This is a genomic window from Flavisphingomonas formosensis (assembly GCF_009755815.1).
Lineage (GTDB): Bacteria > Pseudomonadota > Alphaproteobacteria > Sphingomonadales > Sphingomonadaceae > Flavisphingomonas > Flavisphingomonas formosensis.
The window spans coordinates 1-57,511 of the sequence record NZ_WRPK01000010.1 but is presented as its reverse complement, the minus strand read 5'-3'; the positions used below and the strand labels follow the sequence as shown (position 1 = coordinate 57,511).

The following is a 57,511-nucleotide window of genomic DNA, read 5'->3' as shown; positions in this document are numbered from 1 at the left end:
GCTGCCGAATCGGCCCTACCTGTGGACGTACAATGGCGGCTCAGCGTTTGCTGGCCTCCAGTCGTGCGACGGTAGTGGGAGACAGGGGCGTCGATTTACGTGTCATGTCGTCCATAAGGACGAGCACGGACTCGGACGTGGCGACGCAGGCGTCCCCCTGGAAGAGCGCCTGCTCGATCCGGAACGAGGACCGGCCAACCGAAAGCACGCGCGTGCCGATACCGATCTCGCCCGGCCAGTGCATCTCCTTGCGATAGTCGAGCTCCAGCCGGACGATGACGAAGGAGGTGCCCGGATCGGCCATGGGCGCGGCGGGGTCGTAGAACAGGTCGACCCGGCCGGCCTCAAGCAAGGTCACGAACACGGTATTGTTCACATGGCCCTGGCGGTCGGTATCCGAATAACGCAGCTTCATCGATGTCCGGACAGGAAATTCGTCGATGCGGATCGCGTCGGTCATCGGCTGGCCTCGTTCGCCGTGGGTGTGCATGCCGTCTATGCGACGGCCGCCAGGCGCGTCTAGATGGTGATCGCCCGACGATCAGAGCACGTCGCCGAACATCAGCCACAGCAGGACGAACCAGGCGAAGAGGCCGAGCACGGCGATGAACCAGCCGGATCGAGCGGCAATCCGGTCCCAGATCGCCCTCATTCGCCCTTTTGCTCCTCCTGATTCCGATGGTTCAGATGCCGGACCGGTAGGCCAAGCGCAACCCGCCGGGCATGTGCCCCTTGCCGCACGAGGCAAAGCAGGCGAGGGAGGGGCATGCCGCTATCTCCGCTGATCCCGCTCCAGGGCGAGCAGCTTGCCGCCTCCGGCCCGCGCGAGAATGTCTGGCTGTCCGCGTCGGCCGGTACCGGCAAGACCCATGTTCTCACCGCACGCGTCCTGCGGCTGCTGGTCAATGGCGCCGATCCTTCCTCCATTTTGTGCCTGACCTTCACCAAGGCGGGTGCCGCCGAAATGGCGGATCGCATCCATGCGCGGCTGGCCTATTGGGTGCGCCTGCCCGATCGAGACCTGCGCAAGGAATTGCGCGCACTCGGCGAAGCGCATGACGATGCAGCGGTCGCCCACGCCCGCACCCTCTTCGCGCGCGTTCTCGATGCGGCTGGCGGCGGCCTCAGGATCCAGACGATCCATGCCTTCTGCCAGACGCTGCTCGCCGGCTTTCCGATCGAGGCGGGGCTGGTGCCGGGTTTCCGTCCGCTCGAAGGCCGCGAGGAGGCGACGCTGCGTCGCGCAACCCTGGCGGATCTGCTGGTTCAGGCGGAAAGCGGCGGTGATCTCGGGTTGATCGACGACGTGCGTACGCTCAGCCGCCGCCTCGGCGAAACCGAGGCGGAGAGCTTCCTGTTCGCGGCCGCGCGCGCGCCGGACGCGCTGGAGACGCTCGGCCCGCGTCAGGCGATCGAACCGCGCCTGCGGCGTGCGCTCGACGTGCCGGCCGGCGATGTCGCGGAGCTGCTCGCTGCGGCTTGCGCGGACGATGCGTTCGACATGGCGACGCTTCGCCTGATCGCGTCCGCCAATGCGCAATGGGGCACGGCGACCGGCCTGTCCCGCGCCGATCTGATCGCCCGCTGGCAGACACTCGCACCCAGCGACCGGGCGGAGATGCTGGATGCGATCCACCAACTCGCCGTCACCGGAAAAGGCGAATTGCGCAAGATCGAGAAAGGGCTGGAGAAGATCGCGCCCGATTATGGCGGGGCGATCGCGCGCCTCGCGGATCGGTGCGGCGCGCTGATCGAGCTGCGCACCAAGGCCGCGCTCGCTGCGCTACTCGCGGCCGGGCTGCGCGCCGGACAGGCCTATGCCCGCGCCTGGACGGATGCCAAGCGTGCTGCCGGCGCGGTCGATTTCGACGATCTCATCCGCTCGGCCGTGGCGCTGCTGGAACAGGACGGCATGGGCGATTGGGTCCGTTACAAGCTGGACCAGGCGACCGACCATATTCTGGTCGACGAGGCGCAGGACACCAATGTGCAGCAATGGAAGATCGTCGCTGCGCTGGCAGGCGAATTCTTCGCCGGAGAGGGCGCGCGCTCCCCGCTGTTGCGCCGGACGATCTTCACCGTGGGAGACTTCAAGCAGGCCATTTTCGGCTTTCAGGGCACGAGCCCGGATGCCTTCGTGGCGGCACGGCACATTTTCGGCCTGCATGCCGATGCGGCCGGCTACCCCTTTGCGGAACTGTCGCTGGATCGCAGCTTCCGATCGACGCCGCCCATCCTGGCGCTGGTCGATCGGCTGCTCGACGATCTCGGCCATGACGCGCTCGGCCTCGATCGTGCCGCCCCGCCGCACCTCAGCGCCAGGCGCGGCCGCGGCAGCGTTCGTCTCTGGCGTCCTTTCTTCCAGCGTGCCGATGAGGAAGAGGGCGACGAGGGCGAGGAAGGCTGGATCGACGATGCGACCCGCGCCTTCGCCTCGCGCCTTGCCGAGCAGATTGCGGCATGGCTGGGCAAGGATCCCCTGTTCCTGGCGACGCGGGGCCGGCATTTGCGGCCGGAGGATGTGCTGATCCTGGTGCGCAAGCGGACCGATCTCGCATCGCTGCTGGTCGCGCGGCTGCATGCCGAGGGGGTGCCGGTGGCCGGCGTCGATCGGTTGCGTCTCGCCGCGCCGCTCGCGATCAAGGATCTGCTGGCCGCGATCCGTTTCGTGCTGCAGCCGGAGGACGATCTCAACCTGGCCGGATTGCTGGTCTCACCCTTGTTCGGCCTGTCGCAGAATGCGCTCTACGCGCTGGGTCACGGCCGCAGCGGCTCGCTGTTCCGCAGCCTTCTCGCCAATCCCGGCCATGCCGGCGATGCCGCCATCTTGACGCGCCTGCTGGATCAGGCGGACTTCACCACGCCCTATCGCTTCCTGGAGGACATGCTGTCCGGTCCGTTGGACGGGCGGCGCAAGCTGCTGCGCCGGCTGGGCCAGGAGGCGCGCGATCCGATCGAGGAGCTGCTCAACGCCGCGCTGGCCTTCGAAAGCGATTCCACGCCGTCGCTGCAGCGTTTCCTCGATTGGTTCGATCGCGGCGATGTCGAGATCACGCGCGATCCTTCGGCGCCGCTGGATGCCGTGCGGGTGATGACCGTGCATGGATCGAAGGGGCTGCAGGCGCCGCTGGTGATCCTGGCCGACGCCACCGTCGATCCCGACAACAGCCGCCGCTCGGCACTGGAATGGGAATTGGAGGAGGGGGCGCCGGCCGTGCCGGTCTTCCGTCCGCGCAAGGACGAACTGCTCGGCAGCCTCGCACGCGATGCCGAGGCATCCGCGCGGCGCGACCGGCAGGAGCATTGGCGCCTGCTCTATGTGGCGCTGACCAGGGCGGAAGAGCATCTGGTCGTCGCCGGCGCGCTCGGCCCGCGTGCGGCGAAAAAGGGCGAGGCGCCCGAGCAGAGCTGGCATGCGGCTGTCGAGCGCGCCCTTTCGGCGCTTGGCAGTGAATGGGTGGAAGAGGCCTCCTGGGGTGCGGAGCGACGCCACGAGGGCGGCGAGGCGTCGGGACTGCCGACGCTTCGCACCGCGCGCGCTGTGCGTGCGGCAGTGGCGTCGCCCGAGCCCGAGTGGCTGCGCGCGCTGGCGCCCAGGGAGGCACGGCCGCCGCGGCCGCTGGCGCCCTCGGCACCGGCGGACGACGACAGCGCCTATCCTCCGCCCAATGCCCGGATGCTGGAGGCGGCGGAACGGGGGCGGCTCCTTCATGCCTTGTTCGAGCGGTTGCCGGCGGTGGCGGCGGAGCAGCGGGAGGCCCATGCCGATCGCTGGCTGCGGCTCTCCGCCGGTGTTGCCGACGAGGCTCTGCGCCGATCGTTGATCGCTTCGGCCTCGGCGATCGTCGATCATCCGGATTTTCGCGATCTGTTCGGTCCCGACGCGCTGGCGGAGGCGCCCATCGCGGCGATCGTGGCGCAGGATGTGGTCGCCGGCACGGTCGACCGGCTGCTCGTCGGCGAGGAGCGGATCCGGGTCGTTGATTTCAAGACGGGGCGCCGCGTTCCGGCCGACGCCATGGAGGTGCCGGCCGCACATCTGCGCCAGATGGCGGCCTATGCGGCGGCGCTGGCAGTGATATTCCCCGGGAAGCCGGTCGACGCTGCGCTGCTCTACACGGCCGGGCCGGTGCTGATTCCGTTGCCGGACGTCCTGCTGGCGCCGCACAAGCCGGGCTTCTTGCCCTAGCAGCAAAATCTCTCGCTCGGGCGTTGAAGAAGCGGCATGTGCTCGCCTACATCCGTTGCACGCATTTCGAGGAGTTCGTCATGGCAACCAAGAAGATCACCGACAGCAGCTTCCATAGCGACGTCATCTCGGCCGAGGGCCCCGTGCTCGTCGATTTCTGGGCGGAATGGTGCGGCCCCTGCCGGATGATCGGCCCGGCGCTGGAGGAGATCTCGGAGGAGCTCGGCGAGAAGGTGACGATCGCCAAGCTCAATATCGACGAGAATCCGGACGCGCCCAGCAAATATGGCGTCCGCGGCATCCCGACGATGATCCTCTTCAAGGACGGCGCGCCGGCCGCCACCAAGGTGGGCGCGGCGCCGAAGAGCCAGCTCAAGGGATGGCTCGAATCGTCGCTCTGATTGCGCCGCGTCCTCCCGGCGGACGCCGGGCTGGCGCGTAGAATCTAGCCGAACAATATCCGTGCCGCCTCGTCCCACAAAGCGGGCGAGGCGGCGCCGATCATTCCGGTTCCCGGCACGCCGACGCGATAGGGGCTGCCGTCCGGCCGGGCGATCCGCCCGCCGGCTTCCTCCAGGAACAGCGCACCGGGCGCGTGGTCCCAGGGCAGGGTTCGCTCGAACAGGGCGATGTCGTTCCGGCCGAGGACGATGCGCGGATATTGTTCGCCGGCGCAGCGCGGGATATCGACCAGCGCGAGCGCACCCCTGGCGCGTTCGACGATGTCGGCGCGCCGTGCTTCCGTCATGAAATAGACGGCGGCGGCGGCGAGCGGCAGGGAATTGCCGCTGGGCCTCGCCCACACCCGTTCTCCATCGATAAAGGCGCCCCCGCGCGCGGCGTGGCAGAGCCTGCCGCTTACCGGATCCAGGATCCAGCTCGCTTCCCGCTCACCATCGCTGACCAGCGCGATCATGATCGCGAAGGGGGGATGGCCCTCCGAGAAGTTCTTCGTGCCGTCCAGCGGATCGATGATCCAGGCCGTTCCTTCGCCGAGACCGTCGAGCAGGGTCGGGTCCGCCGCCGTCGCCTCTTCGCCGACCACCCGTGCCTCGCGCATCAGCGCCGCGAGCTTTTCCGTGAGGAAGGCCTCCGATTCCCGGTCGACGATCGTCACCGGATCGCCCGGCGTCTTCTCGGCGATATCCTCGGCGCGAAGCTGGCGGAAGCGCGGCATCATGATCCGCGTACCCACCTCGCGCATCAGCGCGGCGACGTCGTCGCAGAGGCCGTGCATCAGCTCAGCGCGATCTTGACGTGACGGGCATAGCCGGGGCGCTCGGCCAGACGGGCATACCAATCCGCGACCCGCGGCAGCTCGGGTTTCGGTATGTCGAGCGAGAACCAGCTGTGGACGTAGACGCCCATCGGTATGTCGCCGATGCCGAAGGCATCGCCCGACAGCCAGGGATGACGGGCCAGCGCCTCTTCGACGATTGCCATGCGCTCCGCGCTCGCCGCGGCGGATCGCGCCACCGCATCGAGATCGCGTTGTTCGGCCGGGCGGCGGACGAGATTGACGAAGGCGTCGAACTGGGCGGTGGCATAGCTGAACTGCCAGTCCATCCATTTGTCGCCGATCGCGCGGACGGCGGGATTGTCCGGCCAGAGCTGGGGTGCGTAGCGGCCCGCGAGATAGCGCAGGATCGCGTTGGACTCCCACAGCACGAGGCCGTCGTCCTCGATCGTCGGTACCAGCATGTTAGGGTTCATCTCCCGATAGTTTTCGGGAAAACCGAACTTGCCGGCGGTATCGTGCCGCACATAGGCGAGGCCGATTTCTTCGGCGAGCCAGACGACCTTCTTCACATTGTGCGAATTCGGTCGTCCCCAGATGGTGAGCATGGGCGTCAGCTCCGATAGTCGGCGTTGATCGAGATATAGCCGTGGGTGAGATCGCAGGTCCAAACCGTGGCGCGGCCTTCCCCGATGCCGAGATCGACGCCGATCTCGATGTCCTGGCCCTTCAGGTGGGCGGCGACAGGCGCTTCGTCATAGCCTTCCACGGCAAGGCCGCCGCGGGCGACCTGGGTCTCGCCGAAGCGGATCGCCAGCCGGTCGCGCTCCGCCGGTTCGCCTGCCTTGCCCACCGCCATGACGACCCGGCCCCAATTGGCGTCCTCGCCCGCGATCGCGGTCTTTACCAGCGGCGAATTGGCGATGGAAAGGCCGATGATCCGCGCGCTCTCGTCCGATTCCGCGCCTTCGACGTCGATCGCGATGAACTTGCTTGCGCCTTCGCCGTCCCGCACGACGAGATGGGCGAGCTGCATGCACAGGTCCGACAACGCGGCTTGGAAGGCATCCGCGCCTTCGTCTTCGAAGGCGGCGAGCGGTGCGTTGCCGGCCGCGCCGGTGGCAAAGGCCAGTACCGTGTCGGAGGTGGAGGTGTCGCCGTCCACGGTGATGCAGGAGAAGCTGGCCCGGTTCGCATTGTCGAGCATCGTCTGGAGGAAGGCGGGATCGACGGCGGCATCGGTGAAGATGAAGCCGAGCATCGTTGCCATGTCGGGCGCGATCATGCCCGATCCCTTGATGATGCCGGCCAGGCTCACCGTCTTCCCGCCGATCACGGCGCGCGTCACCGCCCCCTTGGGGAAGGTGTCGGTCGTGGCGATCGCCGAGGCGGCGTCCTCCCAGGAGGCTTCCGGAGCGGCTAGCGCCGCATCGATGCCCGCCTCGGCCTTGTCGATCGGCAGCGGCACGCCGATCACGCCCGTCGAGGCGACGAACACGTCCGAGGGTTGGCAGCCGATCGCACCCGCCACCCGTGCCGTGATCGCCTCGACCGCGGCGCGGCCGCGATTGCCGGTGAAGGCGTTGGAATTGCCGGCATTGACCACGAGCGCACGTGCACGGCCGAGCGGCAGCGCCGAGCGGCACCATTCCACCTCGGGCGAGGGGCATTTGCTCCTCGTCGTCACGCCCGCCACCGCGGTGCCTTCCGCGAGCGCGACGAAGGTCAGATCGCAGCGATCCCAATTCTTGTAGCGCGCGCGCGCTACATGGACGGTCGCGCCGCCGATCTTGGGCAGGGCGGGGAAGGGGGAGGCGAGAGGCGAGATCGAGGACATGGGCGGACTCCGCGGGACGGGGGTCCGCTATCGACAAGCCGCCGCCAGATCAACGGCCTTTCGGCCCCGCGACCGGACGGACATAGAGCCGCCCGAGTCCGTCCGTGAGATCGGCGCGCTGGAAGTCATGGCGGACCGCATAGGCCTCCAGAGGCGCATCGGCCGGCGGGCCGCCGTTGCGAGCGAGTTTTTCATATCCGACGAGGATCGCGGCGGGTGGCGCCTGCCCGAATGATTCCTCCAGCGTTTGCGGCGTGACCGCCTTGAGCGCGCGAACCAGCGCCGGAGGCATCAGGCCGCCGTTACGGAACAGGAAGGGGCCGGCGGCGAAGCGCGGATCGATCGGATAGCCGCTGTCGATCACCCGTTCCGGCGCCACGCTGGCGATGACGCCTTCGGCACCGCTTTGCGCCAGAAAGGCACCGATCGCATGCGCCTGCCGCTCGATGGCGAGCACGGTGCGTCCCTTGCGGGCGATCTTCGCCGCATCGGCGATGCTCGGCGCGATCCCGGCCAGCGCGAACAGGATGGCGAGCGCGGCTGCACCCCGCGACGCCAGCGCGCCGCGAGCGATGGCGAGGCCGAAGGCGACGAACAGCGGCGGCAGCATCGGCAGCAGATACTGGATCTGGGTCGGCGTCGGCAGAACCGCGCCGAGCGCGCCTCCGGCGAGGAGCGCGGCGAGCATGACATGTTGGGGACGGAGCCGATGCCGCCTGCCGATCAGGGTGCGGGCGCTGAGGATCGCAGCGAGCAGCGCCGGACCCTGCAGCATGTTGAGCAGCAGGAACAGAATTTTCACGCCGATGCCCAATTCCCCGCCGCGCCCGCTCGCGACATACCATTCGAACGGCGCGGTTCGCGCATAGGTGAATACACCGTAGAGGAAGGCCTGCGGCGCGGGCAGCGCCGCAAGCAGCATCGGCAGCAGCCCGATCGCGGCGCCGACGGCGAAGGCCAGCACGGCACACAGCCCCCGCCATCGGCCGTAGAGCAGCGGAGCGACGCCGGCGCACGCCAGCATCGGCGCATAGGAAAGCTTGGCGCTGGTCGCCGCGCCGAGCAGCAGCCCGGCGAGCGCCATCGCCCGGAGCCTCTGCCGCAACGCCCCATGCAGTGCAGCAGCCGTGGCGCCGGCTGCCAGCGCGGCGGGAAGCGCGTCGTTGCGGACCACCGATCCGGTGAAGAGGAAGGTAGCGGTGCAGGCCATGGCCAGCGTGGCGAGGCTGGCCGCGCGTCGGTCTATGCCGATCGTTCGCTGCGCGCCATAGGTCGCCGCCGCCGCCGCGAGGCTGAACAGGGCGGTTGCGAGGCGCATGGCGAGCAGCGTCCAGCCGGGAAACAGGCTGGCGAGCGGCGCATAGACCCAGCTTTGCAACGGCGGCTGAAGCGATGCGAAATCCCGATAGATCAGGCCGGTGCGGGCCAGCGCCGCGCCCGCGACATATTGGCTCTCGTCATGGTTGTTGGGACTTGTGAAGACGCCGAGCAGCAGCAGGAGCGTCGTCGCCAGCAGCATGACGAGCAGAGGCCTGGTTCGGCCGCTTCGTGTCGTGGCGGGGGCTGCATGTGCCGCACCGATAGTCATGCCGTCCGCTTGTCGCACGCGTGCCTCGATCACCCAGGATCTGCGCACCAAGGGGCGCTTTGCTGGCCGATCGCAAGCGCTTTTCGTGCCAGGGGGAAATTGAAGCGGGGGCGCGGTCGGGGCAGCTTCGATACGGTCTTGCATTCGCGCGAATTGACGTAACCCCCTGCGCCACCTATTTCGCCCCGACCGGAGGCGGTCTTGTTGCCGCATCCACAGATTTTCCAGGGAACGCTCATGCTCGGCGGCATCGCCAAGGCCATTTTCGGATCGTCCAACGATCGCTACGTGAAGTCGCTGCAGCCGATCGTCAGGAAAATTGCGGACTTCGAACCCGCGCTGTCCGCAATGGACGATGAAACGCTGCGCCGCCAGACCGTGCTGTTCCGCGAACGGTTGGCCAATGGCGAGACGCTCGATGCACTCCTGCCCGAAGCGTTCGCCACGGTGCGGGAAGCCGCGAAGCGGGTTCTCGGCCAGCGGCATTACGACGTGCAGATGATCGGCGGCATCGTGCTGCACCGCGGCGAGATCGCCGAGATGCGCACCGGCGAGGGCAAGACGCTCGTCGCCACGCTCGCAACCTATCTCAACGCGCTGCCGGGCACCGGCGTCCACGTCGTCACCGTCAACGACTATCTCGCCAAGCGCGACGCCGAATGGATGGGCCAGGTCTATCGCTTCCTCGGCCTGACCGTCGGCGTGATCGTGCCCAATCTCGACGATCATGAGCGTCGCGCCGCCTATGCCAGCGACATCACCTACGGCACGAACAACGAGTTCGGCTTCGATTATCTGCGCGACAATATGAAATATGACCGCTCGCACATGGTGCAGCGGCCATTCGCGTTCGCGGTGGTCGACGAGGTCGATTCCGTGCTGATCGACGAGGCGCGGACCCCGCTGATCATCTCGGGTCCGACCGACGACAAGTCCGACCTCTACAAGGCGGTCGACGCGATCGTGAAGCAGACCTCTGCGGACGATTACGAGGTCGACGAGAAGCAGCGCTCGGTGGTGCTCACCGAGGACGGTACCGAGCGGATGGAGCGCGCGCTGGAGGCTGCGGGCCTGCTGGAAGGCGCCAATCTCTACGATTTCGAGAATACCCAGGTGGTCCACCACCTGAACCAGGCGCTCCGCGCGAACGTGATCTACAAGCGCGATACCGACTATATCGTGAAGGGCGGCAAGGTCATCATCATCGATGAGTTCACCGGCCGCATGATGGACGGCCGGCGTTGGTCGGACGGGCTGCACCAGGCGGTCGAGGCCAAGGAAGGCGTCCGCATCGAGCCCGAGAACCAGACGCTCGCCTCGATCACCTTCCAGAATTATTTCCGCATGTATCCGAAGCTCGGCGGCATGACCGGCACCGCCGCGACGGAAGCCGCGGAATTCTACCATATCTACAAGATGAACGTCGTCACGATCCCAACCAACCTGCCGGTCAGGCGCATCGATCAGGACGACGAATTCTACAAGACCTGGCAGGACAAGTTCGGCGCGATCACCCAGGCGATCCGCGAGGCGAGCGCGAAGGGGCAGCCGGTTCTGGTCGGCACGGTCTCGATCGAAAAGTCCGAGATGCTGTCGGAATTTCTCCAGAAGGAGAATGTCCCGCACAATGTGCTGAACGCGCGCTATCACGAGCAGGAAGCGCATATCGTCGCGCAGGCCGGACGCCTCGGCGCCGTCACCATCGCCACCAACATGGCGGGCCGCGGCACCGACATTCAGCTCGGCGGCAACCTCGAATTCCGGCTCCTCGACGAGCATCCCGAGTTGGAGATGGGCACGCCGGAGTTCGACATCGCGGCCGAGCGCATCAAGGCGGAGATCGTCCAGGAAAAGCAGAAGGTGCTGGAGGCCGGCGGCCTGTTCGTGCTGGGCACCGAGCGTCATGAGAGCCGCCGCATCGACAATCAGCTGCGCGGCCGTTCAGGCCGGCAGGGCGATCCGGGCCTCAGCCGCTTCTATCTGAGCCTGGACGACGATCTGCTGCGCATCTTCGGGCCGCAGACCATGTTCGCCAAGATGATGAACAAGAATCTGGCGGACGGCGAGGCGATCGTGTCGCCCTGGATCTCCAAGGCGATCGAGACCGCGCAGCGCAAGGTCGAAGCGCGTAACTATGACATCCGCAAGCAGGTCGTCGAATATGACGACGTGATGAACGATCAGCGCAAGGTCGTCTACGAGCAGCGCTCGGATATCATGGACGCCGAGACGGTCGACGACGTCGTATCGGACATGCGCGCCGAAACGGTAAATGCGCTGGTGAGCGATGCCTGCCCGCCGGGCAGTTATCCGGAGCAATGGGACGTCGAGATGCTGAAGGAGCGCACCGCGCAGACCCTCGGTATCGAAGCGCCGATCGACGACTGGCTGAAGGAGGATGGGCTCGAGCCGGAGACGCTCATCGAGCGGATCCAGCAGCTGGCGGACAATGCGATCGCCGAGAAGGCCGCGGCGATCCCGCCGGAAGAATGGCATCGTATCGAGAAGAGCATCCTGCTGCAGAATCTCGATCATCATTGGAAAGAGCATCTCTCGACGCTCGACGCGCTGCGCCAGGTGATCCACCTGCGGGCTTATGCGCAGAAGACGCCGCTCAACGAATATAAGCATGAGGCGTTCGCCCTGTTCGAACGGATGCTCTCCTCGATCCGCGAGGATGTGACCCGCGTGATCGGCAATGCGCAGTTCCTCGCCCAGCCGGATCTGCCCGAGCTGCCGGAGATGCCGGACTTCATCACGACCCATTTCGATCCGCTGACCGGCGATGACGATACGCGCGATCTCGACGCCGGTGCCCTCGGTCTCATCACCACGCGTGTCGCGCCGATGCAGACGCCGCTCCCCGATGGCGAGGAGCTGGGCACCGATCCGGAAAGCTGGAAGGGCAGGGTGAGCCGCAACGCGCCTTGCCCCTGCGGTTCGGGCAACAAGTATAAGCACTGCCACGGCGCGCTCTGAGAGCGCGTCGACGGTTCAGCCGAAAACGCGGCGCGTGCGGGAAAGCAGGCGGTCGATTGCGACCAGCGCCAGGCCGAGCAGCAGGAACAGCAGCGCCACCGCGCAGCTGTTGATCGTCACCTGTCCGGCGCCGAGTTTCGTCACGTCGACGAACGGATAGGGATAGAAACCGGTCACCGCGCCGTGGCCGAAGGTCCATGCCGCATAGGCGAGCGGAGGGACCACCCAGCGCGGCGCATCCGTCCAGCGCAGCGAGCCGTGGGGCGTGAGCGCCACCCAGTCGAGCAGGAACAGCGGCGGCACGATATAGTGCAGGATGCGGTCGATCACCCATCCAGCGGGGCTCAACGGGATCAATCCGTTCAGCAGGGCGATATAAATGCCCATCACCACCGCGATATAGACCGCGGCCGCGCCGCGTACGTCCGCACGCAGGCAGAAGCGTCCGATCGGTCCATCCGGCGCGAGGGCGCTCGCCGTCTGGCAGGTAGCGACCAGGATGTTGCTCAGGATCGTGAAGAAGCTGAAGAAACGGATTACCGTGGCGGCAAGCTCGTCCGCCGGCTTGCCGGAGAGCATCAGCACCAGCTGCGCCACGACCGCGAACCAGCCGAGCAGCCCGGATGCCAGACGATAACCGCGCGTCATATTTCCTCCCCGATGGTGCGATCTCGTTACGCCTCGCAATGGTTGGCGTGAAGAGGGTGACAGGAGTGGAGATGCTCCGGCCCTTGCGGAAAATCTTGATCTTCACGGAGAAAGCGCGCTTCGATCGTGGACGTGACAGGCAAGATCGGCAGAGGCGTGCGCGCCACCATCCTCGACGTCGCCGCCCGGGCAGGCGTCTCGATCAAGACCGTCTCGCGCGTCTTCAATGCCGAACCCAATGTCCGGGAGGAAACGCGCGACAAGGTGATCGCTGCCGCACAGGAGATCGATTACCATCCCAACGTCGCCGCGCGCGGGCTGGCGGGCAAGCGTTCTTTCCTGATCGGCATGGTGCACGGCAATCCCAGCCCCTATTACGTCGCCGATCTGAATGCCGGGGTGCTCGATCGCCTGCGCGGCGAGCCTTATCGCCTGCTGGTCCTGCCCTTCGAATCGGCGAGCACCATGTCCGGCAAGGTGCTGGCCATGGCGCGCAGCTCGGGCCTCGACGGCCTGATCCTGTCGCCGCCGCTCGGCGACGATCCGACGACGATCGCGGAACTCACCGCCGCTGGCTTTCCCTTCGTGCGGATCGCTCCGGCATCGGCCACCTGGCTGACGCCGGAAGTGCGCATGGACGATGTTGCCGCCGCCCAGGACATCACCGAATATCTGATCGGCCTCGGCCATCGCCGTATCGCGATCATCCGGGGCGATCCTTCCCATCCGTCCGGCACCGCGCGCCTGATCGGCTATCGCAAGGCGATGCGCCGCGCCGGGCTTGATATCGATCCCATGCTGGTGGAGGAGGGGCTCTACACCTTCGATTCGGGCATCATGGCGGCGCGGCGCCTGCTCGCCAGCCGGACGCGCCCCAGCGCGATCTTCGCCTGCAACGACGATATGGCTGCTGGCGCGCTCTTCGCTGCCAACGAGATGGGATTGAAGGTTCCCGACAAGCTCTCCCTCGCGGGTTTCGACGACACGCCGATCGCCTCCATCGTCTGGCCGCGGCTGACCACGATCAGCCAGCCGACCGTGGATATGGCGCGGGCGGCGACGGCCGCGCTGCTTGCGCTGCTCGATGACAAGAAGGAGGGCGGGCGCATCACCATGCCCTATCGCCTGGTCGTGCGCGGCTCGACGGCACCGCCGGGCTGACCGGCACTTTTTCATGCGCGCGTAGTTGAGTTGCCGTAACATGTTGGCGTCATCGTCCCTGGCAATGAGGTATCCGCGAATGACGCCATCGTGCGAAACCGTCCTGCTCTTCGGCGCAACCGGCGATCTCTCCCGCCGGATGCTGCTGCCCTCGCTCTTCCATCTCGACGCCGATGGACTGCTGCCGAAGCATCTCGTCATCTACGGCACCTCCCGCTCGCACCTGACCGATCAGGAGTTCCAGGCCCTGGCGCGGACTGCGCTGGAGCCCTTCCAGGCAGCACGGCCGGACGCCGCGCTGGAGCCCTTCCTCGCGCGCCTTCGCTTCGTGCCCGTCGATGCTTCCGATCCGTCGGGCTTCGCGGCACTCGCCGAGGCGGTGGGGCCGTGCGCGCAGTCGGGCGGCCTCGCCATTTTCCTGTCGACCGCGCCATCGCTGTTCGAACCGACCATTGCCGGGCTGCACGGCGCGGGCCTGGCGGGTGAGAATGCGCGTATCGGCCTCGAAAAGCCGCTCGGCCACGATCTCGGCTCCAGCCGGGCAATCAACGACGCGGTCGCTTCTGCCTTTCCGGAGGAGCGAACCTTCCGGATCGATCATTATCTCGGCAAGGAGACCGTGCAGAACCTGCTCGCGCTGCGATTCGGCAACAGCCTGTTCGAGCCGCGCTGGAATGCCGGCGGCGTCGATCATGTCCAGATCACCGTCGCCGAGACGGTCGGCCTCGAAGGGCGGGTGGGCTTTTACGACGGCGTCGGCGCGCTGCGCGACATGGTGCAGAATCATATGCTGCAACTCCTCGCGCTGGTGGCGATGGAACCGCCGTCCCGTTTCGATGCGACGGCGGTGCGCGACGAGAAGGTGAAGGTGCTGCGTTCCTTGCGCCGCATCGATCGCAGCACGGCCGCCACGCACAGCGTGATCGGCCAATATTCTGCAGGGGCCGCCGCGGGGGCACCGGTCCCCGGCTATGCCGAGGAGCTCGGCAAGCCGAGCGATACCGAAACCTTCGTCGCGCTGAAGGCGCATGTCGACAATTGGCGCTGGAAGGGCGTGCCCTTCTACATGCGCACCGGCAAGCGTCTGCCCGTCCGTCATTCGGAGATATTGATCCAGTTCAAGGGCGTGCCGCATTCGATCTTCGCGGAGCGCGGCGCGGTGTTGCACCCCAATCGCCTGATCATTCGTTTGCAGCCGGAGGAGGGTATCCGTCTGATGGTCATGGCGAAGGAACCCGGTCTCGACCGAGATGGCGTGCGACTGCGCGAGGTGCCGCTGGACCTCAGCCTCGTAAATGCCTTTTCGGGCGCGCGCCGCCGTATCGCCTACGAGCGGCTGCTGCTCGACTTGATCGAAGGCGATCCCACCTTGTTCGTGCGTCGCGACGAGGTGGAGGCGCAATGGGAGTGGATCGACGCGATTCGCGACGGATGGAGCACCAACATGATGACGCCGCGCACATATCAAGCCGGGACATGGGGGCCGTCCGCCGCTATCGCGCTCACCGAACGCGACGGAGTGAGCTGGAATGATTGAAGCCGAATGGTGGGATTATGAGGATGAGGACGAACTGGCCGAGGCTGTGGCCGGCGATGTCGGCTTCATCATCGAAAGCGCGCTCGATGCGCGCGGACAGGCGCTGATCGCGCTGCCGGGCGGCAAGACGCCCGGGCCGGTGTTCGCAAAGCTCGCCAAGGCCAAGCTCGACTGGAAGCGGGTGACGATCATCCCGACCGACGATCGTCTCGTCGGCGTAAAGGATCCGCTGAGCAACATCGCGCAGATCGCCAAGGCCTTCCTCCCGCTCGGCGCCCGTGTCTTCCCGATCGTCAGCGAGGCGGCAGCGGATTACAAGGCCGCGGGCAAGGCTGCCGATGCGCGGCTCTCCGAACTGCATTGGCCGCCGGATCTGGTCTGGCTCGGCATCGGTGCAGACGGCCACACCGCCTCCATCTTTCCGGGGCCGGATCTCGACGAGGCGCTGAACGGACCCAAGACGCGCCGCGCGCTCGGCGTGATGCCCGACCCGTTGCCGACCGAAGCGCCCGTCGCCCGTGTGACCCTGAGCCGCGCCGCGATCGTCGCCGCGCGTACGCTCACGCTGGTGCTGACCGGCAAGGAGAAGCGCAAGGTGCTCGAACAGGCGATCAAGCAGGGTGCAAGCTCATCCATGCCGATCGGGCGCGTGCTGGCAGAGGCGGAGCAGGCGATCGACATCCATTGGTGTCCATGAGCCGCGGACGCGGCATTCGCAGCCCTTGCGAATGCCGCGCCATGTTCCGGTCGCCGGAAACCGCCGTGACGGCAACAGGATCGGGCCACGATAGCTCGGCAGGGCCACGGAAAGGGCCGGCGGCCGCCATATAGTCCGAACGGACGATGCGCCCGCCTGGCGCCACCCATAGCAGTTGCCCCAAGGCCGCGATCCCGCGGCATTGGAGAGGCTGAACAATGAAGTTCTCGATTATCTATGAAGCGCAGATGGCGGACCCCTCGCGCGAGTCCGAGCGCCAGTGCTTCAACGAAATCGTCGAGCAGGTGATCCTCGCCGAGGAAATGGGCTTCGACAATGTCTGGTCGGTCGAGCACACCGCGCTCACCCAATATGCCCATATGTCGGCTCCGGAGACTTTCCTCGCCTATATGGCGGGCCGCACCACCCGCATCGGCATCGGCCATGGCGTCGTCTGCCTGCCGCCCGCGATGAACCATCCGGTGAAGGTCGCCGAGCGCATCGCGACGCTCGACATCCTGTCCAACGGCCGCGTCCATTTCGGCATGGGCAAGGGCGGCACGCAGCAGGAAGCGGGCACCTTCGGCTATGACCTCGCCGAGCTGCAGCCGATGATCGACGAGAGCATGTACCTCATCCCGAAGATCCTGAAGGACGGGCATGTCGAGCATGACGGCAAGTATATCAAGATCCCGTCGCGCCCGATCCACCCGAGCCCGGTGCAGGATCCGCATCCGCCGATCTATTACGCTTGCACGCGTGAATCGACGCTGGAGCTGGCCGGCCGTCGCGGCATCGGCGCGCTCGTGCTCGGCTTCTCGGGCCCCGAGGAGATCGCCCGCAAGAACGCGATCTACCGCGAGAACTTCAAGAATCGTAAGCCCGAGGATCAGGTCGGCTTCCGTCCCAACGAGCATCTCGCCGCCTTCTGCGCGGCCTGCGTGCTCGACGATCGCGACCAGGCGCGCAAGATCGGTCTGAAGGGCCAGCGCTTCTTCGCCGAGGCGATCTCCTACTGGTATCAGGGCGGCCCGCTGCCGACCGCGCATATCGACTCCGACGAGGAGAATGCCGAGGCGTTGGGCAAGGCCCGCGAGCAGGTCGTCGCCTATATCTCGGAAGAGAAGATCGTCGACGGCGCCGACGCGATGACCAGCAACTACACGGTCGCGCAGGATGCCTATGGCAATGCCGAGGATTGCATCCGCTACGTGACCCGTCTGCAGGAAGCCGGCGCCGACGAGGTGCTGTTCCTCTTCCAGATGGGCACCGTCCCCCACTGGTCGATCCTCGAGACGATCCGCAACATCGGCACCAAGGTGATCCCGCACTTCCGCAACCAGGCGGCGGCGCTGGCGGCCGAGTAAGGTCACGTTATCGTCATCCCAGCGAAAGCTGGGATCGCTCTCCTCCGGCGACCGGCTGGCTCTAGAGAGTGATCCCGGCTTGCGCTGGGATGACGGCGTTAAAATCGAGCGGAGAGACAGGATGTTCAAGGGCAGGGTGGCGCTCGTCACCGGCGGCGGTTCGGGTATCGGCGCGGCAGCGTGTCAGCGGCTGGCGATCGAGGGTGCGAAGGTCGCAGTCGTCGATCTCAAGGGCGATACGGCGGCCCATACGGTCGAACTGATCGAGAAGGCGGGCGGCAGCGCGATCGCGGTGGCGGCCGACATTTCCAGCCCCGAGGACAATGTCCGCATGTTCGACGAGGCCGAGGCCGCGTTCGGTCAGGTCGACGTGGCCTTCCTCAATGCCGGCATCCTGCAGCCCTATATCCCGCTGGAGCAGGTGACGGTCGAGCTGTTCGACAAGGTCCTCGCGGTCAATCTGCGCGGCGCCTTCCTGGGCATCCAGCAGTGCCTGCAGCGGCTGAAGCCCGGCGGCGCCTGCGTGGCCACCGCATCCGCGGCGGCCTATCTCGGCTTCGCCGAGGCAGCCGCCTACGCCACCTCCAAACATGGCCTGATCGGCCTCGTCCGTTCGTCGGCCGCTGCTTTCGCGGCGCGCGATCTGCGTATCAATGCGGTCTGCCCCGGCATGGTGATGACGCCGATGAACAGCTTCGCGGCGATCGACACGATCGAACCGCCCGAGAGCCTCGCCAACGCGCCCTATCGCGGCGGCCTGACCCCGCAGCAGATCGCCGAGGTGGCGCTGTTCCTGCTGAGCCAGGGGGCCTCGGGGGTCAACGGCCTCGCCCAGCTCGTCGATTCCGCAGCGCTAGCGACGTTCGCGCCGCTGCCGCAGTGAGATCAGGCGGCGGGTCGCGTCAGTCCGGGCAGGCTGTGATGCACCAAGTGCACCAGCTGCGACTGACGCTTGACCCCCGTCTTGGCGAAGATCGAGCGCAGATGCGCGCGCACCGTGTTGGGCGAGATGCCGAGATGGGCCGCGCAATCGGTGAGCGAGAGGCCGCTGGCGATATCGGCGGCGATCGCGGACTCGCTCTGCGTCAGCCCGAGCAGCTCGCGGATCGATTCCGGCGAAACCCGCGGCGCGTGCACCGGGTCGCTGAGATAGAGCACCGTCGCCGGCCCGCCGCCGGCGAGCACGTAATCCGGCGCGTGCGCGCTGCCGATGACGAGCAGCAGGTCCCCCCCGCCCGACGGCCGAGGGATGCGGATGGTGAGCGGCACATCCTCGTCGCCGGCCGAGAGCCGGGCTTGGAAGGCGCGGGCGAGCTCCGCATCGTCGATCGCGATCCCCGTTCCGCGCAACGCGATGCCGTCCCCTTCGGCGAGGATGGTCGACGCAGTGGGATTGAGCCGGATCACCTTGCCGCGCTTGTCGAGCAGGATCATGCCGACGGCCATCTGCTCGATCGCGCCGGCATAGATTTGCTGCTCGGTCTCGCCGGTCGCCAGCCGGTCGAACAGGCGGAGCGCGATCCGCAGATGCGGCACGATCGCCTCGAAGCGGGCCTCGTCCTGTTCGGTGAACGCCGCCTGCTGCCGGCCGCGCGTGAGCCGCAGACGCAGCTCGAGGCCGCCCGGCTCGCGAATCTCGAGGCCGAGCACTTCGTCTCCCGTCGTCTCGGCGAGGAACTGGAAATAGGCGGCATGGCGCCGCTGCGATTCGGCGGGCACGAAGTCGCGGAACCGCACGACCTTTCCGTCGGGCAGGCCGGTGAAGGGATCTGTCGCGAACAGGCTGCTCGTGTAGAGCGTGCCCACGGCGGGATCGCCCTTGGGCGTCAGGAACAGGCCGGGCCGGTCCGCGCCGCGCGGCGTGAGGATGAAGGTGACGAACGACGCGTCCGCCGATCGCGCCAGCTGATCGAGGAACGCCGCCCAGGGTTCTTCGTCCGTGAGGCTGGAGAACAGCGCGGCCAGCAGGTCCGCGATGTCGGCATAGCGTTCCTTGGCCGACGACGCGCCGTCATCCATTCTCGGATTCATCCCTCGATTCGATTTTCAGGAGAGGCATAGCGATGATCGACCCGGTTTTGCAGCAGATGATGGATGCCATGGCGGCAAGCGGCTTCGCGCTGCCGGATCCGATCACCCCCGTGTCGCTGCGCGCGGTGCTCGACAATCCCTTTCCGGTCGAGCCGATTCCGATCGCCGAGGTGCGCGATGTCGAGGTCGCGGGCGGGGAGGGAACGATCCCCGCGCGCCTCTATCATCCCAAGCCGGGCGAGACTCTGCCGGTGGTCGTGCTGATCCATGGCGGCGGCTGGGTGGTCGGCACGCTCGACACGCATGATGGCCTCGCCCGCGTGCTGGCGCGCGAGGCGGGCTGCGCGGTGCTCTCGCTCGGCTATCGGCTCGCGCCCGAGCATCCCTATCCCGCGCCGCTCGACGATTGCCTTGCCGCGATCGCGGAGTTGCCGGCGCGCGCGGCCGAGTTCGGCGTCCGTGCCGAAGGCTATGCGGTGGCCGGCGACAGCGCGGGTGGCAACCTCGCCGCCGCGGTCGCGCTGGCGCTCAAGGGCAAGCCCACTGCGCCGTCGCGGCAGGTGCTGTTCTACCCCGCGCTCGACAGGCGTTTCGACACGCCCTCCTATCTCGCTGCGCCGGACGAGGGCATCCTGACCGTCGATATGATGCGCTGGTTCTGGCACCAATATGTCGGCGATGCCGAGCCCGACGCGCTCGCCGCGCCGAGCCGCGCGACCTCGCTCGAGGGCCTGCCGCCGGCCACGGTCGTGCTCGCCGCCAACGATCCGCTGCATGACGAGGGCTTCGCCTATGCCGTTGCGCTGATGAAGGCCGGCGTTCCCACCGATCTGCACAGCTTCTCGGGCGGTACCCACGGTTTTGCGAGCTTCTTCGGCATCGCCCCGATCGCGGATCAGGCGATCGCCGTCGCGGCGGGGGCGCTGCGCGTCACTTTTCAGCGGCAATGACCGCCATGCCTCTTTCGTGATACGCAAATCGCCATATAAGTGCGACCAACCTATATAAACGCGTATCATGAGGGATGAGAGCGTGCTGCCTGACAAGTTGACATTGGGTGCCCTGGTCGAATCCGCGGCCGCACGCTGGGGAGACAAGGTCGCGATCGAGGACGGCGATATCGTCCTCACCTTCGCCGGGCTCCGGGAACAGGCGAGCTGCTTCTCCCGCGCGCTGATCGCCGAAGGGCTCGTCAATGGCGATCGCATCGGCATCTGGGCACCCAACAGCGCCGAATGGGAGCTGGCGGCGATCGGTGCCGAGCAGATCGGCATCGCCGTCGTGCCCTTGAACACCCGCTTCAAGGGTCGCGAGGCGGCTGACATCCTCGGCCGTTCGGGCGCGAAGCTGCTGTTCAGCGTAAAGGGCTTTCTCGGGATGGACCTGCCGGCGCTGCTGGCGAACGAGGATCTGCCGGCGCTGCGGCGCACCGTGCTGCTCAACCGCGGCGATGAAGGCCTCGCAGCCTTCCTCGCCCAGGGCGAGACTGTCGGCGATGCGGAGCTTGCCGACCGCATCGCCGCGGTGAGCCCGGAGGATGTGATCGACATTCTCTATACCTCCGGCACCACCGGTCGGCCCAAGGGCGTGATGAGCGCCCATCAGCAGAATATCCGCACCTTCGAGGCTTGGGCCAATTCGGTCGGCCTGCACGAGGGCGACCGCTACCTCATCGTCAATCCCTATTTCCACAGCTTCGGCTACAAGGCCGGCTGGCTGGCGGCGTTGCTGCGCGGCGCGACGGTGCTGCCGGTGGCGATGTTCGATACCGGCAAGATATTGGAGATGATCGAGGCCAAGCGCATCGCCGTGCTGCCTGGGCCGCCGACCATCTATCAGTCGCTGCTCGACGATCCCGCGCACAAGACGCGCGACCTCTCCTCGCTGCGCCTCGCCGTCACCGGCGCGGCGAGCGTGCCGCCGAGCCTGATCCGGCGCATGCATGACGAGCTCGGCATTCGCGACGTGCTCACCGCCTATGGCCTTACCGAGACCTGCGGCGTGGTGACCGCCACCAAGGCCGGCGATCCGCCTGAGCTGGTCTCGGCGAGCTGCGGCCTGCCGATCCCCGGCGTGTCGCTGCGCTTGGTCGATCCGGAGGGCAGGGACGTGCCCGACGGCCAGCCCGGCGAATTGCTCGTCAAGGGTTTCAACGTGATGAAGGGCTATCTCGACGATCCCAAGGCGACCGCCGAGGCGATCGACGCCGAGGGCTGGCTGCGCACCGGCGACATCGCGATCCGCGACGAGGACGGCTATCTGCGTATCACCGACCGCGCCAAGGACATGTTCATCAGCGGCGGCTTCAATTGCTACCCGGCCGAGATCGAGGCGCTGATCCTCGATCATCCGGCGGTCGCGCGCGTCGCCGTCACCGGCGTGCCGGATCTGCGCATGGGCGAGGTCTGCCGCGCCTGGATCGTCCCCAAGCCCGGCGAGACGATCGACGAGGCCGAGTTCATCGCCTGGTGCCGCGGCCACATGGCCAATTACAAGGCACCGCGCTCGATCCGCGTCGTCGAGACGCTGCCGATGAACGCCGCCGGCAAGGTCCAGCGCTTCCTGCTCAAGGACGAGGAAGAGGTCGCAGCGTAGTAAGATTTGCTCTAGCGCGCTATCTCATCCCGCTTGGGCTGAGCTCGTCGAAGCCCTCCCTTTCTTCTTTTTTCTGAGAGGCAAAGAAGAGAAGGGAGCACTTCGACAAGCTCAGTGCAAACGGGTGAGGAGGTTGCCGGATCAGCCTGCAGAGCGCATCGCTCCTGCGAGGGCAGGAGCCCATCTCTCAACCAATTCCGCCGCTCGTATCGAGAGAAATAGGCATAGAAAAAGCCGCGCCCCGATCGCTCGGGACGCGGCTTTTCCAATTCAAGCCTGAACTTACGCGACCTTCTTCTCTCCGCCGCGATTGTCCATCGTCACATGGCGGCCATTGACGCGTTTCTGGAAGTCGCCGGCACGGGACAGCGAGTTGTAGAACTGCTTGTACCACAGGCGGCACTTGTCGGTCGGCCCGTCGCCGCGCACCATCATCGGCGAGAAGCAGGGCTTCTTGAACGTCCAGATCTCGAAATCCTGCGAGAAGGCGTCGAGGCTGGCCTGCTGATAGGCACGCGCCACCGGCACATCCTCCTCGGTCGTCTCGCGGCCGAAATTGACCATCAGCGCGTGCCAGACGTGGATCTTGCCGTCCTCGACCGGCGTGTGCGCGATCAGCATGTGGGTGGGGAAGCTGCCGCGCATGTGCGACTGCAGGATCGCCGGGCCGGTATACCAGGTGTCTAGCTCCAACAGGCCTTCGCCTTCCTGGACGAGCGTGCGATGGCCCGCGCCGAAGATCTGCCACTGCACGTGGCGATCGAACTCGTTGTAGAAATAGGAAACGTCGCGCGAGCCGTGGATCGGCATGAAGTGCGCGAAGTCGGTCATATTGTCGACCACCTCGATCGGATGCTGGGGAAGCTCGCCGAGATCGTCGATGATCCAGCGCACCCAATTCTTGTCGTCCCAGGCCTCGAACGCCGGCAGCTCATAGTCCGGCTCATTGCCTTCCTCGTCATGCCACATCCAGATGATGCCGGCGCGCTCGACGACCGGCCAGGTCTGGATTGCGGCCGCCTTGGGCGGCTTCTGGTCGCTGTACGGAATATGGTTGCAGCGCCCGTCGGGGCCGAAGCGCCAGCCATGGAAGGGGCAGCGGATCGACTCGCCCTGGATGCGTTCATTGTCGCGCACGATGTAGGAGGTCTCGTTCTTGCCGAGATGTGCGCCCATATGCGGACAATAGGCGTCGACGAGGTGGGGCGTGCCCGATTCCCCGCGATAGAGCACCATGTCGCGCGCGAAGAAGCGCAGGGTCATCGGCTCCTTGCCGAGCTTGGATGCGTCGGCGATCATGTGCCATCCGCGGGCGAAGGTGTGGTCGCCAAGGCGATAGTCGGCGGTCTGCGCCATATGTCGTCTCTCCGGGTTATACGTTGCCGGTTGCTTAGCAGTTTTCCGCCGATCTGGTCAGCGCACAGTCCCTGTGCAATAGTGCACGCATGGCGATCGAGTGGGACGACATTCGCATTTTTCAGGCCACGATCCGCGCGGGCGACTATTCCAGCGCGGCGCGAAGGCTGGGGCTGGACCGCACGACGATCGGCCGCCGCTTCACCCGGCTGGAGCGGGAGGCGGGCACCAGCATCTGGGAACGCACGGTCGACGGCTATCGGCCTACCGCCCGCGGCCGGGCGATCCTGCGCGCCGCAGATGCGATGGAACGGGCGATGGAGCGCATGCTCGTCGAGCTCGACATAGCGAACCCGGCCGCCGGCCCGATCCGTCTCGCTGGAACAACCGGCATAGCCAGCCTGCTGCTCGGCGACATCGCTGCGTTCCGCGAGCTCCAGCCGGGCGTGCCGGTCGAGGTGACGGGCGCGCGCGATGCGATCGAGGCATTGCACCAGCGCCAGGCGGACATCGGCATCGCCTTCGCCTCGGCCAAGCCGCTCGACCTCGCCGGCATCCGCATCGGCCGGATCAGCCAGGACCTCTATGTCGCCCGCGGCGCCGATCCGGAACGGCGGATCGGTTGGGGCCACGCCGTGCAACTCGCCAACCCGCAGCCCTGGGCGCGGCTGAACGTCGTCGAAGGCACGATGCTGGCCTGCGAGGTGGACAGCCTTCCGGCGATGCTGGACGCGGTGCGCGCGGGCATCGGCGCGGCGTGGCTCTGGACCTTCCTGGGTGACGCGGAACCGGCACTGATGCGGCTCGAGGAGGAGGCGCCGCGCGGCGCGGCGACCGATCTCTGGCTGCTCCACCGCGACGTAGCCGGCATCGAGAGCGCTGCGCTGGCGCTGCGCGACCACCTCGCCATGGCGCTGGGGCGATGGCTGGCGGGAGCGTAGAACTCCCGTCATCGCGACTTTTATCGGATGACGGGGTGTTCCTACTCGTTGATCCCCATCGCGTCCGCCGCGGCGAGATAGCCGAAGGTCATCGCCGGGCCGAGGGTCGAGCCGGCGCCGGGATAGGAATAGCCCATCACCGAGGCCGCGACGTTGCCGATCGCATAGAGGCCCGGAATGATGCTGCCATCCTCGCGCAGCACATGCGCGCGTTCGTCGGTGATGAGGCCGCCATTGGTGCCGATGTCGCCGAGATGCAGCGGCACCGCGTAGAAGGGCGCCTTCTCCACCGGGCCGAGCGTCGGGTTCGGCGCCACGCTCGGATCGCCGTAGAGCCGGTCATAGGCCTGGTCGCCGCGGCCGAACTCGGTATCCTTGCCCGCCTTCGCCATCGCGTTGAAGCGCGAGACCGTGTCCTCCAGCACCTCCGGCTTCACCTTCATCTTCTTGGCCAGCCCGGCGATGGTCGAGGATTTGAGCAGCACCTTCTTGGCGCCTGTGGACAGCGCGAAATCCGGGATCAGCGGCAGCACCGCGCCGACCGGATATTTGAAGCGATAGGTGGCGTCGAACACGAACCAGCTCGGATCGACCTTGCCGTCCTTCTTGTTCACCTGGATCATCGTCTCGGCGAAGCGATGATAGGCCAACGCCTCGTTGGCGAAGCGGCGGCCCTCCTGGTTGACGATGATCGAATAAGGCATCGCCCGTTCCATCGTCGACAGCCGTCCCCGATCCTCGCCGGGCACGAAGAACATCGGTGCATACCAGGCGGAGTCGAGGTTCCGCGTCGCGGCCCCGTGACGCATCGCTTCGAGCAGCGCGTCGCCGGTATTGTTCACCTGGCCGCCGCTGATGTTCGGATTATACGCGTCCATCAGATATTTGCGGCGCAGCTCTGCATTGCGCTCGAAACCGCCGGACGCGAGCACGACGCCCTTGCGCGCCTCGATCCGCACCTCCTTGCCTTCGTGGCGGACGACGGCGCCGACGATGCGACCATTCTCCTCGATCAGCGAGACGAACGGGCTCTTCAGCCACATCTTGGCGCCGGCCTTGTCGAAGGCGTTGCGCAGCAGGCCCATCAGCGCCGGCGCCAGGGTCAGCCGCCGGTCGCTCTTGCTGCGCAGCCGCTGCGGAATGTCGAGCCAGTAGCGCGCCATCATGGAGCCGACGGTCTTCCACCAGCCCTTTGGGCGATAGAGCGCGATATAGGTTTCCGCAAACAGCCAGTTGATCCGGCCGAACAAGCTGGCGGCCGGTGAGACGCGCTGCATCGTGTCGAATGCCTCGCGGTTCATCTCGCGGGCATCGAGCACGCCGGGCAGGAGATGGGTGCGATAGCCCTCGCGGCTGCCTGGAACCTCCGGGTAATAATCCGGATAGGGCAGGGCGGCGAACACCACGCCGGCCTTGTCCTCGGCCCATTTCAGCATGCGATGGGCATTGTCGACATAGGCGCGGACCAGAGAATCCGGCACATTCTGCGCGGTCAGCGCACGGATATACTGGAATGCGTCGTCAAGATCGTCCGGGTGGCCGGCCGCGGCTGCCTGATGGCTGCCCGGAATCCAGACGCCGCCGCCCGACGTGCCGGACGTGCCGCCCCAGAGCGCGCCTTTCTCGACCAGCAGGACGTCCCCGCCATGCTGCGCAGCACGCAATGCGGCAACCAAACCGCCGCTGCCCGATCCCACTACCAGCAGATCGACGGATTTGTCGAAAGCCATTCCGTTCATCTCCCACGCGCTGCGATCCATGCAGCATCTGCGCTACGCTAGACCAAGTTCGTTTCGGGCGTAATCGTGCCCGAAGCGTGAATCCCGGCCCTGCTCGCCGCAAGCGGGGCCCGATCCACGCCTTTTGCCAAAACGCAAAAGCGTTTCCGCGAAAGACGATTGCGCCCTAGTGCGAAGGGATTGGCATTGCTGTCAACGCAAATGAAACTAATGTGGGCCCGATCGGTCAAGTTGACACAATCCAGAGCCCGGCATCGAAACCGGCGGGGAGGGAGGGGCCATGGCGGAGTGGATGCACCGGCACGCGACGATGAACGGCATCGCCATGCATTATGTGGAGCAGGGCGAGGGGCCGCTCATCATCCTCTGCCACGGCTTCCCGCACCTCTGGCTGAGCTGGCACCGCCAGATCCCGGCGCTCGCCGCCGCCGGCTGGCGCGTCGTCGCGCCGGACATGCGCGGCATGGGCCAAACCGAGGCGCCCGCCGATGCCTCGGCTTATGATGTCGACCACACCGTCGGCGACCTGATCGGCCTGCTCGATCATCTCGGCGAGGAGAAGGCAGTGTTCGCCGGCCTCGATTTCGGGGTCTTCGCGATCTACGACCTCGCCCATCGCCATCCCGATCGGGTGCGCGCGGTGATCGGCCTCGAAAACCCGCACTTCCCCGATCGACCCGACATCACGCCGCTCGCCGAAGCGGCCGACTGGGCGACGCGCCATTTCGTCCATATCGACTATTTCCGCCCGGTAGGGCCGGCCGATGCGGACCTTGCCGCCCAGCCGCGCCGCTTCCTGCACAAGGTGTTCTACACCCTCTCCGGCGACTTCCATTATATCGACATCTGGAAGCATCCGCCCGGCACCACCTATATCGACGCCATGCCCGAGCCGCCGCCGCTCCCCTGGCCCTGGCTGGAAGAGTGGGAGCTGGAATGGCTCGTCTCGGAATATAGCCGCACCGGCTTCACCGGCGGGCTCAACTGGTATCGCGCGATGGATCTGCGCTGGCACCAGCGCGCGCCCTATCGCGGCCTCAAATGCACGGTGCCCTTCTATTTCATCGGCAGCGAGAATGACGTCGACCTCGAGGTGTGGCACGGCGACGGCCCGATCGAGGCGATCCGGGAGCATTATGAGGATGTCCGCCGCGTGGAGATGCTGCCCAAGGCCGGTCATATGATCCAGCTCGAGCGATCCGCCGACGTGACCCGGCTGATGGTCGAATTTCTGAACGACATAGGGAGATAGAATGTCCGCCGATCTCGAAGCCCGCATCGATCGCCTCGAATCAATCGACGCCATCCGCCAGCTCGCCGCGAAATACAGCTTGGCGCTGGACATGCGCGATGCGGACGCCTGGGTCGGCCTGTTCCCCGGGGATGTGAAGGTCGGCAACGGCGAGACCGGGCGCGCCGCTTTGCGCGCCTGGTTCGACGACACGATGCGCCAGCAGTTCGACGGCACCTCGCACCATATCGGCGGCCACATCATCGAGTTCGACGATCCCGATCATGCCCAGGGCGTTGTCTATTCCAAGAACGAGCATGAGACCGGCCCGGAATGGGTGATCATGCAGATGATGTATGTCGACAAATATGAGCGGATCGCCGGCCGCTGGTATTTCCGCCGTCGCCTGCCGCTCTACTGGTACGCGACGGATCTCAACAAGCCGCCGATCGGATCGCGCAAGATGCGCTGGCCGGGCCGCGAGCCCTATGAGGGCGGCTATCACGATTATTTCCCGTCCTGGAAGGAATTCTGGGCGCGGACCAAGCCGTCGGACGCGCCGGTGACCGAGCCGGCGCCGCTGGAGAGGTTCATCGAGACGATGCGCCGCGGCGCGAAGCCGCCCACCGTGCGGGTGCGCTGACCTTCCGTCGTCATCCAAGCTTAGCTCACGGGATTTTCTCGACCCGTTTGCACTGAGCTTGTCGAAGTGCTCCCTTTTTTGTCGGATGAAGAAGACAGGAAGGGGCTTCGACAAGCTCAGCCCAAGCGGGTTGTCGAGACCGTGCCCACCGACAGGGGGGGCGCGTTTAAGCCCGCCGCCGCACGCTCGCGGCCAGCACTGCGCCGAGCAGGAAGAAACCCATCTGTCCGATCATCGCCGCGGCATAGCTGCCGGTCCGGACGAAGATCAGCCCGGCCAGCGGTGCGCCGCCAGCGATGAAGGGCAGGTTGACGAGGTTGCTGAAGCCATAGGCCCGGCCGAAGCTCGCCGGCCCGAAATGCTCGGCGAGCGCCGTCCCGAATGCCGCGACCAGCCCCGCGCCACCCACCCCGATCAGCGCGATGAGCACGGCCAGTATGGCATAGCCGGGCTGCAGCAGCAGCAGGCCCCAGAGCAGGATCTGGCCCACGCAGTTGATCATCAGCGCGCGGGCGCCGCCCACCTTGTCCGCCAGCCAGCCGAAGGCGAGCGACCCCGCCATGCCCGCGCCGGCCATGATCGTGACGAGCAGCGCGGCCTGCGCGGGCGCGACACCCCAGCCGATCGTCATTGCCACGATATGCGTGGAGAGGATCGTGCCGCCGGTCGCGATCGCGGCGGCCGCGATCGTCATCTTCCAATAGGTCGCGTTGGTGGCGAGCGCCGCGGTGCTGAGGCCCTGGTCGGGCGAGGCAGTGGTATCGCCGGCGTCGACATCGGACGCAGCCGGCAGATGCTCGACGATGAACCAGAGGATCGGCACCAGCGCCAGCGCGACGACCGCCATCGCGCGATAGGCGAGGGTGAGCCCGCCAATGCCGAGCAGCGCCGTCACCGCCAGCGGCGTCAGCATCACGAAGATCGGCATGTTGACGATGCCGAGCGCACGCCCGCGGCCGGACACGAACCAGCGCGCGGTGAGCGCCGAAGGCAACACCACGCTCAGGAACACGAAGCCGGGCCCGATCAGCAGCGCATAGGCCGCGAGGTTGAACGCGATCGTCGTCGCGAAGGAGAGGGCCAGATAGCCCGCCGCGGTCAGCAGCGCGCCGAGGATCATCAGGCTGCGGATGGTGAAGCGGCCGCTCAACGCGCCGACGACGGGGCCGAGCAACGACATGCCGATCATTACGAGCGGCATGCCGAGCACGCTCACGTCGCGCCCGACGTGCAGCGTCTCCTCCAGCGGCTTCAGCAGCACGCCGAAGGATCCGAACATCAGGCCGACGCCGACATTCTGCGCCAGCGCGGCGATCCCGGCCATGCGCCAGGCGAGCGGATGGTTCGCTGGCGCGACGGCGGCGTTCAGACGATCACCGGCCGCTGGATGGCGCAGAAGGTGTGTACCAGGATCGAATCGACGAGATGCTCGGTATATTCGGTGTCGAACCAGCGCTCGACATGCGCCCAATGCACCGGGTGCATCATATAAGGGCCGTTGAGCCCGTCGAGATCGCGATATTCCTGCTCCCAGACCGTGGTCCAGGGACGGTCGCCCTCGGCCTCGTCCGCGGTCGAAAGCTGCCAGCGCAGGATCGAGCGGACATGGTTCGGCATGCCCGACGTCTGGTCGGCGAAGGCTTCCAGCCGCTCGGGCGTGGGGTTCACATTGGCGCAGAACAGGGCGACACGGAACAGGCCCGAGCCGTCCGAGGATCCGCCCGAGCGTCCGCCCGGATAGGCGACGCGCTGCACATAGGAGATGGTCGCCTTGTCGTCGATCAACGCCTTGGCCGGCGCCCAGGTCTCGCTCGCCATGGCCGCGTCGGCAGCCGCCTTGTCGTCGAAGACGAGCCGCAGCAGATAGTCGCCGCCATTATAGACGCCGGGCAGGGTGGGCTCGAACATCACGTTGCGCACGCCGGGCAGGGCGGCCGCGGCCTTGCCGACCGTCGCGGCAAAGGCGTCGCGGCCGGCGGCGTCCAGCCCCGGCGCGAAGGTGAGCACGGAGAGCAGATTATACATTGTCATACTCCGCGAGCATGTCGGCATCGGCCAGGGTCGAGCGCCGCCGCGATTCGATGAAGGCGGGTGCTTCCTCGTTCCACCACCGGCTCACGTCGGCGTCGGGCCGCGCGACATGCTTGCTGCCCCAGACCGCGCCGGGATTGGGCAATGTCCAGACGAACAGGAGCCGGTTGGGGGCATCGTCGAGCCACATCGCCGGCTCCACCATGCGGTGCGCCAGGGTCATGCCGCGTGCCTGCGCCTTGGGCACGTAACGCTCCATATAGGCGGCGAGGAATGCCGGGCCTTGGCCCGGCTTGGTCGTCACCTCGTCGAGGATCCAAATCGGCGCGTCACTCATTCTCCCAGGCTCCCGTCCACCTCGAGCAGGATCTTGCCGCGGACATGGCCGTCGGCGACGCGGCGCTGCGCTTCGCCCGCCTCGGTGAGCGGCATCACCTCAATCTGCGGCGCGCGGATCTTACCTTCGCCGAGCACCTTCACCAGCGCATTGAGTTGTCGTTCCTGGTTCTCGAATGTCGACATGGTGTGGATCACCTTGACGCCGAGCTCCTCGGCGCGGGCCGCGTCCGGCATCGGCTCGTTCGCGATCAGCGTGCCGATCGGCGCGACGATGCCGCCGCGCTTCACCATCTCGATCGAATCGAGCAGCGAGCCCTGGCCGACCGTGTCGACGACCAGGTCGACGCCCTCGGGCGCCCAGGCCTGCACCGCCTCGCGCACGCCGCCCTCGCGATAATTGATCACCAGATCGGCGCCCATCGCGCGCATATAGTCGATATTGGCCGGCCCGCAGGTCACCGCGACCTTGGCGCCCGCCATCTTGGCGAGCTGCAGCGCATAGGTTCCCGTGCCGCCGGCTCCGCCATTGACCAGCACGATGGAGCCCTCCTTGGTGCCGCCGACGTCGAACACCGCCTGCCAGGCAGTGATCGCCGCGGTCGGCATCGCAGCCGCGTCCTTGAGCGACACATGGTCCGGCAGCTTCACGACGCGCTCGCGGTCCGAGGCGACATATTGCGCATAGGAGCCGCGCTCGCCCCGGCCCATGTTGGAGGCGGTGACGACCCGGTCGCCGACCTTGAGGTCCGTGACGCCTTCGCCGACCTCGGAGACGAGGCCCGCGGCATCGAAGCCGACGACGAACGGAAACTGATATTCGAAGAACTGCGACAGCCAGCCCTCGCGGGTCTTCCAGTCGGCCGGATTGACCCCCGCATAGGCGACCTGGACGATCACGCCGCCGGGCGCCGCGCGCGGCCGCTCGATCGTCGCCAGATGCAGCACTTCGGGCCCGCCGAAATGATCCAGCACCATCGCCTGCATGCTCGCCTGGTCCGCCCCGGCCTCCGCCGTGTTCGATGCCGTCACGCTCATCGGAATGCCGCTCTCCCTGTGTCTCGCCACCGTTGCTGGGCGATTGATTGCAGCGCGGTTCTGCCCTTCGCGCAACGCAAAAGCAAAGCGATTCTGCTGACAGATGTGACAATGCGTGAAACATAGTTGCCGTACTCGCGATATAGCGATACTCGACTCGTCAAAATTCGGGCCAATGAGCGGGAGAGCGGGCTTGATCGATTTCAGCGGTAAGATCGTACTCGTCACCGGTGGCGGCGTCGGCATCGGGCGCGCCACGGCGGAGGCGTTCGGCAAGGCCGGCGCGAAGCTTGCCGTCATCGAGAAGCGTCAGGATCGCGCCGACGATGTCCGTCAGGCGCTGGAGGGCGCGGGCGTGGAGGCGATGGTCGTGGTCGGCGACGTCACCGATTCCGCGACGGTCGCCAGGCTGGCGGAGGATATCGACGCGCGCTTCGGCGGGCTCGACGTGCTGGTCAACAATGTCGGCGACTTCCTGATGATCGCCAAGCGCTTCTGGGACATGACCGACGACGAGATCGAGCGTCTCTACGCGGTCAATCTGCGCCATATCTTCTCGGTGACGCGCGCGATGATCCCGCTTCTGCGCAAGAAGGGCGCCGGCAGCAGCATCGTCAGCGTCTCCTCGATCGAGGGCTTCCGCGCCATCCCCAACGGCGCGGTCTATGCGGCGTTCAAGGCGGGCGTCACCGGCTTCACCAAGAGCCTCGCGGTCGAGCTCGCGCCGGAGGGCATCCGCGTCAACCTGATCGCGCCGGAGACCACCGACACGCCGCAGGTCGCGATCTGGAAGATGATCGCGCCCGAACATCGCGAGCATATCAAGAGCTGGATCCCGATGGGCCGTTTCGGCGAGCCCGAGGACATGGCCGGCGGCATCCTGTTCCTGGCGAGCTCGCTCGCCGGCTGGATCACGGGCACGTCGCTCCACATAGACGGCGGCGCGCTGGCCGCGGGCGGCTGGTACCGCGACGTCAACGGTACCTGGACCAACGTTCCGGTGATCACCGGCAACGGGATGAATTTCTAGCGCAGTCGTCACCCTGAACTTGTTTCAGGGTCCATCGTGCAGAACGCACGGACTATGCAGATTGAGAAGTGGATGCTGAAACAAGTTCAGCATGACAAGAGGAAGTATACCGATGAAGATTTTGGTGGTCGGCGGCGGCGGGATGATCGGCGGCGATGCCGCGCTGCGCTACAAGGCGATGGGCCATGACGTGACCATCGCCGGGCGCAACGCGCCGCAGGCCGGCACGCCGCTCGGCAATCTGCCCTTCCTCAAGGGCAATTATATCGAGAACAGCTTCGACAAGGCGGATCTCGCCAAGTTCGATGCGGTTGTCTTCGCGGCAGGCAACGACGTGCGCCACATTCCGCAGGATGGCGGCGACGACTATTGGCGTCAGGCGAACAGCATCGCCATCCCGCGCTTCTTCGAATCGCTGAAAGTCGCGGGTGTGAAGAACGCCGTCAACATCGGCAGCTTCTATCCGCAGGCCGCGCCGCAGCTCGTCGAGGGCAATGCCTATATCCGCTCGCGCAAGGAATCCGACGAGGGCGTCTGCGCGCTCGCCGATGGCAATTTCCGCTCGATGAGCGTCAACGCGCCCTTCGTGCTCGGTGCCGTGGATGGGCTGATCATCCCGATGTTCGTCGCCTATGTGCAGTTCGGCCAGGGCAAGCTCGGCCTGCCCGAGACGGTGCCGCCGGGCGGGGTCAACTTCATCTCGTGCCGCTCGCTCTCCGAGGCGGTGTTCGGCGCGATCGAGCGCGGCGTGCCTGGCACATCCTACCTCGTCGGCGACGAGAATCTCAGCTTCCAGGACTATTTCGGCCTGTTCTTCGAAGCGGCTGGCCGTCCGAAGCCAGAGGTGAAGGACGAGGAGATGGCGCTGCTGCCGGATGTCGCGATCTTCTTCGGACGCGGCAACACGCTCTATTACGAACCCGACGCGGAGGAGAATGCGCTGCTCGGTTATCGGCGGGGCGACATCAAGGCGGCGGTTCAGGGGCTCTACGACCAATATAAGGATATGTGAGGATGACGAAGCGGCTCACGGGCAAGGCAGCGATCGTTACCGGCGGAGGAGACGGCATCGGCCATGGCATCGTGCGCCGCCTCGCCTCCGAAGGCGCGCGCGTGCTGGTGGCGGAATTCAACGCCGAGACCGGCGCGCGCACGGCCGAGGAGACGGCGCGCGAATATGGCGTCGAAGTTGCGTTCCTGCAGGTCGACGTGACCGACAAGGCGCAGGTCGAGGGCATGATCGCCGACGCCCAGAGCCGCTTCGGCACCGTCGACATCCTGGTCAACAACGCCTGGGGCGGCGGCAACATCAAGCGCATCGAGAATAAGAGCGACGCCGATATCCAGCACGGCGTGACGATGGGTCTCTATTCGGCGATGTGGGCGATGAAGGGCGCGTTCCCGCTCATGAAAGCCAGCGGCTGGGGCCGGATCGTCAACCTCTGCTCGCTGAACGGCGTCAACGCGCATATCGGATCCGCCGAATATAATGTCGGCAAGGAGGCGCTGCGGGCCTATACGCGCACGGCCGCACGCGAATGGGCTCCCTACGGCATCACCTGCAACATCGTCTGCCCGGCCTCCATCAGCGCCTCCTATCGCGCCTTCCGTGCGGCCAATCCCGAGACGGCGCAGCACATGGATTCGATGAATCCGATGGGCCGCATGGGCGATCCGGAGACCGATATCGCGCCGGTGGTGGCGTTCCTGTCGAGCGAGGACAGCCGTTACATGACCGGCAATACCCTGTTCGTCGACGGCGGCGGCCACATCAACGGCGTCGCCTGGGCGCCGGAGCTGCCAGACGCGGCTTGATCGCCGCCCGTCATCTCGTAAACAGGCGGGCTATGTCCCGTTCTGTCGCTCCTGCTGCTTCCACGCCCCGTCTCGTCGGCCGTCCGCGCCGGCTTACCCTCGATGGCCTGCTCGATACGGCCATCGAGATGGGGCTGGCCGATCTCAACATGAAGGATCTGGCCGCGCGGCTGGGCGTCGGCATTGCCACTCTGTACCGTTATGTCGCCAACCGCGACGAGCTGATCCGCCTCGCCTCCGGGCGCCAAGCCTATCGCCAGACGCCGGCGGACACGGGCCAGCCGCTTGCCGAACTGGTGCGCGACTATGCTGCTTCGCTGTACAGTTCGATCGGCGCCAACCCTCATCTCGTCATCGGCTTCATCGAGGCGCGGCTGGGCATCGCGGCTGAGATCGAGTTTCTGGAAAACTATCTCGCGGCCATGCGCGCGCGGGGCTACGGCATCGCCGCGGCGATGGATCTCTATCGCTCGCTCGGGATGATCGTGCTCGGTGCGGCGGCGGCTCGTGCGCATTTCAGCGCGCTCTCCGCGCAGGGAACCGATCAGGCGACGGAGCTGGACCGTGCCTTCGCCGTCTGGGAGCCCGACGAGTTGCCCAATCTGCGCGAGGCTGCGAGCTATTATGCCGACGCCGACGCGATCTGCGACTGGCGCACCGTGCTCGATCGCATCATCGCGGATTTCGAGCGCAAGCACGGCAAGGGGTGAGCCGCTTCCTCTGATATATATGTCTGGCGGGCGATGTTTTGCGCAAAAGCGTGGCGAGCCGGGCAGGAGGTAACGGTTCACGCAAAAATCCCGGTCAGATCGCGAGGCGGCCGCGTTGACTCTAAAGTGAACGCCATTTACTTTGGCTCCAAGACCGAGAATGGCGTGTAGGAGCGGGTGGTGGCGACGATCGCGAAGGAGCTGCGGGGCGGAAATCATGCGCCTGCGGCAGGGTTCGGCCTCACACCGGATCAGCAGGAAATCCTCGATCTCGCCAGCGATTTCGCGCGCGACGAATTCTGGCCGCTGCAGCAGCGGATGGACGATGAGGAATGGTGGCCCGAGCAGACCATGCCGTCGCTCGCGCGCATGGGTTTCCTCGGCGTCACGGTCGATCCCGCGGATGGCGGCGCGGGCAGCGATTTCTTCACGTCGGGCCTGATCGCGCAGGGACTCGCGCGCTGGAACCATTCGCTGGCGCTCAGCTATGTCGCGCACGAGAATCTCTGCCTCAACAACATCGCCCGCAACGCTTCGCCGGAGTTGCGCAAGCGCTACCTGCCCGGGCTGTGCGACGGCAGCCTGATCGGCGCGCTCGGCCTGACCGAGCCCGGCGCCGGCTCGGACGCGCTCGGATCGATGGCGACGACGGCGCGTCGCGAAGGCGACAAATATATCCTCAACGGACGCAAGCTCTATATCACCAACGGCCCCGTCGCGGACGTGATCCTCGTCTATGCGAAGACCGACAAGGCTGCGGGCGCCAAAGGCATCTCCGCCTTCATCGTCGAGAAGGGCTTTCCCGGCTTCAAGGTGGCGCAGAAGCTCGACAAGATGGGCTTCCGGGGCTCGACCACCGCCGAGCTGGTGTTCGACGATTGCGAGGTTCCGGTCGAAAATCTCGTCGGCACCGAGAATAAGGGCGTCGCGATCGTGATGGGCGGCCTCGATCTCGAGCGCGCGATCGTCGCGATGCTAAACGTCGGCATGGCGGAGCGCGCGCTCGATCTGGCGGTGGACTACGCCAAGACGCGGCAGCAGTTCGGCAAGGCGATCGGCGAGTTCCAGCTCGTTCAGGGCAAGCTCGCCGAAATGTATGTCGCGGTCGAGACGATGAAGACCTTCTGTTATCGCACGCTGGCCGAGGCGAACACTCTGGATCATGGTGCTGGCGGGCGTGGCGAGATCCACAAGCTCACCGCCGCCGCGATCCTGTATGCGGCGGAACAGTGCACCCGCGTGGTGTCGGACGCCGTCCAGATCTTCGGCGGGCTCGGCTATATGCGCGAGGCGGAGATCAACCGCCTCTATCGCGCATCGAAGCTGCTCGAGATCGGCGCGGGTACCACCGAGATCCGCAAGGTGATCATCGCGGGAGAATTGCTGCGCTGATCGGGCGCGAACGGCTGCGGACCGCTCCACTGAAGGGCGGCCGCTTCAACGGGAGGAAGCATATGGCGTTCAAGCGGGCACGATGGCTGGGCGTGGCGCTGGTGGCGATGGCCATCGGCGGCTGGCAGTGGGCGGAACGGACGCAGGCGACGGCGCCGGCTGCGGCGATGGTGGACGGCAAGCGTCTCGCCAACGCGGCTGCCGATGGGGCCAACTGGCTCACTTATGGTCGCACCTATGACGAGCAGCGCTTCAGCCCGCTCGCCCAGATCAACGACCAGACCGTCGGGCGGCTCAGCCTCGCATGGTATGCCGATCTCGACACCGACCGCGGGCAGGAGGCGACGCCGCTGGTCGCGGACGGCGTGCTCTATACCACCAGCGCCTGGTCGAAGGTGTTCGCCTATGACGCGGTGACGGGCAAGCTGCTCTGGTCCTACGATCCCCAGGTGGCCGGCAAGAAGGGCTATGACGGCTGCTGCGACGTCGTGAACCGCGGCGTCGCCTTGTGGAACGGCAAGGTCTATGTCGGCGCCTTCGACGGCCGGCTGATCGCGCTCGATGCCAAGACCGGCAAGCCCGTCTGGTCCACTCAGACGACCGATACCTCGCGCCCCTACACCATCACCGGCGCGCCCCGGGTCGTCCATGGCAAGGTCTTGATCGGCAATGGCGGCGCCGAACTCGGCGTGCGCGGCTATGTCAGCGCCTATGATGCCGAGACCGGCAAGCTCGTCTGGCGCTTCTACACCGCACCCAATCCAGACGGCAAACCGGACGGCGCGGCGTCGGATGCGATCTTCGCCAAGGTCGCCAACGCCACCTGGGGCGCGAACGGCCAGTGGAAGCAGATCGGCGGCGGCGGTACCGTATGGGACACGATCGTCTATGATCAGGAACTGGACCAGGTCCTGATCGGCGCAGGCAATGGTAGCCCCTGGAATCGCCGGATCCGCTCCGGCGACGATGGCGACAATCTCTTCCTCTCGTCGATCGTCGCCCTCGATCCGGACACCGGCGCCTATAAATGGCACTATCAGGAGGTGCCGGGCGAGGAGTGGGATTTCACCGCCACCCAGCCGATCATGCTCGCCGACGTGCAGATCGACGGCAAGCCGCGCAAGGTGCTGTTCCATGCACCGAAGAACGGTTTCTTCTATGTGATCGACCGGGTCACCGGAAAGCCGGTCTCCGCCACCACCTTCACGCCCGTCAACTGGGCGGACGGCTATGACGAGAAGACCTGGCGGCCCAAGATCCGCCCGGAGGCGCGCTACAGCGAGAATGGCGGCGATTTCCGCGCGCTGCCGAGTGCGTTCGGCGCGCATAACTGGCACCCGATGGCCTATAGCCCGAAGACCGGGCTGGTCTATCTGCCGGTGCAGCTCCTGCCGTTCGGCTACAAGGACGACGAGAATTTCAAATATGTCCCGGGCCGCTGGAACCTGGGCGACGTCTCTGCCGACGGCCTCGGCCCGCGCACCGCGGCGGGCCTCGCCGCGTTGCGCGCGATGGTGAAGGGGCGCACGCTTGCCTGGGATCCGGTCGCCAAAAAGGCCCGTTTCACCATCGAGCATCCGGGGCCCGGCTATGGCGGCATCCTCGCGACTGCCGGCAATCTGATCTTCCAGGGCGGCCCGGACGGCAGCTTCGCGGCATGGAGCGCGGACAGCGGCAAGCAGCTCTGGACCTTCGACGCGCAGAGCGGCGTGATGGGTGGTCCCGCCACTTATTCGGTCAATGGCCAGCAATATGTGGCGGTGATGGCGGGGCTGGGCGGATCCTTCGGGATCAGCTCGCCGCTGGCGCCGCAGCAATATAAGCGACCGAACGGACGCGTGCTGGTGTTCAAGCTCGGCGGCACGGCGAAATTGCCGCCGTTCAAGCCGGTCGTCCCGCCCGCGCAGGATTTCGCCGGCAGCTGGTCCGATGCGACGATCGCCAAGGGCGAAGTGCTCTATGCCGGCAATTGCGGCTTCTGCCACGGGCCGTCCACTTACTCGAACGGCGTGCTGCCCGATCTGCGCCGTTCGCAGATCGCGGCCGACAAGGACGCCTACGACTCGGTGGTGATGCAGGGCGCGCTCGAGGAAAAGGGCATGGTCAACTTCTCCAAATGGATCTCGGCGGAGGATGCCGATGCCATTCGCGGCTATATCGCCAGCCAGGCCCGCATCCTGAAGCAGCGGGAGACGGCCAAGGGCGCGCCGCCCGCGCCGAAGGGCTGACGCCATGGGGTTGGCAGTCGAGGATTTCGAGGTCGGCCGGACCTTCGAGACGCGCGGGCGCACGGTGGGCGAGGGGGATATAAGCCTCTATGCCGGGCTGGTCGGCGACTGGACGCCGATCCACATGGACGATCATTTCGCGCAGGCCCAGGGCTGGCCCGCGCGGATCGCCCATGGCACGCTTCCGATGAACATGGCGATCGGCATGTTCTCGCAGATGGGCGTGCTGGACGACGGCGTGATCGGTGCGCTCGGCGTCGAATGGAGCTTCCGTGGGCCTGTCGTGCTCGGCGACACCATCTATGCCACGGTGACGGTGCTTGAGACGCGGGTGACCAGCAATCCCGCGCGCGGCGTCGTCAAGTTCGGCTTCGCGGTCCGTACCCAGGCGGGCGCGGCCGTCCAGGACGGCACGCTGACCGTGATGATGAAGACCCGCAATGGCTAGGCAGCCGGAGCCGCCGCCGCATCTGCGTACTGCGCATGATTGCTTCGCGGCGGCAGCGGCGCGGGTGCCGGACCGCGACTTTCTATGCATCCCGGCCCATGCCGGGCGGGATTATCATCCGGACGGCGTGACCTACAGCTATGCTGCAATGGCCGCGCGCATTGCCGTGGCGCGTGCGCGCTTCGAACGATCGGGCTTCGGCCATGGCCACAGCGTGGCGATGATGGTCGGCAACCGGCCGGAACATTTCGAGCAGCTCTTGGCTGCGAACGTGCTCGGCATCTGCATCGTGCCGGTCAGCCCGGACTATACGCCGGCCGAGATCGCGCATCTTCTCGGCGATTCCGGCGTCGACATGGTGATCGCCACCGCTTCCCGGCTTGCGGATGTCGAGGCGGCCGCTGCGCTTGCCGGGCGGCGCCTGCCGATCCACGATATCGATGCCTTGCCCGAACGTTTCGCGCCGCCCGTCCGTGATCCGCGCCCCGGCGTGCCCGACCGCGAAACCGTGGCGAGCCTGCTCTATACGTCGGGCACCACGGGCCTGCCCAAGGGCTGCCTCGTCTCCAACGAATATTTCGTCTCGTCCGGTCAATGGTATGCCTCGCGCGGCGGGCGGATGACCTTTGCCGACGATAGCGAGCGGCTGTTCAATCCCTTCCCGGTCTTCCACATGAATGCGGGCGTGATCAGCGCGGTCGCGATGATGCTGACCGGCGGTTGTCTGATCAGCGCCGATCGCTTCCATCCCAGGAGCTGGTGGCAGGACATCATCGGGACCCGCGCCACGATCATGCATTATATGGGCGTGATCCCGGCGATGCTGATGAGCCTGCCGCCGGCGCCCGAGGAGCGGCAGCACGGCCTCAAATTCGGCATGGGTGCCGGCGTCGCGCCGACCCTCCACGCCGCGTTCGAGGAGCGGTTCGGCTTCCCGCTGATCGAGGTCTGGGGAATGACCGAGACGGGCCGGCTGCTGCCCGATAATATCGAGCCTCGATCGGTCGACAAGCGGGCCTTCGGTCGCGCCGCGCCCGGCCTCGAAGTCCGTATCGTCGATGCCGACGACAAGGAGGTACCGCGCGGCGAGATCGGCGAGTTTACCGTCCGCCACAGCGCGGAGGAGCCGCGCAAGGGCTTTTTCTCCGGCTATCTCAACCATGAGGCGCTGACCGAGCATGTCTGGCGCGGCGGCTGGTTCCATACCGGCGACGTCGTCCGCCAGGAGGAGGACGGGCTGCTCGTCTTCGTCGATCGCACCAAGAACATGATCCGCCGTTCAGGCGAGAATATCTCGGCCGGAGAAGTCGAGGCGGCGCTCGCCTCGCATCCCGGCGTCGTCTCGGTGGCAGTTCTCGCGGTTGGCGACGATCTGCGTGAGGAGGAGGTGCTCGCCTGCGTCGTGCCGGCCGAAGGGCTGGCGCGGGATGCGGAGAGCGCCCGCGCGCTGATCGACCACTGCCGAGCCCGGCTCGCCTATTACAAGCTTCCGGGCTGGTTGATCTTCCGCGACTCTTTGCCCACAACCAATACCAACAAGGTGCAGCACCGGCTGATCTTCGCCGCCGGCGAGGATCCCCGGAAAGCCGAGGGATGCTTCGATCTGCGCCAGGAGAAGGCGGGCCACCGCACGCGCCAAGCCGCAACACACTGACCCATTCCCAAGGAGAGTATGACATGACCGCCGAACTGAAGATGCTGATCGGAGGCGAGCTCGTCGAAGGCGACGCGACGCTCGACGTCGTCAATCCTGCCACCGCCAAGACCTTCGTCACCGTCGCCCGCGCCTCCGAGGCTCAGGCCGCCAAGGCGATCGCTGCGGCGAAGAAGGCGCAGCCCGCCTGGGCGGCGCTCTCCCGCGAGCAGCGGCAGGGCTATCTCAACAAGCTCGCCGACGCGATCGACGCGAACGCCGACAAGCTGGCCCGCACCCTGACCCAGGAGCAGGGCAAGCCGCTGCCCGAGGCGCAGGCCGAGATCGCCTACACCACCATCTTCCTGCGCTATTTCGGCGGCATGGAATTGCCGGTCGAGGTCGCGCAGGATGATGCCGATCTGCGTGTCGAGGTGCATTACAAGCCGCTCGGCGTCGTCGTCGGCATCGCGCCTTGGAACTTCCCGGTGCTGATCGCGATGAACAAGGTCGGTCCGGCGCTGACGCTCGGCAACACGATCGTGATCAAGCCTGCGCCGACCACGCCGGCCGCCACGCTGATGGTGGGTGAGCTCGCCGCCAGCATCCTTCCGCCGGGCGTGCTCAACATCGTCGTCGACCAGAATGATCTCGGCGGCTTCCTCACCAGCCATCCGGACGTGAACAAGGTGTCCTTCACCGGTTCCACCGTCACCGGCAAGAAGGTCGCGGCCAGCGCCGCCTCGACCCTGAAGCGCCTGACGCTGGAGCTCGGCGGGAACGACGCCGGCGTGGTGCTCGACGATGTCGACGTGAAGAAGACGGCTCAGGGCGTAATGGCCTCGGCCTTCATGAACGCCGGCCAGGTCTGCATCGCGCTCAAGCGCCTCTATGTGCCGAGCAAGATCTATGACGAGATGTGCGACGAGCTCGCGACTCTCGCCGAGGAGACCAGCTATGGCGACGGCCTGCAGCAGGGCGTGAAGGTCGGCCCGCTGCAGAATGCCCAGCAGTTCGAAAAGGCGAAGAAATTCCTCGAGGACGCCAAGCGCGACGGCAAGATCATTGCCGGCGGCGCGGCGGGCGACGGCGACGGCTATTTCATCAAGCCGACCATCGTGCGCGATATCAAGGAAGGCTCGCCGCTGGTCGACGAGGAGCAGTTCGCGCCGATCCTGCCGGTGATCCAGTATGACGACATCGACGATGTCATCGCCCGCGCCAACGACACCAATATGGGCCTCGGCGGCTCGGTCTGGTCGTCTTCGATCGATCGCGCCTATGAATATGCCAAGCGGGTGGACAGCGGTACGGTCTGGATCAACCACCACACCCATTTCGCGCCGCACATTCCGTTTGGCGGCGCGAAGGAGAGCGGCATCGGCGTGGAGTTCTCGGCACACGGCCTCTCCGAATATGCTCAGAAAGCGGTGATCAGCATCAACAAGCATTGATCGCGAAGCGTAGGTAAGAACTCTCCCGCCTGCGGGCTGCGTTATTACCCATCGCTGATTTTTGGAGCGTTTCTTCTTCGTCACCCCAGCGAAAGCTGGGGTCGCTCTCGACAGTCACCCGGCTACCGGTTGAGAGTGATGCCAGCATCCGCTGGCATGACGAAGCAAGATCGCGACCAGGATGATAGGGGCATAGACTAGGGCGCAGGCGGGCGATTATCCTTGGGGATCGCCTTCAATACAGTTGATACTTCTCGTTCCCGACGAACCCCATGCGCGTCACGCCCGCGCGCTTGATCTCCGCCATCACCTGGTCGACCGCTTCGTAGCGCGCCTCCGCATCTGGCTGGAATTGCAGCTCCGGTTCGCTCGGCAACTGCATGGAGCGCTCCAGATAGGCGCGCAGCGTCGCCCTGTTCACGGCGGATCCATTCCACCGGGTGACCCCGCCGGCATCGATCGTGAGCCGGTTGCGCAGCGTGTCGACGACCGTTCCCGCAGGTCCGTTGGGAAGATCGGTCTTCACCGCATGCGTCTGGATCGGAATGGTGATGATGAACATGATCAGCAACACCAGCATCACGTCGATCAGTGGCGTCGTGTTCATTTCCACCATCGGGGCGGAATCTGCGGGAAGAAGGTTGGCGGCCATGACATCCCTCATCATGTTATGATATAACAATGAACATGCTATGCTCGGGAAATCTGGGCAAGGGAATTTTCGCGTCGATGGACGATCTGCGGCGGTTGGCGGAAATCTTCGATTCAACTTTTGGTATTTCCTTTTTATTTTCGTTTCCAAAGTCTTCATCGAAGCAATAGATCGATCCCGAGTAGACAGGACCAGCAGATTGTCTACGAAGACTCTTCCGGTGATCCAACCGTGCGCCGGCAGGGCTCGATCCCGAAGGGGAGTAGCGACATGGTCTTCCGAAAGCTGACGATTTCTTTCGCGGCGGCGATGTTCGCCCTGGCCGCACCGGTGGCGGCGAAGCCGGATTATGCCATTCGCGAGATCCCGACCAACGGAACGACGCTGCACGTGCGCATCGCGGGGCGTGGGCCCGCCGTCGTGCTTCTGCACGGCTTCGGCGATACCGGAGACATGTGGGAACCGCTGGCCGAGGATCTGGCCCGGGATCATCGGGTGATCGTACCGGATTTGCGCGGCATGGGCCTTTCGGCTCATCCGGCGTCGGGCTATGACAAGAAGACGCAGGGCGTCGACATTGCGGGCATTCTCGATGCGCTGGGCGTCGACAAGGTCGACGTGGTCGGCCACGATATCGGCAACATGGTCGCCTACGCCTTCACGGCGCAATATCCAGACCGTGTCCGCAAGCTGGTCCTGATCGACGCGCCTGTGCCCGGTCTCGGAGACGCGTGGGAATGGCTCAAGCGCCAGCCCTCGACGTGGCACTTCAACTTCTACGGCCCCGACGAGGAGCGGCTGGTTGCGGGTCGCGAGCGGATCTTTCTGGATCGTTTCTATAATGAGCTTTCCGCTCATCCGGAAAGCATAACCGAAGCCACGCGCTCTCATTACGCGGCGCTTTATGCGCGGCCCGGTGGAATGCATTCGGCCTTTTCCCAATTCGCCGCATTCCCTCAGGACGAAAAGGACAATCAGCAGCTGTTCGCGCGAGTGGGCAAGCTTAAGATGCCGGTCCTCGCGGTCGGCGGCGACAAGTCGCTGGGCGTCAAGATGGGCGAGTCCGCCGGCTTCTTCGCCAGCAACGTCCAGCGGGCGATCATTCCCGATGCCGGCCACTGGCTGATGGAGGAAAGGCCGGAGGAGACCGTCCGTGCTGTGGCGGGGTTCATCCGGACTCCGTGATAAGCCGCGCGGCAAGCGCCGGCCGTAGCATGTTTGTGCAGTCGATCTGGCGCCGCTGGATGGAATGAGCCGGCTGTCGCTGGCGGCGTCCGGCGTCTCGCGGCAATCCCCCCGTTCATGCCAGCCTCGCAGCATGAGCCCGCCGACCCGCTACAGCCCCGCCCTGATCCCCGCCGCCCGCACGTTCGCCGAGCGCGGCGCGCTCGACAAGGATCTCGCCGCCGCCTTCGGCGTCCATTTCAAGACCATCCGCGAGTGGAAGCAGCGCCATCCCGATTTCGCCGCCGCCTGCAAGCTCGGCCGCGATGCAGCCGACGCGGCGGTCGAGCGCGCGCTGTTCCGGAGGGCCACCGGCTATGATCGCGAGACCGAGCGCGTCTTCCTGCGCGACGGCACGCTCGTCCGCGTCGCCGTCACCGAGCATGTCCCGCCCTGCGACAAGGCCGCCACCTTCTGGCTGCGCGTCCGCCGTCCCGATCGCTGGGACCCGCCGCCGGTGATCCGGCACGCCGATGACGACGCCCTCTCGTCCACCGAGGAGGCGCTGCGCGATATCGAGGAGGATGCCTATGAGGCGATGTGCGCCGCCCAGGACGGCGGGCCGGAGATGGACGGCGACGAAGATGGAATGGCCCGGATCGATGCGCTCGATCCTGGGCCTGTCTCGCCGGCGGACGATGGCGATCCGCTGGTGGGGCTCACGTCAGATAAGTCCTACGAAGAGGGCCGTACCATTCCCTCCCGTCATCCCGACGAAAGTCGGGATCCATTAGCCGCAGCGTCGCGCCTTGTCGGCAACGCTGCGGCTAATGGATCCTGGATCAGCGAGGCGACCCGGCGAGCCGGGATGACGAAAAAGGAGGAGGCCGCCGATACCCTCCCTCGTCGCATACACCCCCCGCTGCCCGATCCGATCGCCGTGCCCCTGGTCGAGCCGATCGACGCCGCTCCCTCCGCGCCGGGCTCCAAATATGACCCCACTTTCGTCCCCATCGCCCGGCAGTTGGCCGAACAGGGGGCGCTCGATCGCGATCTGGCGCGGGCCTTCGGCATCTCGCTCACCACCTTGCGCCAATGGACCTTGCGCCACGCCGCGTTCGGACAGGCGGTCCGCCTCGGCAAATCCGTCGCCGACGATGCCGTGGAGGCGGCGTTGTTCGCCCGCGCCACCGGTTACGCTTATATGCGCGAGACGGTCCTGCTGACCGACGCGGGCGAGGTGCTGCGCGGCGAGATCCTTGTCCAGCAGCCGCCCTCGCTCCCAGCGATGCTGTTCTGGCTCGACCGCCGCCGGACCGACCGCTGGTCTCCCCTCTCTCCGTCCGATCTCGATCCCGACGAGGCCGCCGCCCTCATCGCCGAGACCCGCGAGCGCGTCGCCGAATATGACCTCCACCGCCGCCACTGGCGCACCCATGGCTGCGCGCCGCCCGATCGCGATGAGCCCGCGCCGCCCGACTGGCTCTGGGACGAGGAGGATCTTAGCGATGAAGAGGACGATGATGTCTCGAACGGGGAGGCGTAATATCGGCGATCACCCCGCAGCCGGCATCACTCCCCCAGCCACACCGGCTTGCGCTTCTCGGCGAACGCCTTCGGCCCTTCCTGCGCGTCCTTGCTGCGATAGGCGCGCTCCCAGGTGTTGCGCGCGGCGCGCAGGGCCGGGGTGCGGCCCATCTCGGTCGCGAGCATCACCGTCTCCTTCGCCGCGGCGACGGAAAGCGGCGCATTCTCGACGATCCGGCGCGCGATCTTCATCGCCTCCTCGACGAGCTGGTCGGGCTCGGCGACGCGGTTGACCAGGCCGATCTCATAGGCGCGCTGCGCGTCGATCGGATCGCCGGTCAGCAATATCTCCATCATGATCCGCTGCGGGATCATGTTGATCAGCGGCGCTGCCCAGGGCGATCCGCGGCCGACCTTCACCTCGGTCACCGCGAAACGCGCGGTGGTCGAGGCGACGCACAGGTCGCAGGCCTGGGCGATCAGCCAGCCGCCCGCGAAGGCGACGCCGTTCACCGCCGCGATCGTCGGCTTGGTGATCTCGATATTGTCGCCCGGCACCGGGAACATGCCGCGCGGCGGCACGGTGAGCTTCAGCTCGGCCATCTCCTTGAGGTCGCCGCCCGCGCAGAACGCCTTCTCGCCGGAGCCGGTGAGGATCGCGACGCGCAGTTCGGGGTCGTTCTCGAACCGCTCCCAGCCGGCGAACAGCCCCTCGCGCACCTCGCGGCCGAGCGCGTTGCGCGCCTCCGGCCGGTCGATGGTCATCAGCGCGATGCCGGGTTCCGGCACCTCGAAACGGACGGCGTCTCCCATTAATAGCCCCTCTGGAACAGCGCGTGCGCCTCGCGTTCGAGGCTTTCGCGGAAATCGGGATGCGCGATCGCGATCAGGCGCCGCGCGCGTTCGGCCAGCGACTGGCCCTTGAGCTCGGCCGCGCCGAACTCGGTGACGATCACGTCGGTCTCGACCCGCGCCGTAGTCACCGGGCCGGACAGGCGCGCGACGATGCGGCTGGAGGTGCCGCCTTGCGCGGTCGCCGGCAGCGCGATGATCGAGCGCCCGCCCGGCGAGCGCGCGCCGCCGCGCACATAATCGACCTGGCCGCCGGTGCCGCCGACATATGATCCGCCGACTTCCTCGGCATTCACCTGGCCGGTGAGGTCCACCTCGACCGCCGAGTTGATCGAGACCAGCTTGGGCAGCGCGCTGAGGATCGCATCGCCATGCGTCGTCGCCGAGGCGCAGATCCGTACCGCCTTGTTGTTGTGGCAGAAGCGATAGAGCCGCTCGCTGCCGATCAGCGCGCCGGTCACCGAGACGCCGCGATCAGCCCGCTTGGTCGCATTGGTGAGCGCGCCGGATTCGGTGAGGTCGACCAGCGAGTCGCCGATCATCCCGCTGTGCAGGCCGAGGTCCTTGCGGTCCGAGATCAGCTGCGCGATCGCGTCGGGCACCGCGCCGACGCCGAACTGCAGGATCGATCCGTCGCCGATGTAGCTCGCCGCGATCTGCGCGATCGCCCGGTCGCCTTCGCCGATCTTCGCGGGCGGCACGCTCACCACCGGCCGGTCGGTCTCGATGCGATAGTCGATATGCGAGCCGGGCAGCAGCTTGTCGCAGGGCACGAACGGCACCTGCGCGTTGATCTCGGCGACCACGACACGCGCATTGGCGACCATCGCCTGGGTATAGTCGTTGATCACGCCATAGCTGTGATTGCCGTCGGCATCCACAGGGCTGACCTGCACGAAGGCGACGTCGCAGGGAATGACGCCGTCCGCGATCAGCCGGCCGATCTGGCCGACATGGCAGGGGATGATGCCGAGCTTGCCCGCCTTGGAAAGCGTGCGCAGCGTCCCGATCGCGCCCATGCTGGTGAAGGCGATATGATCGGCATGCTCGGGCTTCAGCGTCGTCGAGAAGCTGGAGCCGACAAAGGCGGAGATGCCGCCGAGGCCCGCGCGCTGGGCCAGCAGCGCCTCGACCAAGGTGGAGGGCTCGCCCGCCGCCTGGCCCCAGACGACATGATCGCCCGGCCTGATGATGGCGGAAAGGTCCAGCGCGGCGGAATCGATGGTCACTGTCATGGGTGAATCACTCGTCGATCTTGAAATAGTCGGGCTTGGCGATCGTCCATTGGTCACCCCAGATCTGGTTGCCGCCGTCGACGTGCAGCACCTCGCCGGTGATGAAGCCGCCGCCGTCGCCGGCGATCATGCACACCGCGTCGGCAATCTCCTCGGCCTGGCCGAAGCGCTTCATCACATTGGTCTGTATCATCGCCTTCACCGCCTCGGGCTGGTAGGCATTCATCCCGCTGGTCGAGATCAGGCCCGGCGCGACGCAGTTGACGCGGATATTGAGCGGCGCCCACTCGATCGCCAGCGTCTTGGAGAGCGCGATCACCCCCGCGCGCGCCGCCGCGGTGTGCGCGACCCCGGGCATGCCGCGGCCGACGACCGCGACGATGTTGACGATCGATCCGGGCACGCTCGCAAAGCGCCAGCGCTGCGCGGCGGCCTGCATCATGTGCCAGCTGCCGTTGAGGTTGGTATCGATCACGGCGTTCCAGCCCTTGGGGCTGATGTCGATCGCGTGGCTCGGAAACTGACCGCCGGCATTGTTGACCAGGATGTCGACGCCGCCGAACCGCTCCCAGGCGGCATCGAACAGGCCGGAGACCGCATCGGGATCGCGGATCGTCAGCGCGTAGGTCATCACGTCGGCCTCGTAGCGCTCCAGCGCCTTGGCCGTATCCTCCAGCTTGGCGATATCGCGCCCGCACAGCACCAGGCTGCCGCCGAGCTTCGCCACCCAATGCGCGATGGCGCGGCCGAGCCCCGTGCCCGCGCCGGAGACCATCACCGTCTTGCCCGCGAAATAGCCCTCGCGCAGCGCCGGTGTCATCGCGGCGAGCGCCTCGTCGGTTCGGCCATATTGGGTCATATCTTGCGTTCGTGTCCTTCCCAGAAGGGCCGGCGCAGCTCGCGCTTCAGCACCTTGTTGGCGGGTGTCAGCGGGAATTCGCCGTCCCATATCTGCATGCTGCGCGGCAGCTTGTATCCGGCGATCAGCGGCCGGCAGTGCTCGATCAGCTCCACCTCGGTGAGCGTCGCTCCATCGTGGAGCCGGATGATCGCATGGACGCTTTCGCCCCATTTCTCGCTGGGTATGCCGACCACCGCGCATTGCCGGACGGCCGGATGAAGCGACACCGCATTCTCCACCTCCTGCGAATAGACATTCTCGCCGCCGGAGATGATCATGTCCTTCACCCGGTCGACGACATAAACGAAACCTTCCTCGTCCATCCGCCCGCCGTCGCCGGTGTGCATCCAGCCGCCGCGCAGCGCGTGCGCGGTCTCCTCGGGCCGGCGCCAATAGCCGAGCATCATATTCTCGCCGCGCACGACGATCTCGCCGACCTCGCCGCACGGTACCTCGACATCGTCCTCGTCGACGATGCGGATCTGCACGCCCACGGTGGCGCGGCCCGCGGCGCGGTAGACGCCCCGCGCGCGATAGTCGCCGCGCAGCGCATAGTCCGGCAGCACCGCGCACATCGGCGAAAGCTCGGTCATCCCATAGGCCTGGATGAACCGGGCCTGGGGCAGGGCGGCCACGGCACGGTCGAGCAGCGTCTCGGTGATCGGGGAGGCGCCGTAGATCACGGTGCGGAAGCTCGACGTGTCGGTCGCCGCGAAGTCCGGATGCTCGATCACCATCTGGATTACCGCCGGAACCAGCAGGCTCTCGGTCACGCCATGGGTCTGGATCAGCCGCAACGCCTCGCCTGCCTCGAACTGCGGCATGACGATCAGCGTGCCGCCGCTGCCCATCGTCGACAGCGCCGGCCAGGTGCCCGCCGCATGGAACATCGGGCCGTTGAGCAGATAGACGCAATCCTCGCGGAACAGCCCTTCGGACCAGCACATCATCGCCTCGTTGATGATGTTGCGATGGCTGAGCATCGCCGCCTTGGAGCGTCCCGTGGTGCCGCCGGTATAGCCGAGCTGGCAGAGATCGTCACCGCCACGCCCCGCATCCTCGCCCGGCTGATGATCGAGGATCAGCTGCTCATAGTGCGGCAGGCCGTCCGGGGTTTCGCCGATCGAGAGCATGCGGATCTCGGGGCGGCCGGCGATGATCTGCCGGCCGACATCGGCCATCTTGTCGTCGACGAAGAGCAGCACCGGCTCGCAATCGGCGATGCCGTCGATCAGTTCGGCAACCGACCAGCGCCAGTTGAGCGGCACGACGACGCCGCCCGCACGCGGGATCGCGCACAGCAGCTCGACATAGCGGTCGTTGGTGAGCGCAAGCACGGCGACCCGGTCGCCCGGCCGAACGCCCATCGCCTGCATTGCGCCGGCAATTCGCGACACGCGATCGGCGACCTCGCCCCAGTTCCGGCTCCTTTCACCGTCCACGATCGCGCGATGGCGCGTCCGCACGCGCGCGGTGCGGGCGAGCAGCGCGCCGACGCCGATCACCGGGCGCGGGGGAAGGCCATGATCAAAGCCCGGCATGGCGGCCTCCACGATCGGCCAGGTGCCCTGTCCGCACCTTTCGGTCGATCCCATTTCGTGATCCGGCCATGTTCCGCGCTCTCCCATGGGCAGCGTCGTTCGCGCTGTTGACGTTAAAATGAACTCCATTCATTATGGTGTCAACGAGGGGGATGGCGGCTTTGCCGGTCGCCCCGAAAAAACCAGCGCTGCCACTCGGGCAGGCGCAGCGTGAGAGGGGTTGAATGCCGCGCATCACTGCCGAGCGATTGCAGGACCGGCGCGACTCCATCCTGGCGGCCGCGCGGCAGGTCTTTGCGCGCAAGGGCTTCGCCCAGGCGTCGATCAGCGACATCGCCCAGATCGCCGGAACGTCGGACGGGCTGATCTACCGATATTTCGAGAGCAAGCGCGTGCTGCTGATCGAGGTGCTGAGCGCCTTCTATGGCCGGCTGATCGCGGGCACCGAGCAGATCATCGACGCCCAGCCCGATTTCGCCGGCAAGCTCACCGCGCTCGTGCAGCGCCATGTCCAGGCCTTTGCCGAGGATACCGATCTCTGCCGGCTGTTCATCGCCGAGGTGCGCAACTTCGACGACTATATCGGTTCGGCCAGCCAGGAGCTCAACCGGCGCTACACCTCGATCCTGCTGCGCGTGATCGCGTCGGGCGTTGAGCAGGGTGCGGTCTCACCGGAGATCGATCCCCGCCTGATCCGCGACATGCTGTTCGGCGGCATCGAGCATCTGGCCTGGCGGCATATCAGCGGCGGCATTGCGATCGATGTCGACGGAACGGCGCGGCAGATCTCGACGCTGCTGCTGGGGGGACTCAAGGGGACAGCAGCGTGAGCGAACTTCCTTTCCGATCGGTACTTGTCGCCAATCGCGGCGAGATCGCAGTGCGCATCCTGCGCACCGTCAAGGCGCTCGGGCTGCAGGGGCTCGTTGTCTATCATGCCGCGGACCGGGATTCTCCGGCGGTGCGTGCCGCCGACATCGCGATCGAGATCACCGGGCCGACGCCGGTCGCCGCCTATCTCGACGGCGCGCAGATCGTCGCGAAGGCGCGCGCGGCCGGAGCCGGGGCGATCCATCCCGGCTATGGCTTCCTTTCGGAGAATGCGGGCTTCGCGCGCGCCGTGGCCGAGGCGGGCATCGTCTTCGTCGGGCCGACGCCCGAAGCGATCGAGCTGATGGGCGACAAGGTCCGCGCGCGCAACTTCGTGGCCGAGCGCGGATTTCCCGTCGCGCCCTCCGCGATCGAGGACGACGATCCCGCGAGCTTCAACGAGCGTGCCCGTGCGGTCGGCGCGCCGCTCCTGATCAAGCCTTCGGCCGGCGGCGGCGGCAAGGGCATGCGGATCGTGCGCGATCTGGCGATCCTCGACGATGAGATTGTCCGTGCGCGCAGCGAGGGGCAGCGCTATTTCGGCGACGGGCGGCTTTATGTGGAGCGCTATGTCGAGCGGCCGCGCCATATCGAAGTGCAGGTGCTCGGCGATGCCCATGGCAATGTCGTCCACTTGTTCGAGCGCGAATGCTCGATCCAGCGGCGTTTCCAGAAGATCATCGAGGAAAGCCCGTCGCCCGGCCTCACGCCCGACGAGCGGACGCGGATCTGCGAGGTCGCGGCCGGGATCGCGCGCGCGGCGGGCTATCGCAACGCCGGCACCGTCGAATTCATCTACGGGGCGGGCGAATTCTACTTCCTGGAGATGAACACCCGCCTCCAGGTCGAGCATCCGGTGACCGAGGAGGTGACCGGTCTGGATCTCGTCGCCGAACAGCTGCGCGTCGCGGGCGGCGCTCCGCTCGGCTACGGCCAGGAGGCGGTGACGAGCAGCGGCCACGCGATCGAGCTGCGCCTCTATGCCGAGGACAGCACCCGCGATTTCGCGCCGACCACCGGACCGGTTCTGATCTATCGCACGCCCGCCGGCGTCCGGGTGGATTCGGGCATCGTCGAGGGCGGCCGCGTCACCGCGGCCTTCGATCCGATGCTCGCCAAGGTGATCGTGCATGGTGCCGACCGGGTCGAGGCGATCGCCAAGGCGGATAAGGCGCTCGCCGATCTCGTCCTGCTCGGTTGCCGGACCAACGCGGCCTTCCTGCGGCGCCTGCTCGCCGATCCGGATTTCGCGTCGGGCGATATGCACACCGGCCTGATCGCCGAGAAGCCGGCGCTGGCGGAAGATCCTCCGCTGGACGAGGACCAGATGACGCGACTGCTCGCTGCGGCGGCGCTGTCGCTGCGCACGATGCGCGACGCGGCCGATGCGGTGCCGCGGCTCCATGCGGCAATGGGCGGCTGGCGGAACTGACATGCAGCATATGATCGCAATCGAAGACGCCCTTCATCGCGTCTGGCTCAGCCGAGACGCGCAGGGCTATGTCCTGCATCTCGGTGCGCAACAGTGGCCCGTCGCGCTCGACGGAACGGCGCTTCGCGTCGCCGGCGCGGCCTCGCCCGTTACCATCGCGGTCGACGGAGACCGCGTCTATGTCCATATCGACGGAGCGGCGCACGAGCTCGTCTATCAGAGCCCGATCGCCTTCCACGCCGCCGAGGCGGGTGGCCCGGCGGAGGACATGGTCCGCGCGCCGATGCCCGGATCGGTGATCGCGACGCCCGTGACGGCAGGAGACAGCGTGGCAGCCGGCGACACGCTGATCGTGATCGAGAGCATGAAGCTCGAGACCGCGGTCAAGGCGCCGCGCGACGGCGTCGTCGAAACCGTCAATTTCGCCGTCGGGCAAAGCTTCGAGCGGGACGCCCTGCTCGTCACCCTCGCATCGCAGGAAGGCTGAGCGATGGCGCGCATCACCTCGCAGATCGATACCGGTTCGGACTCCTTCCTCGCCAATGCCGCGCATAATCGCGGCCTCGCCGAGGAACTGCGCCGCCGTCAGCAGGATGCCCGCTTCAAGCGGCCGCAGCGCGATCTCGATCGCCTCGCCCGGCAGGACAAGATGTTCCTGCGCGACCGGCTGGAGGCGCTGCTCGACCCCGGCACGCCGTTCCTCGAGCTGTCCACGCTTGCCGCGAACATGGCCTATGACGGGGACGTGCCCGGCGCCGGCCAGATGTCGGGCATCGGCATCGTCTCGGGCCGCGAGGTGATCATCCATGCCGACGATGCCTCGGTGAAGGGCGGCGCCTGGTATCCGCTCTCGGTCAAGAAGATCATACGCACGCTGGATATCGCGATCGAGAACCGGCTGCCCGTCATCCACCTGTGCGACAGCGCGGGCGGCTTCCTGCCGCTGCAGCGCGACCTGTTCGCCGATCGCTATTATGCGGGGCGCATCTTCCGCAACCAGTCGATCCTCTCGAAGATGGGCGTGCCGCAGCTCTCGGTCGTGCTCGGCCATTGCACCGCGGGCGGCGCCTATATCCCGGCGCTGAGCGATTACAGCGTGATCGTCCGAGGCACCGGCGCGATCTTCCTCGGCGGGCCGCCGCTGGTGAAGGCGGCGACCGGCGAGGAGGTGACCGTCGAGGAACTGGGCGGCGCGGACATGCACACCAGCGTGTCCGGCACTGCCGACTATCCGGCGGCGAGCGAGGCGCACGCCTTTGCCATCGCCCGCGAGATCGTCGGCCAGTGGACCGTCGCGGACAAGACCGGGATCGACTGGATCGAACCGGAAGAGCCCTATTACGATCCGCAGGAGCTGTACGGCATCCTGCCGCGCGATAGCCGCACCGTATTCGACATGCGCGAGCTCATCGCCCGCATCGCCGACGGCAGCCGCTTCCACGAATATCAGCCGGCCTATGGCACCACCCTGATCTGCGGCTATGCACGCATCTGGGGCTATAAGGTCGGCATCCTCGCCAATAATGGCGTGCTGTTCAACGACAGCTCGCTGAAGGGCGCGCACTTCATCCAGCTTTGCGACAAGAACCGCACGCCCTTGCTCTTCCTGCAGAACATCACCGGCTTCATGGTCGGCAAGGAATATGAACGGCGGGGTATCTCCAAGGACGGCGCCAAGCTGATCATGGCGGTCTCCGGCGCGAGCGTTCCCAAGTTCACGATCAACTGCAACGGTGCGTTCGGCGCGGGCGTCTACGGCATGTCCGGCCGCGCCTTCGACCCGCGCTTCATGTTCACCTGGCCCGGCGCCGGCACCTCGGTGATGGGGGCGGAGCAGGCGGCGAACGTGCTCAGCGACATCAAGATCCGCCAGCTCGCCCGCGAAGGCCGCAGCCTCTCCGAAGAAGAGATCGCGGCAATCCGCGAGCCCGTGCTCGAAGATTATAAGCGCGAGCAGAGCGCCTATTATGCGACTTCGGAACTATGGGACGACGGCATCCTCGATCCGGTGGACACGCGCAACGCGCTCGGCATCTGCATCTCGGCCGCGCTCAACGCGCCGATCGAGCAGCCGCATTATGGCGTGTTCCGGTTGTAGGGTTCGGCGTCACCCCGGCGTAAACTGGGGTCGCTAACAACCGGCACTTGGCTTGCAATAGTGAGCGATCCCAGCTTTCGCTGGGATGACGAATGAAGATAGGCCTCCTACAAGGAGAGAGTGATGTCCGAAGGTTTCCGTCTGCTGCCGAGCGACGAATATCCCCACGCGCCGGATGACGCGGTCAATTTCAACGAAAGCGTCTATACCAACGCCTTCGACGTGAAATCGGGAGTCGGCGGCTGGATGCGCGTCGGCAATCGCGTGAACGAAGGCTATGCCGAGAAATCGGTGGTCCTGTACCTCCCCGGCGGCCGCATCGCCTGCGCCTTCGGCCGGCCGGCGATCACCAGCAACGACGCGTTCGACGCCGAAGGGCTGAAGGTCGAGATCGTCGAGCCGTTCCGTCATCTGCGGCACAGCTATCAGGGCGAGATCATGGTGCTGGACGATCCCCAGCTGCTGCGCAAGCCGGACCAGATGTTCGCCCGGGCCAAGCGCGTCCAGGCCGATATCCTGTGGGATCACCGCTCGGCCAATCCGCTCCATGGCGGTGAGCCGACCAGCCCCGAGCAGCGCACCATGTATGGCCGCGATTTCTCGCGCGGGCACTTCAACCAGCACACGACGGTCACCGGCCACATCCGCATCGGCGACGAAGAGTTCCCGATCGATGGCCATGGCTGGCGCGACCATAGCTGGGGGCCGCGCTACTGGACGACCTTGTTCATCTATCGGCTCTTCCTTGCCACCTTCTCGGACAATAAGGGCCTGATGCTGCTCAAGATCTTCTCACCGGACGGCACGTCCCGCTCGGAAGGGGCGCTGCTGATCGACGGGCAATATGACGAGGTGATGGACCTCAGCGTCGTCAGCGAGTGGGACGAGCATAAGGATCCGACCGCGGCGAAGATCGGCGTGCGCACCGCGACGCGCTCCGTGCTGATCGAGGCGGAGGTGAAGAATCTCGCGCCGCTGCGCAACCGCCGCAAGGACGGCGACACGACGCTGATCTCGCGCATCGCCGAGGGCATCACCCGCTTCCGCTGGGACGGCGAAGAGGCTTGGGGGATGAGCGAGTATATCGAACGGATCGAGGACGGCCGGCTGATCGGCTGGCCGATCTGAGCCATGGCCGACGCTGAGGGTTTCGAGGATCTGCTGCGCGCCGTCCGCCGCCGTTTCGGCGAAGGTGCGCGGATCGACGATATCGCGGTGCCGACGCTGGGCGGCTCCAACCGCACGGTGATCTTCGATCTCGTCGAGGGCGGCACGCGGCGGCGGATGGTATCGCGGCAGGAGACCTATAGCGCCGCGAACAGCCCGTTCCTGGCGACGTCGCTGCAATTCCGCGCGATGCGCGTCGCGTTCGATCACGGCATAACCGTGCCCGAGCCGCTGTTCGAATATGACGCGGCCGACGAGATGGGCTCCGGCTTTGTCACCGCCTTCGTTTCCGGCGAGACCTTCCCCAAGAAGATCCAGACCGGCAGCGCGTTCGAGCGTGTGCGGCCGCACCTTGTCGATCAGCTCGGCGAAGTGATCGCGCGCATGCACGCCATGCCGCCGGAGGTGTTCGATTTCCTGGCATCGATGCCTGACAGCCACGATCCGGTGGGTGCGCAGCGCGAGCGCTATGAAAGCTATGAGGAGCCGCGCCCGGTCGTCGAGGCGGGGCTGCGCTGGTTGGAACGCCATCGGCCACCGGCCGGGGCGGGCAGGGCGCTCCATGGCGATTTCCGTCTCGGCAATTTCATGGTCGATCCCGAGAAGGGCGTAGTCGCGCTGCTCGACTGGGAGTGCGCGCATCTCGGCAGCCCGGCCGAGGATCTCGGCTGGCTGTGCACCCGCTCCTGGCGTTTCGGCCGGCCCGATCTCGAGGCGGGGGGCCTGGCCTCGCGCGCCGCGCTGCTGAACGCCTACAAGGCGGCCGGCGGCACGGCCATCGATCCCGACGAGGTGCGTTATTGGGAGGTGTTCGGGCTGGTGCGCTGGGCGATCCTCAACATGATGCAGGGTCATGGCCATCGCAGCGGCGAACGGCGCGGCCTCGTCTTCGCGGCCTGCGGCCGCAACACCGCTCTCGTCGAATATGATCTCTTGATGACGATGACGGGGCGTTATGACTGACCGGCTGCTTCCCCAGACGCCCGATATGGCGGATCTTCTGCGCACGGTGCGCGAGTTCCTCGTCGCGAGCACGCCGAAGCTGCCGGTCGAGGATCGCTACCAGGCGCAGGTGGCGGCCTATGTGCTGTCGATCTGCGAGCGGGAGTTGGCGGCTGGCGATCCGCAGATCGTGGATGCCGAGGCGCTGTGCCGTGCGATCCGCTTGGGCGAGCGCGACGGCGATTGGGATGCGCTGATCGCCGATCTTATGGATGAGACAGTGGCCGCCGTTGCCATTACCAAGCCGGACCATCTGGCACCGATTCACAGGAAAGGCTGATATGAGCCCGATCGACTTTCGCGTAGAGAATGGCGTCGCGCGGATCACGCTGAATGACGATGCGAACCGCAACGCCGTCAATCTGCGCTTCGTGCAGGAATTCGCGCGGGTGACCCGGCTGGCCGTCACCGACCCGTCGGTGCGCGTCATCCTCGTCACTGCAAATGGCCGCTTCTTCTCGGTCGGCGGCGATCTCAACGAGTTCCTGTCCGAAGAAGAGCGGGTGCGCGATCATGTCCATTCGCTCACCGACCTGTTCCACGTCGGCATCCGCCACCTGCACCGCGCGCCTGCGCCGGTGATCGTGGCGCTGAACGGCATGGCCGCCGGCGGCGGCTTCAGCGTGGTGCTGACCGGCGACATGGTGATCGCCAAGCGCTCGGCCAAGCTCAACAGCGGCTATACCCGCTCCGGCCTGACCCCTGATGGCGGCGCCACCTGGGTGCTGCCGCGCCTTGTCGGCCACCAGCGCGCCTTCGAGATCATGGCATTCAACGAGACCCTGTCGGCCGAAGCCGCGCAGCAGATCGGCCTCGTCACCCGCGTGGTCGACGACGAGGCATTCGAGGCCGAGGTGCAGCGCGTCGTCGATCATTGCGCCTCCATGCCGAAGGATGTGCTCGGCACGCTCAAGCGGCTGATGACCCAGGGCCGCTCCATCTCGCTCGAAGCGCATCTCGATATCGAGGGCGAGACGATCGCCAAGCGTGCCGAAACGCCCGAGACGCTGGCGGTGCTCAAGGCGTTCCTGAAGAAGTAGGCCCCTTCTTCATCCTCCCCCTAGAGCGGGTTGCGAACGGACGGAATCGAGGGGATTCCGTGAGGGTTGGAAATATGATTCAAGCTGCTGGCTGGGCAGGAGGCCGGCAGAGGATGACGCGAGCCTATTCACAGGATTT

50 protein-coding genes are annotated in these 57,511 nt (G+C 66.4%); 32 read left to right on the top strand and 18 right to left on the bottom strand.

Annotated features, from left to right (window positions below; translation table 11 throughout):
- Nucleotides 1-40: 40 nt before the first annotated feature.
- Nucleotides 41-460, bottom strand: a complete 420-nt coding sequence (locus GQY20_RS23875) for an acyl-CoA thioesterase (RefSeq protein WP_157219663.1) — start codon at nt 458-460, stop codon at nt 41-43.
- Nucleotides 461-766: 306 nt separating this feature from the next.
- On the opposite strand from GQY20_RS23875, the gene addA reads away from it, so the two are divergent.
- Both addA and trxA read left to right on the top strand, forming a co-directional pair.
- On the top strand, nt 767-4,189 hold the full coding sequence (gene addA / locus GQY20_RS23870) for a double-strand break repair helicase AddA (RefSeq protein ID WP_157219662.1): 3,423 nt from the start codon (nt 767-769) through the stop codon (nt 4,187-4,189).
- A gap of 80 nt (nt 4,190-4,269) precedes the next feature.
- Nucleotides 4,270-4,590, top strand: a complete 321-nt coding sequence (gene trxA, locus GQY20_RS23865) for a thioredoxin TrxA (protein WP_157219661.1) — start codon at nt 4,270-4,272, stop codon at nt 4,588-4,590.
- 44 nt (nt 4,591-4,634) lie between these two features.
- Here the strand turns inward: trxA and GQY20_RS23860 are convergent, their stop codons facing one another.
- From GQY20_RS23860 to GQY20_RS23845, 4 genes are read right to left on the bottom strand one after another with little or no spacing between them, the layout of a single operon-like run.
- Entirely contained in the window at nt 4,635-5,426 is a 792-nt protein-coding gene (locus tag GQY20_RS23860) for an inositol monophosphatase family protein (RefSeq protein ID WP_157219660.1), read from the bottom strand.
- Complete coding sequence (locus GQY20_RS23855; protein WP_157219659.1) at nt 5,426-6,034, bottom strand: glutathione S-transferase family protein; 609 nt, start codon at nt 6,032-6,034, stop codon at nt 5,426-5,428. Before GQY20_RS23855 ends, GQY20_RS23860 begins: the two co-directional genes overlap by 1 nt.
- A 5-nt stretch (nt 6,035-6,039) precedes the next feature.
- On the bottom strand, nt 6,040-7,263 hold the full coding sequence (gene argJ, locus GQY20_RS23850) for a bifunctional glutamate N-acetyltransferase/amino-acid acetyltransferase ArgJ (RefSeq protein ID WP_157219658.1): 1,224 nt from the start codon (nt 7,261-7,263) through the stop codon (nt 6,040-6,042).
- 49 nt (nt 7,264-7,312) lie between these two features.
- On the bottom strand, nt 7,313-8,899 hold the full coding sequence (locus GQY20_RS23845) for a glycosyltransferase family 39 protein (RefSeq protein WP_157219657.1): 1,587 nt from the start codon (nt 8,897-8,899) through the stop codon (nt 7,313-7,315).
- Between the two features lie 189 nt (nt 8,900-9,088).
- Here GQY20_RS23845 and secA point away from each other — a divergent pair, with 189 nt between their 5' ends.
- Nucleotides 9,089-11,830, top strand: a complete 2,742-nt coding sequence (gene secA / locus GQY20_RS23840) for a preprotein translocase subunit SecA (protein ID WP_157219883.1) — start codon at nt 9,089-9,091, stop codon at nt 11,828-11,830.
- A 15-nt stretch (nt 11,831-11,845) separates the two neighbouring features.
- Here the strand turns inward: secA and GQY20_RS23835 are convergent, their stop codons facing one another.
- Nucleotides 11,846-12,478 (bottom strand): Pr6Pr family membrane protein, encoded by a 633-nt coding sequence (locus GQY20_RS23835; RefSeq protein ID WP_157219656.1) that lies wholly within the window; start codon nt 12,476-12,478, stop codon nt 11,846-11,848.
- Between the two features lie 132 nt (nt 12,479-12,610).
- Here GQY20_RS23835 and GQY20_RS23830 point away from each other — a divergent pair, with 132 nt between their 5' ends.
- The 5 genes from GQY20_RS23830 (at nt 12,611) to GQY20_RS23810 (ending at nt 18,123) form a co-directional block, all read left to right on the top strand.
- Nucleotides 12,611-13,639, top strand: coding sequence for a LacI family DNA-binding transcriptional regulator (locus GQY20_RS23830; protein ID WP_232476223.1), 1,029 nt, complete (start codon nt 12,611-12,613; stop codon nt 13,637-13,639).
- A 79-nt stretch (nt 13,640-13,718) separates the two neighbouring features.
- Nucleotides 13,719-15,176, top strand: a complete 1,458-nt coding sequence (gene zwf, locus GQY20_RS23825; RefSeq protein WP_157219655.1) for a glucose-6-phosphate dehydrogenase — start codon at nt 13,719-13,721, stop codon at nt 15,174-15,176.
- Entirely contained in the window at nt 15,169-15,873 is a 705-nt protein-coding gene (gene pgl, locus GQY20_RS23820) for a 6-phosphogluconolactonase (protein WP_157219654.1), read from the top strand. Before zwf ends, pgl begins: the two co-directional genes overlap by 8 nt.
- Before the next feature lie 218 nt (nt 15,874-16,091).
- Nucleotides 16,092-17,240, top strand: a complete 1,149-nt coding sequence (locus GQY20_RS23815; protein WP_157219653.1) for an LLM class flavin-dependent oxidoreductase — start codon at nt 16,092-16,094, stop codon at nt 17,238-17,240.
- A gap of 121 nt (nt 17,241-17,361) precedes the next feature.
- Entirely contained in the window at nt 17,362-18,123 is a 762-nt protein-coding gene (locus tag GQY20_RS23810; protein ID WP_157219652.1) for an SDR family NAD(P)-dependent oxidoreductase, read from the top strand.
- A gap of 2 nt (nt 18,124-18,125) precedes the next feature.
- On the opposite strand, the gene GQY20_RS23805 is transcribed toward GQY20_RS23810, so the two are convergent.
- Nucleotides 18,126-19,259 (bottom strand): helix-turn-helix transcriptional regulator, encoded by a 1,134-nt coding sequence (locus GQY20_RS23805; RefSeq protein WP_157219651.1) that lies wholly within the window; start codon nt 19,257-19,259, stop codon nt 18,126-18,128.
- 44 nt (nt 19,260-19,303) lie between these two features.
- On the opposite strand from GQY20_RS23805, the gene GQY20_RS23800 reads away from it, so the two are divergent.
- Both GQY20_RS23800 and GQY20_RS23795 read left to right on the top strand, forming a co-directional pair.
- Nucleotides 19,304-20,221 (top strand): alpha/beta hydrolase, encoded by a 918-nt coding sequence (locus GQY20_RS23800; RefSeq protein ID WP_157219650.1) that lies wholly within the window; start codon nt 19,304-19,306, stop codon nt 20,219-20,221.
- 82 nt (nt 20,222-20,303) lie between these two features.
- Nucleotides 20,304-21,866 (top strand): FadD3 family acyl-CoA ligase, encoded by a 1,563-nt coding sequence (locus tag GQY20_RS23795; protein ID WP_332836111.1) that lies wholly within the window; start codon nt 20,304-20,306, stop codon nt 21,864-21,866.
- A gap of 282 nt (nt 21,867-22,148) precedes the next feature.
- Here the strand turns inward: GQY20_RS23795 and GQY20_RS23790 are convergent, their stop codons facing one another.
- Complete coding sequence (locus GQY20_RS23790; protein ID WP_157219648.1) at nt 22,149-23,222, bottom strand: Rieske 2Fe-2S domain-containing protein; 1,074 nt, start codon at nt 23,220-23,222, stop codon at nt 22,149-22,151.
- An 89-nt stretch (nt 23,223-23,311) separates the two neighbouring features.
- Between GQY20_RS23790 and GQY20_RS23785 the strand changes: the two genes are divergently transcribed.
- Nucleotides 23,312-24,163: a LysR family transcriptional regulator gene (locus tag GQY20_RS23785; protein WP_157219647.1), complete on the top strand. Its 852-nt coding sequence runs from the start codon at nt 23,312-23,314 to the stop codon at nt 24,161-24,163.
- A gap of 41 nt (nt 24,164-24,204) precedes the next feature.
- Here the strand turns inward: GQY20_RS23785 and GQY20_RS23780 are convergent, their stop codons facing one another.
- A complete protein-coding gene (locus GQY20_RS23780; protein ID WP_157219646.1) occupies nt 24,205-25,893 on the bottom strand; it encodes an FAD-dependent oxidoreductase in 1,689 nt (562 codons plus the stop codon).
- A 289-nt stretch (nt 25,894-26,182) separates the two neighbouring features.
- Between GQY20_RS23780 and GQY20_RS23775 the strand changes: the two genes are divergently transcribed.
- Entirely contained in the window at nt 26,183-27,154 is a 972-nt protein-coding gene (locus GQY20_RS23775) for an alpha/beta fold hydrolase (protein ID WP_157219645.1), read from the top strand.
- A gap of 1 nt (nt 27,155) precedes the next feature.
- Nucleotides 27,156-27,776, top strand: coding sequence for a nuclear transport factor 2 family protein (locus GQY20_RS23770; RefSeq protein WP_157219644.1), 621 nt, complete (start codon nt 27,156-27,158; stop codon nt 27,774-27,776).
- A 166-nt stretch (nt 27,777-27,942) separates the two neighbouring features.
- On the opposite strand, the gene GQY20_RS23765 is transcribed toward GQY20_RS23770, so the two are convergent.
- From GQY20_RS23765 to GQY20_RS23750, 4 genes are read right to left on the bottom strand one after another with little or no spacing between them, the layout of a single operon-like run.
- Nucleotides 27,943-29,100, bottom strand: coding sequence for an MFS transporter (locus GQY20_RS23765; protein WP_157219643.1), 1,158 nt, complete (start codon nt 29,098-29,100; stop codon nt 27,943-27,945).
- A 41-nt stretch (nt 29,101-29,141) separates the two neighbouring features.
- Entirely contained in the window at nt 29,142-29,801 is a 660-nt protein-coding gene (locus GQY20_RS23760) for a Dabb family protein (protein WP_157219642.1), read from the bottom strand.
- Nucleotides 29,794-30,144 (bottom strand): hypothetical protein, encoded by a 351-nt coding sequence (locus GQY20_RS23755; protein WP_157219641.1) that lies wholly within the window; start codon nt 30,142-30,144, stop codon nt 29,794-29,796. Before GQY20_RS23755 ends, GQY20_RS23760 begins: the two co-directional genes overlap by 8 nt.
- The gene (locus GQY20_RS23750) at nt 30,141-31,181 is read right to left on the bottom strand and encodes an NADP-dependent oxidoreductase (protein ID WP_232476222.1); all 1,041 of its coding nucleotides are present in this window, start codon (nt 31,179-31,181) and stop codon (nt 30,141-30,143) included. Before GQY20_RS23750 ends, GQY20_RS23755 begins: the two co-directional genes overlap by 4 nt.
- A gap of 193 nt (nt 31,182-31,374) precedes the next feature.
- On the opposite strand from GQY20_RS23750, the gene GQY20_RS23745 reads away from it, so the two are divergent.
- From GQY20_RS23745 to GQY20_RS23705, 9 genes are all read left to right on the top strand, one after another.
- The gene (locus tag GQY20_RS23745; RefSeq protein WP_157219640.1) at nt 31,375-32,211 is read left to right on the top strand and encodes an SDR family NAD(P)-dependent oxidoreductase; all 837 of its coding nucleotides are present in this window, start codon (nt 31,375-31,377) and stop codon (nt 32,209-32,211) included.
- 112 nt (nt 32,212-32,323) lie between these two features.
- Nucleotides 32,324-33,223 (top strand): NAD-dependent epimerase/dehydratase family protein, encoded by a 900-nt coding sequence (locus GQY20_RS23740; RefSeq protein WP_157219639.1) that lies wholly within the window; start codon nt 32,324-32,326, stop codon nt 33,221-33,223.
- Between the two features lie 2 nt (nt 33,224-33,225).
- Nucleotides 33,226-34,026 (top strand): SDR family NAD(P)-dependent oxidoreductase, encoded by an 801-nt coding sequence (locus GQY20_RS23735; protein WP_157219638.1) that lies wholly within the window; start codon nt 33,226-33,228, stop codon nt 34,024-34,026.
- Between the two features lie 32 nt (nt 34,027-34,058).
- Nucleotides 34,059-34,736, top strand: a complete 678-nt coding sequence (locus GQY20_RS23730) for a TetR/AcrR family transcriptional regulator (RefSeq protein ID WP_157219637.1) — start codon at nt 34,059-34,061, stop codon at nt 34,734-34,736.
- A 180-nt stretch (nt 34,737-34,916) separates the two neighbouring features.
- A complete protein-coding gene (locus GQY20_RS23725; RefSeq protein WP_232476221.1) occupies nt 34,917-36,128 on the top strand; it encodes an acyl-CoA dehydrogenase family protein in 1,212 nt (403 codons plus the stop codon).
- 62 nt (nt 36,129-36,190) lie between these two features.
- On the top strand, nt 36,191-38,356 hold the full coding sequence (locus tag GQY20_RS23720; protein WP_157219636.1) for a PQQ-dependent dehydrogenase, methanol/ethanol family: 2,166 nt from the start codon (nt 36,191-36,193) through the stop codon (nt 38,354-38,356).
- Nucleotides 38,357-38,360: 4 nt separating this feature from the next.
- Nucleotides 38,361-38,804 (top strand): MaoC/PaaZ C-terminal domain-containing protein, encoded by a 444-nt coding sequence (locus GQY20_RS23715; protein WP_157219635.1) that lies wholly within the window; start codon nt 38,361-38,363, stop codon nt 38,802-38,804.
- A complete protein-coding gene (locus GQY20_RS23710) occupies nt 38,797-40,458 on the top strand; it encodes an AMP-binding protein (protein WP_157219634.1) in 1,662 nt (553 codons plus the stop codon). Before GQY20_RS23715 ends, GQY20_RS23710 begins: the two co-directional genes overlap by 8 nt.
- Before the next feature lie 23 nt (nt 40,459-40,481).
- Nucleotides 40,482-41,891 (top strand): aldehyde dehydrogenase family protein, encoded by a 1,410-nt coding sequence (locus tag GQY20_RS23705; protein WP_157219633.1) that lies wholly within the window; start codon nt 40,482-40,484, stop codon nt 41,889-41,891.
- Between the two features lie 235 nt (nt 41,892-42,126).
- Here GQY20_RS23705 and GQY20_RS23700 read toward each other — a convergent pair whose 3' ends face one another.
- A complete protein-coding gene (locus GQY20_RS23700; protein ID WP_157219632.1) occupies nt 42,127-42,543 on the bottom strand; it encodes an ExbD/TolR family protein in 417 nt (138 codons plus the stop codon).
- A gap of 270 nt (nt 42,544-42,813) precedes the next feature.
- On the opposite strand from GQY20_RS23700, the gene GQY20_RS23695 reads away from it, so the two are divergent.
- A complete protein-coding gene (locus GQY20_RS23695; protein WP_157219631.1) occupies nt 42,814-43,728 on the top strand; it encodes an alpha/beta fold hydrolase in 915 nt (304 codons plus the stop codon).
- 133 nt (nt 43,729-43,861) lie between these two features.
- On the top strand, nt 43,862-45,253 hold the full coding sequence (locus GQY20_RS23690) for a hypothetical protein (protein ID WP_157219630.1): 1,392 nt from the start codon (nt 43,862-43,864) through the stop codon (nt 45,251-45,253).
- 26 nt (nt 45,254-45,279) lie between these two features.
- Here the strand turns inward: GQY20_RS23690 and GQY20_RS23685 are convergent, their stop codons facing one another.
- The 4 genes from GQY20_RS23685 to GQY20_RS23670 are packed head-to-tail and all read right to left on the bottom strand — an operon-like array spanning nt 45,280 to nt 49,763.
- On the bottom strand, nt 45,280-46,047 hold the full coding sequence (locus tag GQY20_RS23685) for an enoyl-CoA hydratase/isomerase family protein (RefSeq protein WP_157219629.1): 768 nt from the start codon (nt 46,045-46,047) through the stop codon (nt 45,280-45,282).
- Nucleotides 46,047-47,321: an acetyl-CoA hydrolase/transferase family protein gene (locus tag GQY20_RS23680; protein WP_157219628.1), complete on the bottom strand. Its 1,275-nt coding sequence runs from the start codon at nt 47,319-47,321 to the stop codon at nt 46,047-46,049. Before GQY20_RS23680 ends, GQY20_RS23685 begins: the two co-directional genes overlap by 1 nt.
- A 7-nt stretch (nt 47,322-47,328) precedes the next feature.
- Nucleotides 47,329-48,180, bottom strand: coding sequence for an SDR family oxidoreductase (locus tag GQY20_RS23675; RefSeq protein WP_157219627.1), 852 nt, complete (start codon nt 48,178-48,180; stop codon nt 47,329-47,331).
- A complete protein-coding gene (locus tag GQY20_RS23670) occupies nt 48,177-49,763 on the bottom strand; it encodes an acyl-CoA synthetase (protein ID WP_157219626.1) in 1,587 nt (528 codons plus the stop codon). The genes GQY20_RS23675 and GQY20_RS23670 overlap by 4 nt, the downstream gene beginning before the upstream one ends.
- Nucleotides 49,764-49,987: 224 nt before the next feature.
- On the opposite strand from GQY20_RS23670, the gene GQY20_RS23665 reads away from it, so the two are divergent.
- The 8 genes from GQY20_RS23665 to GQY20_RS23630 all read left to right on the top strand — a co-directional run bounded on the left by GQY20_RS23665 (nt 49,988) and on the right by GQY20_RS23630 (nt 57,372).
- Nucleotides 49,988-50,593, top strand: coding sequence for a TetR/AcrR family transcriptional regulator (locus GQY20_RS23665; protein WP_157219625.1), 606 nt, complete (start codon nt 49,988-49,990; stop codon nt 50,591-50,593).
- Nucleotides 50,590-52,065, top strand: a complete 1,476-nt coding sequence (locus tag GQY20_RS23660) for an acetyl-CoA carboxylase biotin carboxylase subunit (RefSeq protein ID WP_157219624.1) — start codon at nt 50,590-50,592, stop codon at nt 52,063-52,065. The genes GQY20_RS23665 and GQY20_RS23660 overlap by 4 nt, the downstream gene beginning before the upstream one ends.
- 10 nt (nt 52,066-52,075) lie before the next feature.
- On the top strand, nt 52,076-52,552 hold the full coding sequence (locus tag GQY20_RS23655) for an acetyl-CoA carboxylase biotin carboxyl carrier protein subunit (protein WP_198351193.1): 477 nt from the start codon (nt 52,076-52,078) through the stop codon (nt 52,550-52,552).
- A 3-nt stretch (nt 52,553-52,555) separates the two neighbouring features.
- Nucleotides 52,556-54,163 carry an acyl-CoA carboxylase subunit beta gene (locus GQY20_RS23650; RefSeq protein ID WP_157219622.1) on the top strand — a complete coding sequence of 536 codons (1,608 nt, stop codon included), beginning with the start codon at nt 52,556-52,558 and terminating at the stop codon, nt 54,161-54,163.
- A 123-nt stretch (nt 54,164-54,286) separates the two neighbouring features.
- Entirely contained in the window at nt 54,287-55,291 is a 1,005-nt protein-coding gene (locus tag GQY20_RS23645) for a DUF7064 domain-containing protein (RefSeq protein WP_157219621.1), read from the top strand.
- A gap of 3 nt (nt 55,292-55,294) precedes the next feature.
- Entirely contained in the window at nt 55,295-56,293 is a 999-nt protein-coding gene (locus tag GQY20_RS23640; protein WP_157219620.1) for a phosphotransferase family protein, read from the top strand.
- Nucleotides 56,286-56,612, top strand: coding sequence for a DUF6285 domain-containing protein (locus GQY20_RS23635; protein WP_232476220.1), 327 nt, complete (start codon nt 56,286-56,288; stop codon nt 56,610-56,612). The genes GQY20_RS23640 and GQY20_RS23635 overlap by 8 nt, the downstream gene beginning before the upstream one ends.
- Before the next feature lies 1 nt (nt 56,613).
- Complete coding sequence (locus GQY20_RS23630; protein ID WP_157219619.1) at nt 56,614-57,372, top strand: enoyl-CoA hydratase/isomerase family protein; 759 nt, start codon at nt 56,614-56,616, stop codon at nt 57,370-57,372.
- The last annotated feature ends 139 nt before the right edge of the window (nt 57,373-57,511 follow it).

Bases quoted from the DNA above. Each gene is read 5' to 3' on its own strand.
- GQY20_RS23690 (WP_157219630.1), top strand. From the start codon at position 43,862: ATGAGCCCGCCGACCCGCTACAGCCCCGCCCTGATCCCCGCCGCCCGC.
- GQY20_RS23710 (WP_157219634.1), top strand. From the start codon at position 38,797: ATGGCTAGGCAGCCGGAGCCGCCGCCGCATCTGCGTACTGCGCATGAT.
- pgl (WP_157219654.1), top strand. From the start codon at position 15,169: ATGATTGAAGCCGAATGGTGGGATTATGAGGATGAGGACGAACTGGCC.
- GQY20_RS23685 (WP_157219629.1), bottom strand. From the start codon at position 46,047: ATGGGAGACGCCGTCCGTTTCGAGGTGCCGGAACCCGGCATCGCGCTG.
- GQY20_RS23735 (WP_157219638.1), top strand. From the start codon at position 33,226: ATGACGAAGCGGCTCACGGGCAAGGCAGCGATCGTTACCGGCGGAGGA.
- GQY20_RS23730 (WP_157219637.1), top strand. From the start codon at position 34,059: ATGTCCCGTTCTGTCGCTCCTGCTGCTTCCACGCCCCGTCTCGTCGGC.
- GQY20_RS23665 (WP_157219625.1), top strand. From the start codon at position 49,988: ATGCCGCGCATCACTGCCGAGCGATTGCAGGACCGGCGCGACTCCATC.
- GQY20_RS23700 (WP_157219632.1), bottom strand. From the start codon at position 42,543: ATGGCCGCCAACCTTCTTCCCGCAGATTCCGCCCCGATGGTGGAAATG.
- GQY20_RS23750 (WP_232476222.1), bottom strand. From the start codon at position 31,181: ATGAGCGTGACGGCATCGAACACGGCGGAGGCCGGGGCGGACCAGGCG.
- GQY20_RS23740 (WP_157219639.1), top strand. From the start codon at position 32,324: ATGAAGATTTTGGTGGTCGGCGGCGGCGGGATGATCGGCGGCGATGCC.
- GQY20_RS23630 (WP_157219619.1), top strand. From the start codon at position 56,614: ATGAGCCCGATCGACTTTCGCGTAGAGAATGGCGTCGCGCGGATCACG.
- GQY20_RS23800 (WP_157219650.1), top strand. From the start codon at position 19,304: ATGATCGACCCGGTTTTGCAGCAGATGATGGATGCCATGGCGGCAAGC.
- GQY20_RS23705 (WP_157219633.1), top strand. From the start codon at position 40,482: ATGACCGCCGAACTGAAGATGCTGATCGGAGGCGAGCTCGTCGAAGGC.
- GQY20_RS23670 (WP_157219626.1), bottom strand. From the start codon at position 49,763: ATGCCGGGCTTTGATCATGGCCTTCCCCCGCGCCCGGTGATCGGCGTC.
- trxA (WP_157219661.1), top strand. From the start codon at position 4,270: ATGGCAACCAAGAAGATCACCGACAGCAGCTTCCATAGCGACGTCATC.
- GQY20_RS23785 (WP_157219647.1), top strand. From the start codon at position 23,312: ATGGCGATCGAGTGGGACGACATTCGCATTTTTCAGGCCACGATCCGC.
- GQY20_RS23675 (WP_157219627.1), bottom strand. From the start codon at position 48,180: ATGACCCAATATGGCCGAACCGACGAGGCGCTCGCCGCGATGACACCG.
- GQY20_RS23755 (WP_157219641.1), bottom strand. From the start codon at position 30,144: ATGAGTGACGCGCCGATTTGGATCCTCGACGAGGTGACGACCAAGCCG.
- GQY20_RS23645 (WP_157219621.1), top strand. From the start codon at position 54,287: ATGTCCGAAGGTTTCCGTCTGCTGCCGAGCGACGAATATCCCCACGCG.
- argJ (WP_157219658.1), bottom strand. From the start codon at position 7,263: ATGTCCTCGATCTCGCCTCTCGCCTCCCCCTTCCCCGCCCTGCCCAAG.
- GQY20_RS23875 (WP_157219663.1), bottom strand. From the start codon at position 460: ATGACCGACGCGATCCGCATCGACGAATTTCCTGTCCGGACATCGATG.
- GQY20_RS23775 (WP_157219645.1), top strand. From the start codon at position 26,183: ATGGCGGAGTGGATGCACCGGCACGCGACGATGAACGGCATCGCCATG.
- GQY20_RS23635 (WP_232476220.1), top strand. From the start codon at position 56,286: ATGACTGACCGGCTGCTTCCCCAGACGCCCGATATGGCGGATCTTCTG.
- GQY20_RS23855 (WP_157219659.1), bottom strand. From the start codon at position 6,034: ATGCTCACCATCTGGGGACGACCGAATTCGCACAATGTGAAGAAGGTC.
- GQY20_RS23695 (WP_157219631.1), top strand. From the start codon at position 42,814: ATGGTCTTCCGAAAGCTGACGATTTCTTTCGCGGCGGCGATGTTCGCC.
- zwf (WP_157219655.1), top strand. From the start codon at position 13,719: ATGACGCCATCGTGCGAAACCGTCCTGCTCTTCGGCGCAACCGGCGAT.
- GQY20_RS23760 (WP_157219642.1), bottom strand. From the start codon at position 29,801: ATGTATAATCTGCTCTCCGTGCTCACCTTCGCGCCGGGGCTGGACGCC.
- GQY20_RS23815 (WP_157219653.1), top strand. From the start codon at position 16,092: ATGAAGTTCTCGATTATCTATGAAGCGCAGATGGCGGACCCCTCGCGC.
- GQY20_RS23780 (WP_157219646.1), bottom strand. From the start codon at position 25,893: ATGGCTTTCGACAAATCCGTCGATCTGCTGGTAGTGGGATCGGGCAGC.
- GQY20_RS23655 (WP_198351193.1), top strand. From the start codon at position 52,076: ATGATCGCAATCGAAGACGCCCTTCATCGCGTCTGGCTCAGCCGAGAC.
- GQY20_RS23680 (WP_157219628.1), bottom strand. From the start codon at position 47,321: ATGACAGTGACCATCGATTCCGCCGCGCTGGACCTTTCCGCCATCATC.
- secA (WP_157219883.1), top strand. From the start codon at position 9,089: ATGCTCGGCGGCATCGCCAAGGCCATTTTCGGATCGTCCAACGATCGC.
- GQY20_RS23835 (WP_157219656.1), bottom strand. From the start codon at position 12,478: ATGACGCGCGGTTATCGTCTGGCATCCGGGCTGCTCGGCTGGTTCGCG.
- GQY20_RS23765 (WP_157219643.1), bottom strand. From the start codon at position 29,100: ATGGCCGGGATCGCCGCGCTGGCGCAGAATGTCGGCGTCGGCCTGATG.
- GQY20_RS23790 (WP_157219648.1), bottom strand. From the start codon at position 23,222: ATGGCGCAGACCGCCGACTATCGCCTTGGCGACCACACCTTCGCCCGC.
- GQY20_RS23770 (WP_157219644.1), top strand. From the start codon at position 27,156: ATGTCCGCCGATCTCGAAGCCCGCATCGATCGCCTCGAATCAATCGAC.
- GQY20_RS23805 (WP_157219651.1), bottom strand. From the start codon at position 19,259: ATGGATGACGGCGCGTCGTCGGCCAAGGAACGCTATGCCGACATCGCG.
- GQY20_RS23650 (WP_157219622.1), top strand. From the start codon at position 52,556: ATGGCGCGCATCACCTCGCAGATCGATACCGGTTCGGACTCCTTCCTC.
- GQY20_RS23640 (WP_157219620.1), top strand. From the start codon at position 55,295: ATGGCCGACGCTGAGGGTTTCGAGGATCTGCTGCGCGCCGTCCGCCGC.
- GQY20_RS23720 (WP_157219636.1), top strand. From the start codon at position 36,191: ATGGCGTTCAAGCGGGCACGATGGCTGGGCGTGGCGCTGGTGGCGATG.
- addA (WP_157219662.1), top strand. From the start codon at position 767: ATGCCGCTATCTCCGCTGATCCCGCTCCAGGGCGAGCAGCTTGCCGCC.
- GQY20_RS23860 (WP_157219660.1), bottom strand. From the start codon at position 5,426: ATGCACGGCCTCTGCGACGACGTCGCCGCGCTGATGCGCGAGGTGGGT.
- GQY20_RS23810 (WP_157219652.1), top strand. From the start codon at position 17,362: ATGTTCAAGGGCAGGGTGGCGCTCGTCACCGGCGGCGGTTCGGGTATC.
- GQY20_RS23715 (WP_157219635.1), top strand. From the start codon at position 38,361: ATGGGGTTGGCAGTCGAGGATTTCGAGGTCGGCCGGACCTTCGAGACG.